Below are 57,671 nucleotides of genomic sequence, written 5' to 3' on the forward strand. Positions count from 1 at the left end.
GAGCCAAGATTTTATTCCACGCTTCCTCCAGCCCTTACCTCACGATAAGTACCTTGCGCTTCCTTAGTGGTTGGTCGATGTGTACCCCCACAGTGGACTTTCACCACCTAGATAGATGCCATGCCTGGCACACAAGAAAAAGCTGCCTTTATAGACAGCTCCGATCTTCAGCTAAGGCTATTTTCGTAAAGATAGTTGTTTTTAAAACGAAACTATTTAAGGTTGATTGGAGCGGAAGTGCGAGACTCCTGCGGGAGTAGCGGGACAGGTGAGACCCCACAGGCGTTTACGCCGAGGAGGCTCACCGCCCGCCCCGCGGAAAGCGAGCATCTGGAGGGGAAATCACCACATCGTACTACTTGGTAAATAGCAACAAAGTATGTGGAACAGCCTCAGCTAAAGCACCCGTTCGTATCAAGTTTGCCACAGTAACCCTTTATTGATATGCATTAGAAGTTTTTCTATACATCTCTTATTTTTATAAACTAAAGGATGACGAGATTAGATTGTTATACTTTGTATTAGAAAGCTAACAATTGAGATTAGAATTTGCTAGCTTTAATATATTCGAGTTATTACTTTATTTTCAAATACTCAGTAAATAAAAGATAATCCTTATTACAAAGCAGCATTGCAGTATAACGTTTATAACCTGTTAATAACGGTGTAATTAAGGGGCCTTCATACATATTAAACAAACGTAGCAGAATCGCAAATGAATGATTTCTTTCCAATTCAGTTCTATTACGTTTAAACTCTGTAACTATATCAAGTGTAAGTAATCTGTCCCAATATATTCTATAAGCTTCTGTTCTTTCTTTTTCAGTGATTCGGGCATTTTTTATTACTTCAAATGTTTCAAATAAATACTTATAAAATTCATCTACTGGGATGACGCTGCCAGTTAAATGAGTTTTATTCTCAGAATTAATATGTCTCACCCAATAATAACAAGGAGAATCCGCATATATACTAATTTTTTTAGTGTGTAAATAAGCACTCATAGCAATGGGGTGATCTTCTGCCAATCTAATATCTTTTCTAAAACGAATATTCAAAGAACGGAGATATTCAGATTTAAACATTTTCAATACTGACATCGTGTCCTTTACTAGCGAATCAAAAAAATTCGTGTTTATTTGCGTACTTTTAAATACATATACAGGAACTCTACGATTGACGCCCTCATATTTTCCGATAATAACATCTGAATCGTTTTCTTTACCTAATGTATACATATTTGAAATGGAATTTTCACCAAGATAATCGTCTCCATCAACAAAGAAGATATATTCCCCTTCGGCTTCATCGATAATTCTATTTCTAGCGGTTGATGGGCCGCCAGTATTTTTTTGAGTTAATATCTTCATATTGCCATTTATATTGTACTTTTTTTTATAATTCTCAATAATTTTCACTGTATCATCCGTTGACCCGTCATCTACTATTAGTACTTCGATACCCTGAAATATATCTGTTTGAGATGTTATACTATCTAAGCATTTTAGAATATTTTTACTTTCATTGTAACAAGGTATCCCAACTGTAACCTTAAGCATGACCACTTCTCCTTAAAAGACTATAAACTACATCAGAAATATTTATCGTCGTTTTTTGGTTAATTATACCATTATAAGTCTAGTTAAATAGATGATTTATATGAATTTAACAATTAATAATTGTTACGAGGAATATTAATCATATTTATAGATAGACATTGATGTGTTTAATCTTCTTTACAATCCTGCTCCTTTAGCTCCATAAGAAAAAGGCTGGGGTAACAACCCACCAATCATATTCCACAATGGTACAGATAAAATTCACCTTTAGCTAAAGCTTCTCCCATTAAAATTATTTTTTCAAATTGTGTAATCACTTCATCTCGGTTGAAGACTAGTTTTTTATAGTCCCCCTCCTGATTGTCAGCTTCGCCATATACGAATTCTCCAGTGAGTTCAAATTTATCAGGTGCATTTTTAATTAAACTCTTCCATGACGAAAAAATACTTATTAAAGTTTCTGAAGAGTGAATATCAAAAAGGGTTACTCCATGATTGTTAATACCCCTGCCACTTGGAGTTCCTTGCAATGATGGGTTTTTACTTGGAATCCATTCCAATGAGTCCATAATGTATTAAATCAAATAATCATGTATAACAATACTATCGATTACACTGTTATTTCTTTCTCTGTACATCCAAACATCCTTTATATCAGTTGTCTTAGAAATAAGCCCAAGCTCATGTTTGCCTCCTTAAAATAGGTTGGGTTAGGGCTTATAATAGCACTTCTTATTGAACTAACCGGAAAAGCGATTCTTATAAAAGAATCGCTCCAGATTGCGAAAATTTGTAAATTTCTTTTATATGTTGATCCAAAGAAAGTAACTGAATTATTGGTTTAAATCCATATATTATTTTCAGCAGGTAGTCTAAAATTAGTTTCACCAGTGTTGACTACACCTTTAGGCTCTACCAGCATTATATGGCATTCCTTTTCAGCATGAGGCTTATGCTCCATACCTTTTGGTATCACATACATTTCTCCTTTGGAAAGTTTAACCTCTCCATCGCGGAATGCGATGGACATATCGCCGTCTATCACGATGAATGCCTCATCGGTGTCTTTATGATCGTGCCATACAAAATCCCCCAGAATCTTAACTAACTTAAACTGATAGTCATTCATTTCACCAATGACTTTGGGCGACCAGTGTTCACTGAATTTGGACAGTTTCTCGCTTAGATTAATAGCATTATAATTGATATAAATCCCCCCAGAACTATTATTACCTTTATTTTACAACTTCCATAGATTAATTACTATTTTGATTAAGATCTCAAAGTTTCTGCTGATCCTCCACAAAATGGCCCTATTGTTGAACAAAGACCACACAGCAATCTCGAACTATCCTGCCCCGATAGTTGCATAAGAAAAAGCTGCCTTAAAGACAGCTCCGATCTTAAGAACGCACCCGTTAGTTCATTAAGAAAATTGAAACTTCTTCAAGAATCGTGCCTATACGGATGCTAATTTTAAAAGAGTTACCTGAAAAATTATTTTAAGAGCGCCTAAATGGCTCTTTTTTTATATTTCGTACTTATCAAAACTAATATGTACGAATATCCCTAAAAAATTATTAATATCAAGCGTTTAACCTACTGAAAAATTCTTTTTCCTTCCCACTTTCTATTAAATAGCAATTGGCCCTTTGTTTGGCAACCCCTACTTTTATATATTTTTAGTCATCCGGAATAATTTCTATACAAATAAGTCTAACTTCTCTTTTAATATCGAAAAATAAGACTTTTATCCTAACGCATTGCAAAATAAATAGGAGTTTAGTATATTTATCCCAATAGAGGTAAATGCAGTAAAACATAAAAATTGTACGTTAAGCCTAGAAATGTTGATATAAAAGGGAATGTTCTGATAACGTCCGTTGTTTTTCAATGCTAATTTAAGCATTAAAAGAACTTTAAAAAGTGGTTTGATTTGACCGATTAATTTGCTTTCCGTATAACATTTCTAAAATGTTGTGGATACCTCTAATATTTTAGAAAAGAGGTGTATTTATATGAAGAATTTTGTTCCAAAATTCTTGTTCTTTGCTGCTATTGTTCTTTTATTTTCAACGGTTACAGAACCACTTTTATCTTATGCTGATACCAAACCAACAAAAAAATTCGAAGATGATTTTTTCTTTGGTGAGGGAATCTTAGAAAATTTAACGTATGAAGATTTAAATAAGTTGAGTGATAATGAGCTTGAAAATTTAGGAGTATATACAGGTGAAGGTGCTGAAGAATTTAATGAAGAAATTCTAGATGATGATTTTGATTTTGAAGCCGCCGTCGAAGAGTTAGATATTTCTAAAATGGAAAATGATGAAAAAGAAGAATTTTTGATACTTGTTAAAGAAACAGCAACTATTTCGGGAACTGAAGAAGTAAAATTATTAGAAGAGGCACTTATTGGTCTTTTTGATGGAAATTCGGAAACGTTTAATGACCTAGAGGCAACTCAAGAACAATTAGAAGAAAAATATTTAGAAAAGTTAGAATTCGAAGAAATTGCTTTAGTCTCTAAGGTGAAAAAAGTGCTTTTTGGTTCGGATACAGTTTATGCAGCTAAGAAAAAGGGAAAAGTTGCTGTTGGTATTTATGTGGCAGGTGCTGCTTTTAACCTAGCAATAGCTGGAGTAGTTGGAGGGGGTATATCTGCAGTTAAAAATTACATTAAAAAGAAAGGGATAAAGAAAGCTCAAGAAGGACTTTCAAGAGTAGTTACAGCCCAAGCTAAAAAGCTAAAGATTAAAACGATAAGAGGCGTTGCTATTGCAACAGTTATTGGTTCTGCTATTGGATTTGCTTTAAACTATGGCGATCCTGGAACAGCTATAGCTAAATTTAGTGATGGTAGGGATTGGTATAAAAATAATGGATGGATTGATATAACAAAATGAAATATTTAGGATATTTTCTATACTTTATTATTGCGACCGTAGTGTTTTATTACTTAAGTAGATATGTAGCAACTCAGGAGAGCGGTTCGTTTGGACTTATAGCAGGTAATTTCATCCGCGGTCTAATTATTGTCATAACAGGATATTTGATTGCTATAAGGATACAAAAAAGAGAATAAAATCACTATTTTTATTTTAGAAAATTCTTTAAGTTTTTAAAAAGAAGGCTTCAGCTTGTTCACAAAGTCAGCTCGGTTCTGTAAGAGGTAGTACCACATTGCCATAAGTTAATATTTCTAATACCCCAAAACAAAAATATTGTTTTGGGGGTATATTGTTTCTTAGCTTGATGGACATGAGTCTGTACCCTTAGTACAAGGAGTTTATACATAACGAACGTTTTTGATAGGATTATTTATCCTTGTTTTATACGTTTGTTTTTCAATATAAAAATACACATACTGGAAATAATCCTACAGGGTTTTTAATACTCGCTATATCTTCCGTTACCTTTAAACGAAGAGCAGATTCGATACGAAGTTCTGCTTCTACTTCATAAACTTGTATCCAATACATTTGGCTTTGGAGGTCATCATGCAGCAATCGTTTTTAAAAATTCGATTGAATTGACTTTCGCTCGTTTTTTTAAAAATTATCCTTAAGTCCTCAAGAGAAATTTTGGTTAGTACCTTAATGGGTTTTTTAGTAATTAACTACGAAAAAGACCTTTTTTCTTCTATAAGCTATATTAACTAATTTAGTAACAAAACAATAAAGATTCCTTGTCCCCAAGTTTTCTGAAATATACATATTCGTTATATAAGCCCTTTTCCACTCTTATTGGTATTGCACCCAAGCAATAATTTTTCATTATCTTTTATCATCCATATAAACAAGGCTACATTATTCTTCGATTAAGAAAATGACAAAAAAAGATCTAGTGCCAATGACTAGATTCTCTTTTTAATATCTTCTCTTATTGATTCAATGATAGTACCTGATAAGTTTGCTGGAAGAGATGAGCCATCCTCAAAAACCCATGCATTAATTATTTCAAGATCTTCTTTTTTTAAAGTAATGCTATAATCTTTATCATTGTGAGTAAAGTCAGCTGTAACCGATTCTTCACCATTAAACTCGTCATCAATAATCATATTTTTTATTTCATATGGCTTCACGATGTAATCTCCTTTTTAACATTCTTGTATATAGAATTAGCCTTATAGGATTGTTTATTCATTTATTTCATGTCAAACCAAAAAACGAAGGGCTACTTTCAGAAGATGAATCATGTCAATTCCATTAAATTGTAGTTATCATAGTGCAGCATTCATATTTTCTCTCAACCCAAAAACCTTATTTTTGATTGCCTTTAAGTAAAAATCAACCATTAATTTAGGATGAACTAGTTTACCTACATGTTTTTTTCTTTTCTTGATTCACAAAATATGATTAGTCTCATGATCAACTTCACCTAATCCAATTAACAACAGATAGAGATATTTCGTTTATAGTGAACTGTTCTGGGAAAGAAGAATGGAGATTTCAGACTGATGATAAAACTTTTCTAAATATAGGAGGATTAAGGGGAAATCAGAGCATATGCAAAAGGAATCAAGTTACACTGTTAAATGTCCTCTTCCTGGCTTCATATAAAAACAACAATAAAACAAGCGTTTCTTACTGATCAAAGTAAGTAACGCTTGTCTACCAATTCTTACCCACGCACTGATTAGTGGCACTTTTTTTATTCTCTAATTATTTTTAGGATTCCCCATACCCATTATCAAAAAAAGAATCAAATCCCCCATCAAAATCCTCTGTTGCTTCTTCAAATATTTCCTCAATATCAAAACCTTCCAGCATCTCAGTGAATAACATAGTCCCTAAAACACCCACTGCTAATCCACCAACCATTCCAGGTATAGTGTTCCCCATTTGGGAAGAGCGACCATGAGGATGGTTTGCGGAATAAGAGAACGGCTGTGTAAAAGCAAAAGGCTGATCAATAGCTTGCGATATATACTTTCCAAGTAGCTTATGAAGATCGTCTTCTTGCTCAAGAACTTTTTGATTTAAATGAAACTCACGTTTTGCTTCAATTTCCTTGTAGCCGCTTTTACAGTCAACTTCCATCCAGACCCGGATACCTGATTCTTCATTGGCAAACCGCATTTCCACTTCATTTACTTGTCCCATGAATTGTTGTGTGGGAAAGAAAGCAAATTCCTGTCCATATTGATCGAGTTTACCTGAGTCTGCTGTCTCGCGAAATCCTAATTGAGCCATTGCATTAAAAATGGATGTGATAGATTCCTGGGATTGGATGACTAGCCGGTCTACATCTTTGCGGTCGACCCCGCCCTCAATATCAAGATGTGTATCCAGATAGTATGAAACAGTTCCCCTTGAAATAGGTATATTCATAGGTAGGACGTAATGAAAAGGAATGACCTTACGTTCTTTGGGCTGAATACAATCTCGATTAACTAATGGTATATGTGCAACTTCCTTAGTAACGCTTCCTTGTTTTAATACCACATTCATCATCAACCGGACAGTCAATTGATTGATTTTCTGTTCCACCTCACCGCCTTGAATGACTAGCTGCCCTTGAATGCTTTCTCCCGCTTGATAATTATGATTGTCACATTGTAAATCTACAGTTGCAGCTCCTTTTCCTAAGCTTGCTAAGATTTTTTTAAACATACGTCCTCTTCCCTTCGTCAAACCTCTATTAGAATTTATATGTAAAATGGGGCGTAATTAGAAAGAACAAGAACAAGAAATCCATTTGTATTTTATGAGTTTCTAAATTATCCCTGATAGTATTACGTCAAAAAATGAAAATAGTTTCAAATAATTTACCGCAGTTAGTGATCTTCCTTTGATATTGGAGTTCGTCATCTTTTATGATGCTGTTGATGGATTATTAACATTAATTATTGTTAATTTAGGGGGAAAACCAGCAACAATACAGATAACGATTGAGGGAGAGTTCAATTTTCGCTCAAAAAAAAGAATGCCAGGAGCTAACAATTCTTCGCCCTGGCATTTTTATTATTAGGCATAAATCAAATTTATCCTCTCTGGTAAAACAAACCTATTTCACCCCACTCAAATGCATGCGCTTACATTCAACTTCGGAGAAACACTTCTCTCTTTCTCAACAGATCCGTTCATTATTACCTTACTGGGCTAAAGGTATATTCCTATCTAAAATATATAGAAATAACCGACTTCACGTTTTAAGGGATATAAGAACCATATTATAATTTCTCGATTAAGGATTGTAATTCCTCTTGAAGGTTTCCTTTTGAAAAAGCAGAGTGCAGAATTTCATGAACTGTATTTAATGATATTTGTAGTTTTTCTTCACCTAATGTAGTTAAACGTGTGTAAATACCTCTTCGATCATCTTCGCATATTTGCCTTTGTAATACGCCGCAGCTTTTTGCTTCAAGCCTGACTACCAGCCTGGATATAGCACTTTGACTTAATCCTACCATCTCTTGTAATTGTTGTAGCCTCAATTGTTTTTCGCTTGTTTTGGATAAAAAGTAAAGAACGTAAAACTCTTTTAATGAAAGGTTATGATTTTTTTGCAAAGCACTTTCCAGCTCATTCGTAATGCTCATTTGAATATTTGTAATCGAGAGCCAATTATCTAAATACTTCTTATCTTGGTTGTTTTTCATGCACATTCCACCCTGTTCTATCCTTTATAATAAAATTTGGCACTTTAATTTATTATCATAAGGCATATAAATTGTTCTAAAATACTCCATAAAAAATAATTTTACCAAAGCCAGAATTTTTATAGTAAAACTTATTTGAAAAAGTGCGTGCCATATTGGCCGTTTCCATGTAAGTTATTTGGTTCTTCTCATTTTAGACGAGTTTCTTCTTTTTGTCTAAAATTGAGTTAATCCATAAAAAAAGCAGTCAAAATGACTGCTTTTTTCTTTAACGCATCGTAACTGAACAGGACCCTATTTCATTTCCACCCCAGTTAAGTGAAAGCTGGTCTTGATCTGAAAGAGGACCGACGCCACTTGGAGTACCGGTAAAAATTATATCTCCTTTTCCAAGCCCAAAATGCTCTGCTGTAAATTCTATAATGGTTTGCAAATCAAAAAGTAAGTCTTTAATATTCCCGACTTGTACACGCTCTCCATTTTTTAAAAGGGAAAAATCTAATTGTTCACATGCTTCGACACCTGGAAACGGAATAAAATCACTAACAACTGCCGAATTTTTGAATCCTTTAGCCAAAAGCCAAGGATGCTGTTTTTGTTTTAACTGTGATTGAACATCTCTAAGTGTCAGGTCCAACCCAATGGCCATGGAATCTACTATTTCATCTACTTTCATTCCTGGTCCGAACTGTTTTGCGATATGTATGACAAGTTCAGTTTCAAAGTGAACGGAACCCTGATTACTCGGCAACGTAATTGACTGACCGTTTGCTTCCACGAGCGAATGAGTTGGTTTTGAAAATAAAAAAGGGGAAGTTGGTATTTCATTATTCAACTCTTTTGCATGCAAAGCATAGTTTCGACCTACGCAAAAAATATTTTTAATGTCTTTCATCATAAAACTCACTCTTTTCTTTTAAGAAATCAATATTTAAATGATAGTGGAACAATTTGAAAACCTTACTCATGGCATAAGAAGAAGCCCTCCGATTTAAGTACATTTTATATTTTTCTGACTTTTTATACAATGATTAATATAATTTCATGTTCGAATGACGTTAGGGCGGTCCAGATTTTAACATGTGGATAAAATACGAAGTCTTAATGCCCTATGATTGGTGAAGAAGAATACATCCACATAATTATTTTTTATTTTGACAAAAAAAGAGCCAACAAAAATTGTTGGCTCCTTGATTTAAAAAGTAGAAGCTAAATCTTTTGAACGTGCTATAGCATTTTCTTTAATTTCTTGTGCTTTATCAGGCATTGCTGCATGTCCTTCAATGAATAAACCTTCAAAGGAAGGCACTCCGAAGAATTGCATGATGATATTTAGATATCGGTGACCCATTTCCATTTCAGCTGCCGGTCCTTCTGAATAAATACCACCGCGAGCTTGAATATGCAAGGCTTTTTTATCAGTTAAAAGACCAACTGGGCCTTGTTCGGTGTATTTAAATGATTTACCTGCAACAGCTACGGAATCAATATACGCTTTCAAAACTGGCGGGAATGAAAAGTTCCATAAAGGCGATACAAATATATATTTATCGGCAGCTATGAATTGCTCACATAATTCTGAGAGCCGACTAACTTTCGCTTTCTCCTCCGACGAGAGTTCTTCAAAACCCTTTCCAGCTTGAAGTTTCCCCCAACCACTGAAAACATCCACATCAATTTCAGGAATATTTTCTTTATAAAGGTCAATATTCACAATTTCATGGCTAGGATTTACTTCTTTATATGTGTCAATAAATGCTTTTCCAACGGCCATACTGTAAGATTGTTTGTCATCATGAGGATGGGCCGTGATATACAATACCTTTGTCATTCAGTATCTTCCCTTTCTTTTTACATATTTGAACATTCTAGTTTGTCTAGGGAATTCAACCTTTATACAATTACTCGAACTAAAATACTTTAATTGATGGGTATAAAATTAAGTCCGTAAGATAGAAATTCGTTTTCAAGGGCAGTAAGGTATAAATCTTCTTTCAATTTGTGAGAAAGGATGTGATTTTGGATATGATAAAATAAGACAATCTGGTTCCACTTTAGGAGGACTAAGAAAATGACGAATTCAATAAAATTTGATCTCCACACTCACCATGAACGCTGTGGACATGCTATCGGCACAATTGAGGATTATGTAAAGCAAGCCATCGAATACGGCTTGCATTATATTGGGATTTCTGATCATTCTCCATATTTTTATAGTGAGGACGACCATCTCTATCCAACTATTGCAATGGCAAAAAGTGAACTTGTCCCTTACATTGAGGAAGTACTTCGCTTAAAAGAGAAATATGCAGGCAAAATTCACGTATTATTAGGAATGGAAAGTGATTTCTTCCCTGATCACATTGAAGTCTACCGTGATCAATATCTTTTACACCCCTTTGACTACATAATTGGATCTGTTCATTATGTGCAGGATATTAGCATTTTTAAAAGAGGGCGTTGGAATGGCTTAAGCTCTAGAGAACAGGCAAAAGTAAAGGATGAATATTATGAATTAATACAGAAATCGGCTAAAAGCGGAGTGTTCCAAATCTTAGGCCATATTGATGCAATGAAAGGTTTTTATCCAGCCTTTTCTTCCATTGAGACAGACAGTATTGAAAAAACGCTAAAAATCATTAGTTCAGAAGATATCGCCATTGAGATTAATACCTCTGGTAAAACGAAAGATTGTGGTGGGTGGTATCCAGCAGATGACATTTTAGAACGAGCTCTTTTCTATGATGTGAAGGTAACCTTTGGATCAGATTCGCATACACCGGAACGTATTGGCGATGAATTTGAACTAGTTAAAAAAAGACTAAAGGAGATCGGCTTTTCTGAGTGGGCTTACTTTGTTAAAAAGGAAAGGATTCTCACTCCACTTTAACCTTTCAGTCATTAGAACAGGTCCGATCATTAGAGCGTCCTGTAACCATGTGGAATGAACATTTTCAATCCTTTTGCTACTAAGAAGGCCAAAGTCCAAAAATTCATTCGTGTACAGGGGTAGCTACTGAATCCTGTTACATCCCTTAACTGATCAATGAATCGGTACCATTTTTTTTTATGGGCATAAAATAATCATTATGCATTCTGTCATAAAAATCATCACGATTGCTTACAAGTTTTTCCCCGTTCATTTCAATGAATTCCAGTCATCGACCTATTTTTTGCATAAAATAAAAGTATTTAGGGAATTAATAACTAACCATTTGTTTATCTTATAAAAAGGAGTTGATTTTGGGATGATTGATAACCCATTGTATAAAGAGAATGACGAAACCCTTGTAGAGTCCGTTGAAGGTGATATCAACTCTTCTATAGGACGATCCGAAGCCCCTCCAAAAGCCCAGTCGAAAGATCCTGAATTCGATCTTTTTGGCACAGTATTAAATGGGTATCTTTAATTTATACTTCCTTATTGAATAAAGCTTGTTTCAACACCTAAAACATTATAAATTTTTAAAAAGAAGAGCACATATTAGTCACGTATAATATGTGCTTCCTTTTATTAAATTCAAGCGCCCTTTTCGCTCATGATATTCCTTTGCTCTTCCTTGTTCTTTTGGAATTGACACTTCTCCAATTTTATCAATTGAGTTAACTATCGACATTTTTTAAACTGCCTGCCCCTTTATTAACATAAGAAAAAAGGTTGCATCAGCAACCTTCCTTTGAAGTAAGCCCTCTCATTCATGAAATAGCTGAAGCTGGTCCGTTTTAGTTCCCCGAGTTCGCCTCGTTAACCGGCTTTTGTACTTGTACCTTTTCCCCTATTTCAATGGATAGCAAATCCTTCCCTACTAACACAGTTCCTTTATATGTTTTTTTTGTTCTTTCTAGCAAATCAGCTTTTTCTTCTGTTAATCCTCCCAATAATACTATATGTGAGTATACAGCAAGTTTTGGTTGTATTTGGCTAAAGACTTTACCTGCTTCCTCCGGTGTAGTGTGAAGATCAAGTATATTGGCGATTGATTCTGATTCATTATCAGGTTTTGCCGCTGCAACCTCATGAATCACCACATCAGCACCTTTGGAAAATTTTATAAGATTTTCATTATAGCGGGTGTCACCTGAGATCACTACTGAATGTCCTTTGTAATTAACCCGATAACCGAAAGCCGGCTCTATTGATTTATGGTCAACCTTGAAGGCTATTACTTCAATTCCCTTTTTGTTATAGACAATCCCCTCCTTGATATCATTTGCGACAATACTTGCTCCTTCAACGTTCCCATTTCCAGAGTCATCCCTTGCATCCAAATCGGCTTTATATGCTTTATTCATATGTACCATCATTTTCTCGGTTCCATTAGGTCCCCAAATCTTAAATGGTTGCTCTCTTTTCCCTCCTGTTGGTAAGGAACCTGTAAGCCATACGTCCGGTATGCCGATTGTATGATCCGAATGCAAATGCGTAAGGTATAACTTATCAACACTGCCTGGTAACATATTCGCTTTATATAATTGTAAAGCGGTTCCGCGTCCAGCATCAAAGAGGAGTTTTTCATTACCAACTTCTACAAGAGTAGCTGGACCGGAGCGGGATGTACTTAAAAGTGGAGAGCCTGTACCTAATAGGGTTACTTTAAAATCTGTTTGCTGGACCGCTGTTTGGCCAAATGAAGGAAGAAATAATGATAATGATAAAATTATGGTCACTACCAACAAAAAACCAAACGAAATATTCCTTATTCTTTTCTTCATAATAAAAACCTCCTGTCAGATTATTTGACTTTACACAAGGTAAACCCAATTGTTTCTAATATAAAACGTTGTTTCGAAAACAAATGCGCAAACTAAATATTACAATATTTATAATATTCAGTCAATAATAAGCAAAATAAAACATGTATGCTGTTTTAAGTTTCCATCCAGACAACAGGACTCAATTTGGGAAAGACGCGGAAATAATCTTAGTGAATATTGGATGAATCGTTCATACTAAATAAAAAATAACTATTAAGAAGGAGTTTATATGCCAAAAGAAAAAAATAATCCAGCTCAGCCAAAAAGTTTGGTTAGTCGATTAAACGACGTGATGGAAGTGGATACAGATGTCAATGAAGATCCTAATCGAGAAAAATTATTGGATGAATCCGTTGATGCTTTTCTAAAATCGAAAGAAGGACAGGAATATTAGGGGCGGAATTGTGGTCGCTATTGTCTTGTTTTAAAGCTTTTTTATATTTTTCCCACTTCAAACGGGCCCCTCATGAAGCTATTGAGCGGCCCGTTTTATACATTATCCTTGCAACATAACACTGAATTATAATGATTTAATGCACAAAACTCCCCATTAGTCGAAAATGACGATATAATGTTAGTGGTTTGATAGTATTCGAAAAAAGGAGGTCGTTTCCATGAATATTTTAATTTTGGGTGCAACTGGACGAGTTGGAGGTCAATTAGTTATTCATGGTCTGCAAGACAATCATCATGTTACCGTTTTAGTTCGCACTCCAGAGAAGATTGCTATAAACAATGCCAATTTAACCATCATTCAAGGTAATGTTTTAAATAAAGATGATATCGTACGTGCCATGCATGGAATTGATGTAGTTATTAGTGCACTTAATACTGATGGGACAACGACTTTATCAGCAAGTATGCCACTAATTATCGAAGCTATGAAAAACGAAGGTATACAACGAATTATAACCATTGGAACGGCAGGTATCCTCCAAAGTAGAACAACCCCAAATTCTCTGCGTTATCAGACAAGTGAATCAAAGCAGAAGTCTACCCGTGCAGCGAAAGAACATCATGAAGTTTTCGATTTGCTTAAACAATCAACACTTCAATGGACAATTGTCTGTCCTACGTATTTGCCGGATGGAAAGAGAGTTGGTATATATCGTATAGAAGGCGACTTTTTGCCGGAGGATGGTATTGAAATATCCGTTCCGGATACAGCAGAATTTGCATTTAGCCAAATAAAAAGTAACAATTTTTTAAAAGCACGTGTAGGTATCGCCTACTAAAAATTCCAATATGCATGAATCCCCTTCGATTAAATCGTATAGAAAGCCGGTCAATTTTCTTCGTCAATGAACACAGTCAGGTGAACCATTGCCAGGAATATTTTCCGGTCTTTTGGGCGAAGATTTTGCCAGTACCATTGTGCTATATTTCCTCTCCGAAAATAGCCACATTCTGCCGGTCAGGAGCAAATGCTTTCCCGTTCCACTTCAATACAGTCTGTACAAATCCCAGTGAGTCGGCATTGTACCTCCCTGCGATCCTCTGATACGCTTCGAGCTCATATATGCCATCCCTATTGAAATCAACCGGATATAAAGCAGATAAAGGATTGACCCATCCTTCAATCGGCACCTTCAATATACCATCCTTGTTATAAATTTCAGATAAATATTCCTGATCCTTATAAGTCAGGTCAAGAATGTACCTTTCTTTTAGGTAATGACTGTTCACCTTTACTTTGTATTGGTTTTCATAATGAACATCGTATTGAAAGGATTCATTGAATGAATCTGAATTAAAAATGGTCATGAGTTGACCGTTAAGGTAGGAAAAAACATACGTATAAATGGAACCCCCGCTTCCTCCTGTATCAATGACCACTAATATGTCATCCCCCTCATTACCTGTAAAATCACCAAGAAAAAGGGTCGGATTATATCCTGCGTCATTTTTCATGGGAACTTGTTCATATTGATTAGTCCTCCCATTTTGGATAACCAAAGTTATATTCCTCCAAAAGGGACTATCAGGGGTTTTAATTGCGGTAAGAAAAACATTGTCATTTGTCCCGTCCCCATCAATATCTCCCTGTTTTGAGGTCACTATGACTGTTCTGCTGGAGTTCATTTGTCTTGAAAGAACGGTTTGGAGGTTCAATTGCATGTCTACCAGTTCCTGTTTGGAAGGATAAGGATTCTGAAACGACAAGGCGTTATCTATCGTTTGCAGTGCTTCATTTGTTAATCCTGCCCTACTTTGGGTCTCAGCCAAACAGTACCAATAATAGGGATGATTCGTTTCTTGTATTTTTGTGTAATAGTAATGAATCGCATTTCTGATGTCATACATATCCAACTTCATCACACCTGCCTCTTTATTATCCATATAGAATTATATGCAGGAATTTTGTGAATAGCCTTGAGTGCATATCTATGTCCTTTTCAAACATAGCGCCATAATTATCAATGATCTCGGGCATAATACTTTTTTATTAACATATTCGCTTGCATATATTTATGTAATTTGCTATTATAACTGACGAACGTTCGTTAAATTATGAGGTGATATTATTGAAAAGTAATGAAATTAAGGAAGCCGCTCTAAAATATTTCACGATTCATGGTTATGAAGGAGCTTCGCTTTCTCAAATAGCTGAAGAAGTCGGCATGAAAAAGCAATCCATTTACGCTCATTTTAAAGGCAAGGATGATCTTTTCCTGCAAGTTTTACGTGATGCGAAAGAGACGGAGCTATCGTCGAAACTCCAATATTTCAGTAAAGTTGATTCAAAAAATCCTGAAAAAGACTTATACGGATTCCTTCAATTGGTCATCGACCTTTTCCAAAAAAATGAGCATATAAAGTTTTGGCTGCGTATGTCCTTTTTTCCGCCAGCGCATCTTGAAAAAGAAATCGGGCAGGAAGTGATAGATATCGAGGAAAAGGTGCAGGCGATCCTGGAATGTAAATTCCATGATTGGATCGATGCCAAATTAATCGTCGAAGATGAAGCCATAACGCCGACCTATGCATTCTTGGGAGTCGTGGATTCCATTTTGCTTGAGCTTGTATACGGCAATGATGAGAAAAGGCTGAAGGATAAATTAACTGCCTCCTGGAAAGTGTTTTGGAGGGGTATTTCACAAAAATGATTCACAAAGAAAGTGGTGTTAACACATGAATAAACCAATTAAAGATCAAAAGGCGGTATTAATTATTCTTCTAAGCAATATATTCATTGCTTTTCTGGGAATAGGACTCATCATCCCCGTTATGCCGTCATTTATGAATATCATGCATTTATCCGGAAGCACGATGGGCTATCTGGTTGCCGTATTTGCGGTTTCACAGCTTGTCATGTCTCCATTCGCAGGTCGTTGGGTTGACCGTTACGGCAGAAAGAAAATCATCATCATCGGCTTATTCCTTTTTGGTGTTTCGGAACTAATCTTCGGTGTAGGGACAAACGTGTCGGTGTTTTATTTATCAAGGATCCTTGGCGGAATCAGTGCCGCCTTTATCATGCCAGGTGTTACTGCATATGTTGCGGACATTACATCCGTTCAAGAAAGGCCTAAAGCAATGGGCTATATTTCAGCCGCCATTAGCTTGGGCTTTATAATAGGACCAGGAATCGGTGGCTTTGTTGCAGAATATGGTATACGCTTGCCCTTCTTCCTTGCGGCGGGCATTGCTTTTATAGCTTGCCTTTCATCAATGTTCATTTTAAAAGAACCGATGACAAAGGAACAGCTTGCAAAAGTTTCTGCTAATACAAAGCAAACGAACTTTATCGGCGATTTAAAAAAATCTCTGAATCCGCTTTACTTTATTGCGTTCATCATTGTATTTGTACTCGCTTTTGGTTTGTCAGCCTATGAAACGGTTTTTAGCCTATTTTCTGATCATAAATTCGGCTTCACGCCGAAGGATATTGCCATTATCATTACAATAAGCTCTATTTTCGGAGTTGTTGTGCAAGTATTCATGTTTGGAAAGCTGGTAGATATACTCGGCGAAAAGAAGCTTATCCAATTATGTTTAATCGTCGGGGCCATTTTTGCGGTAGCATCCACTATGATTTCCAGCTTTTTGGCAGTACTAGTGGTAACTTGCTTCATATTCCTTGCATTTGACCTGCTTCGTCCGGCATTGACGACATTTTTATCAAAAGCTGCCGGGAAAGAACAAGGATTCGTTGCTGGAATGAACTCCACCTATACGAGCTTAGGGAATATCGCCGGGCCATCCATGGGAGGATTGCTTTTTGACGTAAACATCCACTACCCTTATCTTTTCGCTGCTGTCATTATCGTCATTGGCCTTGGCATTACAGTCATTTGGAAAGAAAACCGATTGACAGAAAGCTTAGCGAAATAATGAAAGTCCCGGATTGTTAATCGTATCTTTCCTTTCTATCTGGCAAATTCTCAAACTTGAAAAATGATATTCTACTAAAAAACCCCCCTTGTCCATATTTGGGCAAGGGGGGTTTTTAGTTATCTTTTGAGAACGGGATTATTACTCCCATTTTGCTCACGATAACCGCTCCAAATTGATTTTGAATGTATACCGATCAGCCCGGTAGACAGATCTGACAACCGCAACTGGTTGATTGGTTTCAAGGGTACTTCTTCGTTCTATCAGCAATACAGGGGAACCTTCAGCTATCCCGAGCATTTCCGCCTCTTTTTTTTGAGCGATGGCGGCTTCAATTACCTGTCTGCCATGCTTGATTTTTAAGCCGAACTTTTTTTCAACATAATCATGAATGGCACTTACAGCTATTTCTTCCGTAAGGTCCAGGGCATGATTTTTAGGGATGTATAGCTTTTCATATGCCATCGGCAACCGATCAGCAAGCCTTACACGTTCCAGTTCGAAAATAGCAGTACCTGCTTCAACCTCAAGATTTGCAGCAAGTTCATTATCTGCCTTGACCTCCGTAAAACTGATAACTCGCGTACTTGGTTTAAGTCCTCTTGAAATCATATCCTCTGTAAATTTAGTCAGACCTTGCAAGGGCGGCTCCGATTTTTGTTCGGCAACGAATGTTCCTTTTCCGCGCTGCCTGTATAAATAACCGCCATTCACGAGGTTAGAAATGGCCTGTCTCACCGTCATCCTGCTTATGCCATATTTTTCAGTGTATTCTTTTTCTGAAGGAATCATCTCTCCTGGCACCAATTCAAGACTTTGAATCGCTCCTTTAATCTCCTCTTCAAGTTGATGATAAATGGGACTCGGAGAATTCTTTTGGATCATTCAGCTTACATCTTCCTTTCATCGTGATGTATATTCTTACAAGGCATCCTGATCGGAAACATCTCAAGCTAAAATTTAAGTTCGTTGATTTTATCCATTTTATTAGGCCCACATTTAGGTATCCAAATTCCTTTTTGTGAATTTCAGTACCGATTCCCTTGAACGTTCAATTTCGTTTTTATTTTCATTATAGTATTTAGAAACATACGCATAGAAAATAATGCTGACCGTTAGAAATTGGGCAAAAAGCGAACTTGTTGCAGCACTTCGGAATTTAGCCTCCGGTGCACGTACATGATTTAGTGACATATCAACTTTTTTAGTTAGTCCATTGTTCCCCAATCGCGATAAACCAATTGTTTTAATGCCATATGCTTTAGCAATATCAACGAGTTCCAGAATTTCTTCAGTTTCGCCACTATTGGAAATACAGAAAAAAACGGTATTCTTTGATGATGCAGCAAGTGCAGTGGCCGTAATATGCGGGTCTTGATTGGCACTTACAATCTTTCCTAACCGTAACCATTTCTGAGTAATATCTTCAGCAACGAGCCATGATGCCCCTAAACCATAGACATAAATCACATCTGCACTCCTCATGGTTTCAATGATATTGTCAAGAACGGCCTCATCCAAATAATGTGCCGTTTCTTGTATGGCCTGGACGGAGTTGGACACTATTTTATTTTTAATCGATGCTATTGTTTCATTAGGCTCAATGTCATGGAAACCTTTTTTCTCCGGCTGGGAAATCAGGGAGGATAGGGATACCTTCAGTTCTGAAAAACTATTAACTTTTATGGAATGACAGAACCTCGTTACTGCCGAACTGCTGGCATTGGCATGGTCAGCCAATTCATGTATCGTCATTCTCACTATATCTTTTGGATTTTCTAAAATATATTGTGCAATTTTCTTTTCTGATTTGGGCAGTTGGTTCAATAAACTTTCAATTCTCAATATAATATTTTCGCCGTGCATATGATTTACTCTCCTTGATCTTTACTTACTTTAAATGCTTCATTGCTATGTAGTAACAACCCAAGGTAGCTGATACGTCTTCTAAAACAAATTTCACATTTGGGTTTTCAAGTTTAATATGATTGATGAATGAGCTTTGCACCAATGGTACATTAGTCAATATGCTACCTTTTAATGCAATTGTAACATTCTTACACAACTTTAACTTCTTGATAACCTCAAGCGTTTGTTTTGCAAGGTGGTACCCGGCCTGATTCAGAATATTTTGCGAGAAGCCATCACCCTTCTCCGCATGTTGGACTATTAGGGGAACAAACGCGGCAATCTCGGATTTCGTGGCAGAATAAATGAATTTCTTCAGTTCCATTACACTAAGATAGCCAAGTTTTTTCAGTATCGACTCGGTTAAATGGCTATATTCATACCCCTCATCCTCTTCTTTCGTCATTCTTATAAAAGCCTGCATGGCGATCCAATAGCCACTTCCTTCATCCCCAAGAATGTGTCCCCATCCACCAGCCGATTTCTCGATTCCTTCATGGATGCCGATACTTACAGATCCCGTTCCGGATATGGTCAAAATGCCATCATTTCCTTTTAGCAAAGCAGCATGAGCGATAATTGCATCATTTACAATGGTGAACGGGGCCTTAAATGCCTTGCTTAATGCACTTTTTATGCCCTGCGGATTTTCAACTCCTCCATACCCGGCTAATCCTAAACAAATGTATAGGCAGCTGCCATCATCAATAGGAGTCATGCTTTGTTCAATTGCCTGTATAATGTTAGCGGTGGCTTGTTTTTCATTAATAAGCAGGTTTCCAAACCCCGCTCTGCCTTCACTAATTTTATTACCATCCATATCATAAACCACTGCTTCAGTTTTGGTCCCTCCGCCGTCAACACCGATAATATAATTCATGTCATTCTCCTATTCAGTAAAAAAGGAAGGAATATCACCGTTCCTTCCCTGATCCATTAATATTGAATTGGAATTTCCCCCATGGTTCCAAATAATCGAGGAGAAAAATTTCCTCTTCTGCTATTCGGCCAACTACATTCGTTTTCCCCGAATTCTTCATTTCCTTCAATGCAATCTGCAATTCCCCTTTATATTGTCCATAGAGCTCGTTTTCAATTAATATATCACCGCGTCTAATATCAGGCGTATATGTTGGTTTAAATTCTTCGCTCTTATATTTCACGCGTGATTGAGTCGAGCGAATCAGATAATCGGAAACATCTCCACGGTAAAAATGGAATTCTTCCAATACTATTTTATTCTCCAAAGCTGTTATGGTTTCGTGTAGGTTAACATTAAATGTTAACAGACCGCTGTTTAACAAGCTAAGCTGTTTCAATTCATCTTCAGATGCGTAAGCATTTGCTATGATTACATCATCAATCAATCCTGTAGCATACAAATGTTTCGCTTGTGTTGTAATCGGTAATTCCCGGTGCATTTCCAATGTACATAATCCTTCCATTATAGGCCAAGGTCCGTACGTTGCTGCATGTGAGCTGATGAAAGCTGCCGTGCGGATATTATGCTTTTTGAATGACTCACAGCATATAATGAAATGTGGATAGCTCAATCCTGCATAGCGATGGGGATAGAAGTTGTGCGATCCAACTAAATTTTCTATATTTGGTTTGTAATCCATGATATTTTCTAGATACTTCGTTGCATTACTCATGTTTATTTCAATTTTTAGACCATATGGATTATGTGTCATGATCGACTCTTCGTTGCCTGTAAAACCCATGTCCAGCCTGATTCCATACGCACCTAATTCTGCAAAAAATGATAAATCATTATACGAAATGCCTAGTGAACCGAATACTCGGGGAGCAATATCGACCATCACTTCCATATTCAATTGATTGGCATAATGAATCGTTTCTTTAAAATCTTTTAAAATCTTCTCTTTATCTCCTTCGACAGAAAGCAAGCAAGTAAAGATCTTTTTGAAGCCATATTTGTGTGCAAGTGCAATGTATTCCATGTCTTTTTCAACGGTTGAATGCTCTGGATAGATAGATATACCGAGTTTACCCATTTTTAATCACCTCTTTACTGTTGTGGGGCTAGCTTTTTTACTATGCGAATCATGTGTTCTATTAGTTTTTGTTCGCTCATTGCAGTCATCAAGTGATCTTGAGCATGAATCATCAATAAAGTTTTCTCACTTGGAACTCCATTCAATTCTGCTTGAATGAGCTTGGTTTGTGTCTTATGGGCCATGTTCAATTCTTCCTGGCCTTGTTTAATTAGTTCCTCTGCCTTTTCAAAATTAAATTCTTCCGCTTCTTTCAGTGCTTCGAATGCTAATCCTCTTGCATTTCCACTATGTGATATTATTTCAAAAATCTCCATTTCGTTATTGTTCAGTTCAGTTGACATATCATTACACTCCCATTTTATGTTAGATTATGAAGGTTCATTGGATTACTGTAATCCAGATTCACTGCTTAAAACACCATTCACTTGATGTTCGGAACAGCACTTTCACTGAAGAATCGCGGTAAGTATTCTTCATGCGCTTTTAAAAGTTTTTGTAAAACCATTTCCGCCAGGTCATCACTTGGGATGAGCGGGTTGATGGTTAAAGCCAATAACGCTTTATCATAAGAACCTGTAACGGCTGCCTCAGCACCAATTCTCTCAAATGATTTGATTTGTTGAATCAAGCCATGCACTTGTACGGGTAATTTACCCATAGCCAAAGGAATTGGTCCATTCTTGGTGACAATACAGCTTACTTCGACTGCTGAATCATAATCAATATCAGTAAGCGATCCTTTGTTTTGTACATTTAGCACTTGAATGTCTTTTTTATCATTATAAATAGAAGAAATGACGTTACATGCTGCATCACTATAGTAAGCTCCACCGCGCTGCTCTAGTTGTGGAGGCTTGATGTCAAGGGTTTCATCCTTGTATAGGTCAAATAAACCTTCTTCTAATTTTTTCACAATTTCAGCTCGGGTTTTCCCTGATTTGAATGCTTCCAACTCTTCTTCTAAAATCGTTTTTGTTTTGTAATAATACCGATGGTACGGGCAAGGCACCACTCCTAAAGATTTCAAAAACCTTCTGTTCCAAGCCAATGGGGCAATATTCTTCATCGTCAGCTGAACTTCAGGATTGCCAAGCATTTCAAGCACTTTATCTGTTACTTCTTGATCATCAACGAACACATGCATCCCGAATACCATGTGGTTTAAACCGGCGAAATCTATGTGCACTCTCTTCATATCGACACCAAGCATGCTAGAAATAGACATATGCATATTAAATGGAACATTGCATACTCCAATGACTTTTTTATGTTTACTGTAGCGGAGCAGGGCTTCCGTTACCATCCCCGCTGGATTTGTGAAGTTAATTAACCATGCATCAGGGCAGAGCTCCTCCATTTCTTCTGCAATTTCCAGAAGTATGGGTATCGTTCGTAATGCCTTGGACAATCCTCCTGCTCCATTTGTTTCTTGACCAATTAATCCTAATTCCAAAGGGATCCTCTCGTCCTTGATTCGTGCATCAAGTAAACCCACTCTCATTTGAGTTGTGACAAAATCAGCATCTTGCAAGGCTTGACGGCGGTCTAACGTTAGATGTATTTCCATTGGAAGTCCTGCTTTTTCAACCATCCGTTTTGCCAAGGTTCCTACAATCTCCAGTTTTTCTTTTCCTGCCTCAATATCCACTAACCACAGTTCCCTAATAGGTAACTCATCATATCGTTTTATAAATCCCTCTATTAATTCTGGCGTATAACTGGAGCCTCCACCGATTGTGGCAATCTTCAGCCCTTTTTTCATTTCCATTTCCCCAACACCTCATCGTAAGCTAATCTGGATTCTTCATTCATTTATAGATTATTGCATAACAAACCAGTGCACTTACCGCTAATAAAGACAAGAATAATAGTGTAACTTGTTTCTTGTTTTTAAACTTACCTTCAACAAAACAAACAACCATCGTCAATCCTGCGCTTATGGCAAAGGTATTTCCTAAGTACAGTGATAATTGTTTATTCATCTCAAAGGCATCCATTAATCTGTTAAAGATAAAATTAAAAACAAGAATGAAGCCAAAAAATAGAAAGGCACTTTTGTAACTAAAAAAGTGAATTCTGGATGTTGAATTCATGTCCTTTCCCCCTCTCAATTTATAAAAGGAGTTTGGAGCATTAGTCCCAAACTCCCTTTTAGGTATTCCTTATAAAGCGATATTTTTATTATCCGTGGTTTCTACCATGTTTTCCTGTGCTAAAAGCTTTTTATCGTACATCTTAAAGAATGGCAGATATATAAGGACCGAAATGGTTAAATTCACCATCACAAGAACAATGGCTCTCCAATCACCGCCCGTTGAAAGGTAGGCACCTATTGGAGCGGGCAATGTCCAGGGAACCATTACATATGTCGGGTTCACAAGGCCGATGGACGTTGCTATATATGCAAGTGTTGCTCCAATCAGCGGTGTAATGATGAATGGAATAATCAGTACCGGGTTCAGTACAATCGGCATCCCAAAGATAACAGGTTCATTGATGTTAAAAAGGCTCGGCACAATTGTTGCTTTCCCCATTGCTTTACTATAGCTGGACTTCGCAGTTAAGAGCATGGCTATTACTAATCCCAATGTTGCACCAGATCCACCAATCCAAATAAACCATTGGAAGAATGTTTCAGGTGCTATGTGGGGAATTGCCTTTCCAGCTGCAACTGCTGCCGAGTTATTCCCCAAGTATACTTCCCATACCGGACGAGCTACGGCACCTACTACCGATACGCCGTGAATACCAAATGACCAGAAGAATGTAATCAAAAATACTGGAATTAATACACCTGGCAATGTATCGCCAGCACTGATGAGTGGTGCAACCGCTTTATCAACAAGTGAATGTAAATCAACAGCAAAAACGACTGTAATTAAAGTCATGACAAGCAGGACAATTGAAACTGGAATTAATGCTTCAAATGAACGGGCTACTGAAGTTGGAACAGAATCCGGCATTTTAATCGTGATATTTTTTGTTTTACAAAAACGTAGAATTTCAACAGCAAAAATGGATACAAGCATTCCTACAAAAAGGCCATGGCCTCCGAGATTTGTCATTGGCAAAACAAACCCCACATCATCCATCATCTCTACACCAATTGTGAACAAGAAGGCTGCCAATGATAGTAAACCTCCAGATAGCGGATCAAGTTTATAGCTTTGAGATAAGCTGTAGCCTATACCAAAAGTAATATATAGCGTCATGATAAACATCGTTAATCGATATGGAATTAAAATTTCAGCTATATGTTTTGCAGACCATTCACCTAATGCAGTATCTGCTGCAACGGGCGGAAATGCAATGATCAAGAATAAACTGCCAAAGATGATGAATGGTAACGCGGAAACCACACCATCCCGAATTGCGCGTAAATGCTTTTGCTCAGACAATTTAGCCATAGGTGTTGAAAGATTATTTTCTAAAAAAGCTACAAACTTGTCCATTCGTGTTTTCCCCTTTTACGTTTAGTGAAAAGAAATAGTAATTAGTTATTATTTTGCTAGTTCCGTTACCAGTTTTAATAGTTTAGGTCCGCCAAGAGGGCTGTAAGCTTGGGCTGGAATGGCTTCACATGGGACGCCCGCTTCATCTGCAGAAGCCTTAAAACCATCGAAACGATGTTTGACTTGCGGAGCTACCATTGCAACATCCCAGCCATTTCGTACTTCTGCATCGAATTCTTGTGTGCCGACCGCCAATACTTCTATGTTTATACCCTGTTTTTCCCCTTCTTTTTTTAAAGCGCTTACAACGATTGCACTGGACATTCCACCTGAACATACGAATAATACCTTCATTATTTGTTCCTCCAATTTTTTAATTTTTTTATAAAAAGCGTTAAATCGTTTTTCTTATGAATCCTTGTGCCTTCACTAAACGATTTGAGGCTTCTTCATATGATACATTCGTTAATATCATGACAATTGCAATTTTAGGCTGGGCATGTGCCTTTTCTAAAAATTCATCTGCAATTTCATAGCTACAGTCAGTAGCATCCATGATAATACGTTTTGCACGTTCAACCAGCTTTTCATTCGTTAACTGTAAATCTACCATTAAATTCCCATAAACCTTTCCAACTCCAACCATTGAGGCGGTGGAAAGCATATTGCATACTAACTTTTGCGATGTTCCAGCTTTTAAACGTGTAGAACCCGTCAGGACTTCAGGCCCATTTACAACTTCAATCGCAACTTTTGCAATCTTACCTATTTCGGAACCTTTGTTACAGCTTATCGACACAGTTCCTGCACCAACTTGATTGGCATATTCCAATCCAGCAATAACATATGGAGTGCGTCCACTAGCTGCAATGCCCACTACGACGTCCCTGTTTGTCAATTCGATTTTTTTCAAATCTTCTGGACCTAATTCAAAACTGTCTTCAGCACCTTCAACCGCCTTAATGAAAGCCTTTTCCCCACCAGCTATGAGACCCACTACTTCACTCGGATCGGTATTGAATGTTGGGGGACATTCTACTGCATCCAATAAACCGATGCGCCCGCTTGTTCCCGCACCCATGTAAATTAATCTGCCGTTTTTATTCATGGCTTCAACGATCATGTCCACAGCTTTAGAAATTTGCGGAAGTTCTTTTTTTACACAATGGGCAACTTTAATGTCTTCTTCGTTCATCACTTCTAAAAATTCAAGAGTTCCCATTTCATCTAAACTCATGGTCTTTTCATTGCGACTCTCTGTCGTTAAATGCTCTAGCATACATATCATCCTTTTTTATTTCAGTGGTGAAAGTGGTGAAACTTTATTAGCTAAAGAGACTATATCACTATTAAAAATTAATTTCAATATTGTGTATACATTTTTAAAAATTAATTTTAAAATAAAAGTAAGATAACTAATGATTGTTATCTTTCTGCTAAAAATTAAAAGTGAACCGAGTGGCCATTTCGTGAACCAAACCTACGATTCTTTTTATTGTTGGATTTTATCTCAGTTTTCATAGGTGATAAATACATATATTCATTATTTGTTAACGCTTACAAATAATTAAATATAAATATTAGTAATGAAATGAGGTTGTACTATTGATGCATGAAAGAATTACAAAGAAAAAATTCGGTTCATTGGCACTAGCCGCTTTGGTGGGAGGATCACTTCTCCTTCCAGCTGATTTGCTTGTAAATGCAGAATCAGGGACAATCCCGCAAGCAACTACTTATGTAAAACAGGAACTGCGGGCAACTTGGATTGCAAGTGTGTTAAATATTGACTGGCCGTCCAAACCTGGTTTATCCATATCAGCACAGAAAGAAGAATTCATAAAATATTTGGATGAACAAAAAGCGATGGGGATGAATGCTGTCGTTATGCAAATCAAACCCACTGCGGATGCTTTTTATCCTTCTGAATACGGTCTATGGTCAAAATATTTAACAGGGGTCCAAGGAAAAGATCCTGGGTATGACCCTCTTGCATTCATGGTAGAAGCGGCACATGAGCGTAATATGGAGTTCCATGCGTGGTTTAATCCGTACCGCGTTACGATGCCTTTAGGTAAAACAGCTGAAATAGCGGATATTGATAATCTTCCAGAATCTCATCCTGCTAGAAAGCATCCGGATTGGGTCATACCATATGGACAGCAATTGTACTTTGACCCAGGCATTCCTGGCGTACAACGGTTTGTGATCAATGGAATATTGGAAGTTGTTAAGAATTATGATATCGATGCAGTCCATATGGACGATTATTTCTATCCTTACAAGATTGCAGGAGTACCTTTCCCAGATGATATTTCCTATCAAAAATATGGAGCAGATAGATTTACAAATGTTGAAGATTGGCGCAGGGATAATGTAAATAACCTTGTTAAGAATATAAACGAAGAAATCAAGGCAGAAAAATCATATGTGAAGTTTGGTATAAGTCCATTTGGAGTTTGGCGCAACAAAGCAGTTGATCCCACAGGATCTGACACTGCCGCTGGACAAACGAATTATGATGATTTATATGCAGATACCCGAACATGGATCAATAATGGATACATTGATTATATTGCCCCTCAATTATATTGGAATATAGGATTGCCAGTAGCTGACTATGCCAAACTTCTGGATTGGTGGACAAAAGAAGTCGCAGGTAAAAATGTTCAACTCTATATCGGACAGGGAGACTATAAAATTAATACAGAGTCCAATGGTGTGCAAAACTGGTTCAACCCTGAAGAAATGCCAAACCAGTTAAAACTGAATCGAACATATAAGGAATTTGATGGAAGCATGCATTTCAGTGCCAAGGATTTACGGAAAAACCCCCTTGGGATAGCGAATCGCTTAAGCGAGGATATTTATAAGCATCCCGCATTGGTTCCAGCCATGCCTTGGATTGATGATCATGCACCAAAGGCCCCAAAGGTGAGCAAGGCCACACAATCAGGAGATGGGATACAATTCGAAATTCAAGATCATAAGCAATCAGATGCAACCTATTATGCCATTTATCGTTTTGATGGGAAGAAAAAAGGAAACATTGAAGATTCAACGAACTTACTTGCCACAGTGCATAAAGAAAATACAAGTCAATTGTTTAATGACGGCAGTGTAGAAAAAGGAAAGACTTACACATATGTTGTGACAGCATTGGACCGCACCCACAATGAAAGCAAACAAACTAAACAGATTGATATAAAAATAAAATGACCTTCAAGAAATAGCATTATAGTTTAAAAGGCGCTTCTCAGTGAACAATGGAAGTAAAGCATCCATAAACAATATATTGGAAAAGGTTTTATCTTAATAGCATAAACTGTTGCATATTATGCTATATCAGGATGATAAAAGAATTGAAGTAGGTGGAATGACGATGTACATAGTTGGATTAATGTCCGGAACATCACTGGATGGAATTGATGCCGCACTTGTTCGGGTGAATAATAGTGGACTCGAGACTGAAATGGAAATGATTGAGTTCGTGACATGCCCGTTTCCAAAAGAAATTGAAAAAGAAATTATGCAGTCTTTATCTGCAGATACATCCAATGTGCAGTTAATATGCAGTTTGAATTTTAAATTAGGGAAATTATTTGCCAATGCCGTAAAGGAAGTTTGTCATAAAGCTGGATTTCCCATTAATAAACTGGATCTTATTGGATCCCATGGCCAAACCATTTACCACCAGCCTTTACAAGAACAAAATTATATACCCTCCACTTTGCAAATCGGGGAAGCTGCAGTAATTGCTCACGATACAAACACACTTGTCATCTCTAATTTCCGGACGATGGATATGGCTGCTGGTGGACAAGGAGCTCCACTTGTTCCTTTTACCGAATACATTCTTTATAGAAGTGAAGCAAAGGGACGATTACTTCAAAACATAGGTGGCATTGGAAATGTAACGGTCTTACCCAAGCAAGCATCTCTGGATGACATGTACGCTTTTGATACAGGTCCTGGGAATATGATCATTGATGAAGTATGCCGCCAATTGTTCAATATAAGCTATGACGAAGGTGGAAACATAGCTAAACAAGGGCAAATTAATGACGGACTTTTATCTTATTGTATCAGTCATCCTTATATTATGAGCCCTCCGCCTAAATCAACGGGCAGGGAATTGTTTGGAAAGCAATATGTAGTAAAACTATTAAAGATGTTTGAATCGGTTCCGAACCAAGATATTTTGGCAACAGTAACGATGTTTACAGCAAAGTCCATTGTGGAAAACTATCGAAATTTCATCTTTCCAAAAACCAGTATTGAAGAAGTGATCATTGGCGGCGGTGGCAGCTATAACAAAACGTTATTAAACATGATTCAATCACTGCTTGGAAATTCTATTCGAGTTTTGACTCAAGAAGAGTTGGGATACTCTTCTGAAGCGAAAGAAGCGGTGGCTTTTGCATTACTTGCAAATGAGACTTTCCATGGTCATACAAGTAACGTTCCCAAGGCTACCGGTGCTGACTCCGATGTCATCCTTGGAAACATGACCTTTCCTCCTTCCTATCTGAAGGGACGTAAAAATGCATTTTAACCATTGAAAAAGAGTGGAAGGCACATCGATAATTGATGTGCCTTCCACTCTTTTTTTGCCTTAAGAATCATGGCGGACCCTTCTATTTTGTTACTGGCCAAGCTGCATGGAGACATACTTCACTTCTAAATATTCATCCATGCCGTAGTGTCCCCCTTCCCTGCCTATACCGCTTTCCTTCATGCCTCCAAATGGCGCTTGGGCAGTGGATGGGGCACTGTCATTAATACCGACAATCCCATATTCAAGAGCATCCGAGTAGGCAACCGCCTTATTAAGTGACTCGGTATACACATAGGCTGCCAACCCAAAATTCGTATTATTGGCTCGATCTATCGCTTCTTGATCGGTTTTGAATGTACTGACTGGCGCAATTGGCCCAAACGTTTCTTCCTGCATGCACAGCATATCATCCGTTACATTGGAAAGTATGGCTGGTGCTATGAAATGGCCTTGTTTTTCATCGACTTTTGAAGTGTTATGGATTATGGCGCCCTTACTTGCAGCATCCTCCAATTGAAGCCGAACCTTTTTAACTGCAGCTCCATCTATCAATGGACCAAGATCGGCTCCTTCCATTCCATTTCCAACCTTCAAAGTTAAAACGGCTTCTTCGAAAGCTTGTAAAAACGGCTGTTCAATTGTCTCATGGACGAATATCCTGTTTGCACAAATACATGTTTGTCCAGCATTCCTGAATTTCGATTGAATCAAACCATTTACTGCTTCTTCGATATTCGCATCCTCAGCAATGATGAACGGAGCCAATCCACCGAGTTCAAGCGAGACTTTTTTCACTGTTTCTGACGCCTTTTTCATTAGATGTTTCCCTACTGGAGTGGAGCCGGTAAATGTGATCTTCTTAACACGTGAATCATTCATCCACACGTCCGATACATCTCCCGGTTTTTGTGTAGTTACAATATTTATCACACCAGCCGGAATGCCCGCTTCATGAGCACTTTCAACCAATAGCAAAGCGGTCAAAGGCGTTTGTTCCGCAGGTTTGATGACCACGGTACATCCCGCAGCAAGAGCTGGCGCCACTTTTCTCGTGATCATGGCAGCAGGAAAATTCCACGGGGTAATGGCAGCAATGACACCGACTGCCTGCTTTTGCACTAAAATACGCTTTGATGCAACGGAGGCTGGTATGATTTCCCCATAGTTGCGCTTTGCTTCTTCAGCGTACCATTTCACGAAACTTGAGGCATACTTCATTTCACCTTTTGCCTCTGCCAATGGCTTTCCTTGTTCCAGGGTCATGATCGTTGCGATTTCATCCAGCCTTTTCTCAATGATTGTATACCACTTCTCAAGTAATTCCGCCCTATGGTATGCACTCGTTTTCGACCAAGTCAGAAAAGCAGCTTGAGCTGCATCCACAGCAGCCTTTGCCTCTATTTCGTTAGCGTCCGGAACATAGCCCACAGGCTCCAATGTTGCTGGGTTTTCCACTACAAAATGACTTTCTGTATGAATAGATTCGCCGTTTATATAAATTGGCCATTTTTCCACTACTTTTTTCATGATGCTTTACTCTCCTCTTCTTCTCCATGATCTGTAAAAGTCTTATCATTCTCTCCTTTGAAAAAGTCCTTGCCATATAATAGGGCACATAATAGAATTCCTGCAGCAAACGCCATGCCAGCACCTTTTATAACAAGGATGGCAGCAACGACACCTGCAATTCCGAGGTCGCGTTGGCTCTTCGCCTGCATCACGCCTACGCGTACGCTAACATATCCTTGAACCAAAAGCGTCAAGGCCAAGGCGACACCGAGAATGGGTTCCACCAGGCTGACTACCGGCAATAAGAACAACCCTGTATTCGTACCCCAACGGAACGAGCCGGCACCGCCGAAGAAAGAATTCATGGCTTTCTTGCCATTCTTGAACCGTTCCACAACCACGACCTGCATGGCTGCCCACAACGGACCGCACATTGTTATATCAGGTCCGATAAAACTCATGATCACATTTCGGCCGCCAAAAATTAAATGGGCTCTGTTTGGATTATAGTCCACTTTTTCATCTTCCCTGACCTCATCGGATTCAGAAAGCAGCGCTTTTGTTTTGAGCACATCACCGAATACGACTAAATAAGTAGCAAATACAGCTGGAATCGCACTTAAAAAGAAGGTCAAGGCAGGAAAACCTAAACCGAAAACAGTATAGTCTGACCAAAGCGTAGCAAAATCCGGACTGCTGAATCCCCATTGGATATCAGGCCATTTTGCTTCTCCAAAAATTGGGGCTACAAAGACCGCGAGCAAAATTGCCGGCAATATCCCTAAATTCCCTATGAATACCCAAACTTTATTTCGCATTTTCAATTTTCCAAAACTTTTCGAAAAAAGCAGATAAAAAGCAAAGCCGATACAAATGCTAATTGTATAAGGAAATAAATCAAACTTTCCACCCACTTCAAAAATGGAAACGACAGCACCAATACCCGCCCCTAAAATAATGCCTGATTTGATTGCATTCGGCACTAATCGCACGACCTTACTGGCAAGTCCGGTCATTCCTAGCAATATCGATAAAATACCCAATGTTAATTGAAACGCAACGAGTGCATAGACCCGATCAGGCCCCTCCGGAAATTGCCCGACGAACAATACAAGCAATGGAACCGCAGGTGTAATCCAACCTGGTATAACCGGGTCCCCGAGTAAATGATGCGCCAAGTATAATAATCCATTCAAGATAACGACGGCTAGAGCCACATCAAAAGGCATACCGAGATGGTCTGCAAGCAGCGTTATCGCTCCAAGGTCAACTGCACACATCAATAATCCTTGAACGTAGTCAGGCCACTCAAAACGATAATGGACAAATGGCAGTCTAATCTTAAAAGGTCCCGCAGGTATATACGATGTCTCTTCTCCGTAGCGGCGTTTTTTCCATTTCATATTGTTTCCTCCACTTAAAAGCCATAGGCTGAACGGTATATTTTTTCGATATCCCGAACGTTTAATGCACGGGGATTATTGCGAAGTAAACGGACTTGTTTGATGGCCTCGGCAGCCATTTCACTTAAAGCCGATTCAGGAATCTCAAATTCACTTAGTGACTGTGGTATATCAACATAGCGACAAATTCTGGTCATCGCCTCTATAGCTTTATCCGCTGCCTCATCATCATTTAAATGATTGACTTTCTCTCCAAGTGCTTCAGCAATGTCGCGAAACCTTTCCAAACATGCAATTTTATTCCACTTCATGACAAATGGCAGTAATAATGAATTGCTGACTCCATGTGATAAATGGAAGCGGCCTCCAAGCGGATAAGCTAAGGCATGAACAGCTCCAACACCTGCATTGCCAAAAGCTAACCCTGCCATTAGGCTTCCAGTGATCATCGCTTCCCGTGCTTCCAGATTATCTGGCGCAGCATAAGCCTTTGGTAAATGTACAGCGATTAACTTCATGGCCCCAATTGCCAAAGCATCTGTAACGGGCGACGCAAATTTGGAAATATAGGCCTCTACCGCATGAACAAGTGCATCCACTCCGCTCGCAGCAGTCACACTTGGCGGGCAAGTCAGCGTCATGACGGGCGATACAATCGCTACATCCGGTAAAAGATACGGACTTACAATTCCCTTCTTAACCTGTTCTTTCTTGTCCGATAAAATTGAAATATTCGTCACTTCTGACCCGGTTCCTGCCGTCGTCGGTATGGCTATTAAAGGTAGACCTGGGACTTCAATCAAGTTCGTACCGAAATAGGTTTCGATGCAGCCGGAATTCGTAGCCATGACGGAAGAGGCTTTCGCAATATCCATCGCACTTCCTCCGCCTACCGCAATCAGTCCATCATGTTTTCCATCCTTGATTGACCGTACACATTGCTCAACGATTTCAATTTCCGGTTCTGGATTCACATCCGAAAAAATACCACATTCTGCAGAAAGTAAATCCTCAACCCTTTGTACAACCCCAGCACCCACTAAAACTTTATCTGTAACGATCAACGGATTCTTCATCCCTAATCGCGTAACCTCATCAGTCAGCTGCTGTAAAGAATCTGCTCCTGTCACCAATTTGTTAGCCATAGAAAAAATAGAAATATTCATGGTTATCTCCCCTTTCATGTATTTACTAATGCAGGAATCATGCCAAAGTTTGAAAACGCTTAATTCATAAGGGAGAAAACGTTTTTTTCATGGGTAACAGGATCAATAATGAGTGGAAAACAAATCAAATAAACTAATTCGATTCGTTTTCTAATCGCATGTGAAATTTTTTCATTTTTTGCACCAAAGCGCTTTGACTGATATCCAAAGAGATGGCAGCGGCCCTTGTAGTCCCATACTTCTTCATCGCATTCAATATCAGGGAACGCTCCAGCTCGGAAACGGCTTCCTTCAAAGAATGTGTTGTCGTTTTTTTTGATAAGACCGGCTGGATGAAAGATGGTAAATTAGGTAAATCAATCGTATCATCATATGTCGTGACGACCAGCCGCTCTGCAAGACTCGCAAGCTCACGTATATTGCCAGGCCACGAATAGTTCGTCAGCCATTCATAGCATTCCGGTGTCATCTTTTTCTTCTCATTATATTTTTCATTGAATTTTTTCAAATACATTTCTAAAAGCGGGATCGTTTCTTCCTTTCTCTGGCGTAAAGGAGGGACTTCAAAGGAAACGATATTAAGCCGGTAATAAAGATCTTCGCGGAAGGATCCTTCTTGCACCAGGGAGGCAAGATCGCGATGGGTGGCTGTAATTAACCTGACATCCACTTCTTTCATTTCGGTAGAACCCACTCTTATAAACTTGTTTTCTTCTACCACTTTCAAAAGTTTCACCTGTAACTCTAAAGGTAAATCCCCAATTTCGTCCAAAAATAACGTGCCACCATTCACTTTCTCAAAAATCCCCATTTTTCCATTCTTAAGGGATCCGGTAAATGCCCCTGGTTCATATCCAAAAAGTTCAGATTCCACCAAGTTCGCTGGAATGGCTCCGCAATTTAATTCAAGGAAAATCTTTTCCTTCCTGGAGCTTTTGGCATGTATGTACTTGGCGATTAAACTCTTCCCTACTCCCGTTTCCCCCTGCAACAAGATCTTCGCATCCGTTTTTGCTACTTTATCAGCAAGTTTGAATAAAGGAGTTGTAGAAGGACCAATGATTATTTCCTGTAAATTCACCTGTTCCGAGCCAGGCAATAATTGGGAAATAGGTTGGAAAGATAACTTTTGGCTATCAATCGTATACTTCATCCGGATTAATTCAGTAATATCCCTGACACTATTTATAACAAATATGACTTCATTCTGTGGCGATAGAATAGGTGTGGCCGATACGATAATCTTCCTTCCATTTCGAATTCTTTGTGTCAAAGTAACTTGATTCTTCGTTCGAATGGAATCCAATGAAGCTGAAACGGATATCATACCTTGCTCAATTAAATAACTCATCGGTTTTCCGATGATTTCCTCTTCTCTTATTCCAGTAATACGTTGATAAGCTTGATTGATAAATAATGTCGTTCCATCACCATCCGTGATATACACTCCATCATATAGAGCATTAAAAACAACCCTGCATAAATCACTCTCAAAGAATGCTTGAAATTGATCATATGGTATTGAGTAATTCCGTAAATTTTGCAGCGGTGCATTAACCGTAATGAAATGAGAAATGGGCTTCGTCAAATCACTCTGCTGCACTGCCGCAGATAACGCCTCTATAGTCAAAAATCCGATGAAATCCTCTGAATCATCCAAAACTTCCACTTCAGTGCTTCCTATCGGGAAACATGATATTGCTTCCTCCACTGTCATATCCGAATAAAACTTAGTCATCAATATCCACTCCCTGACTGGTCTTTACTATTTGATAGAACGCAACGCTGCCTCCTTGATTGAAGACTAAAGTCCTGTCGGCTTCCTATTCTATTCAATTAAAGAAGGCAATGACCTTATTAAAGCATTATGTAATGTTTTTTCCTTTTTAATGATACTATGTAGACAATCAACGACACCAAGAATAAATGCTGCACCGGTAAAAACGATTCAATCTCATTGCCCTATTTCTGATTAAACCGATAAATAGCAATGGTATGTTACTTTTATCATATCAATGGAGTTTTTTATGCTCAAATCCATTTTCACTCATCACAGGAAAACTTGTCCTTTTGTTGCATAATAAAAATGCCTGCGAAATGGCTCATACCTTAAGATTGTTTAATTTCAGATACTTTAAGCTTAAGAACAATTTGTTAAGTGTTTTAAAAAGTTTCTCCGCAGTTTGAAAAAACCTAATCCGTATTTGGATTAGGTTTCAGACTGTAGATAAATTGAACGTTGATTTCCTCTCCAGGCACTCGCTTTCCGCGGGCGGTCCGCCCTCGGCACATTTGTGCCTGCGGGGTCTCCCTGGGACGCGCTTTTCCCGCAGGAGTCTCGTACCTTCCGTTCCAATCAACTGGAATGTTTTTTAGAAAAAATCTAAGTGAACTGACTTTTCTCGAATTAGTTTATTGTCTGGCAAGGCCGAATGCTCTCACTCTGACCCTTGGTTTTTAAAAAAAATTTGGTTATACTACATGATTTTTTACTTTTTTATTAGTAATGCAACCTTACTGGATTTCTGAAATCAACTGGAACTTTTTTGAGGGTTTGTAAAATCTAATCTGATTTCCGCTCCTGGCACTCGCTTTCCGCTAGCGTCCGGGAGCCTCTTCGGCGCCCTTTGCGCCTGCGTTGTCTCCCTTGGACGCGCTTTTCCCGCAGGAGTCTCGCACCTCCGTTCCAAACAACTTTGATAGAACTCTTTTAGTAGGTTTAAAGCTTAAGGTGCTGAGTATGCTTTTTAAACATGATTCTATTTCGAGATCAACTTGAAATGATTACTTTAGCCAGCGAACCTTCCATTGATTAACCTTGGACAAAATTTCAAAGGAAATTTCATAAGGGGGCGAAATTTTTTACTTCCGCACCCCTTTGGTTTAATTATGGTAAGTACTTTGTCTCCTCTATAATCATATGATTATTTTGGAAACCAGCCGACGGGTTTTACATCGAGATTAATGTTGATTTGTTTAATTTCCTGGTATTCATCCAAGCCGTATTTTCCTAAACTGCGTCCAATACCGCTCTGTTTGTAACCGCCCCATGGCGCCTCGACATATGTTGGATGATAATCATTTACCCATGTGATGCCTGCCCGTACCTTCTTGATCACACGCAATCCTTTTGCACCATCGTTTGTGAAGACGCCGCCTGCAAGGCCGTAGTCTGTATCATTTGCCAGTTTAATAGCTTCTTCCTCATCTTTGAACTTTTGAATGACAACGACTGGACCGAAGATCTCCTCTTGTACGATGCGCATGTCAGGTGTTACATCGATGAAGACAGTCGGTGCAATGAAGTACCCTTTGTCAAGACCGTCATCAACAAGACGGTAACCGCCTGCCGCAAGTGTCGCACCTTCCTGTTTGCCGATTTCAATATAGTTCAAAATGCTATTCATTTGCGCTTCGCTGACAATTGCCCCCATGTTGCTGTCTTCTGCAAGTCCAGGTCCAACTTTAATTTTATTTGCGCGTTCAACATAGCGTTTTACATATTCATCATAAATGCTTTCTTCAACCAGAATTCGGCTGCCTGATGAACAAACTTGGCCGGCACCGAAGAAGATGCCAAATAATCCGTAATCGACGGCCGTCTCTAAATCTGCATCTGCAAAAACGATGTTAGGTGATTTACCGCCAAGCTCAAGGGAAATTTTCTTTAAGTTGCCCGCTGCCGCCTTCATGATAGAGCGGCCAACATCCGTACTTCCTGTAAATGAAACAATGTCAACATCGTTGCTTTCCGCAATGGTTTGACCGACAACGGTGCCGCGGCCCATCACCATATTAGCCACACCTTTCGGGATGCCTGCTTCCTCCAGGATTTCGAATAATTTCATTGCTGTTACAGGTGTCACTTCAGCCGGTTTATATACAATGGTGTTCCCTGCCGCAAGCGCCGGTGCGATTTTCCAGACACTCATTAGAAGCGGGAAATTCCAAGGTACAATCAAACCGGCTACACCTACTGGCTCACGAACAACCATCGCTTGCACGGGAGCGGGAACTTGATACGTTTCCCCTTCTGGATGAAGGACCAAACCCGCGTAGTAACGGAAACACGCGGCGGCATCAGCAATATCGAAACCTGCCTCTGCTTTAAGTTTCCCGTTGTCCATTGTTTCAAGAATCGTTAACTCTTCGGCACGTTCATCAATTTTATCAGCAATTTTATATAGATAGGAAGCACGCTCCTGTGCTGTTAGGCCTGACCAGATTCCACTTTCAAAGGCTGCCTTCGCTACTGAGATTGCCCTTTCTGTATCTTCTTTGGTGGCACGCGGAGCTTTTGCAATGATTTCCTGTGTTGCAGGATTGATTACCGGGATTACTTCATTTGAAGATGAGGCCTGCCACTTACCGTCGATATAATTTTTAAGCTCTAATACTGCCGTTTCTAATATTGTCATGTTTCATTCCCCCGGTTTTCATTATTTTTTTATTGATCTGAACGGAATTCAATCGTTACAGTTTTAAGACCAGTCTGTCTTCCTTCGCACGTGAGCAGCATGTCAGGATTGACTTTCGTGTTTGACGGTTTTCTTCGCTAAGGAAATAATCCCGGTGATCCACTTCACCTTCTGCAACATCCACCTCACAACTTCCGCACCCGCCTACTTTACAAGAATAAGGGGCATCGATTCCTTCCCTTAAAAGCGCATCAAGCAGTGTTTCACCCTCATGAACGCGGATGGACCGATCGCTGTCCGTAAGGTCGACGATGAAAGGATCTCTCGCCCCATCATTTTTTGTCGCAAATAATTCGAAGTGGATCGCATGTTCCGGATAACCATAGGAACTGGCAGCTTTTCGATACTCTTGCACCATCTCGATTGGTCCGCAAAAATAGACGTGCGTGCCAATGCGATGATCCATCATCGTCTCGGGCATCATTCTGCGTTTGTCTTCTGCCTGCGAAAAATAAAAGGTGCATTGATCAGGGTATTTGGCTTTCAGCAGATCATAAAAAGCACATAACTCCGGAGTGCGTGCTGCATAATGGAGTTCGAAGGTTTGCCCTTCGGCGGCCATGTCTTCCATCATTGCCAGAAATGGGGTTATGCCGATTCCAGCTGCATAAAAAGCATGATGCTTAGCTCGAAAGCTGAGAGGGAAGTTATTTTTAGGAAAACTGACTTCCAACCTGGAATCTACCTTTACTTGATCATGCCAGAAAGCCGAACCTCCGCGTGATGCCTCATCACGTCGAATGGCTATTGTATATTTATTGCGGTCCCTTGGGTTGCTGATAAGGGAGTACTCTCTCTCGAAAATCTTATCTCCAGCCGGCATGTAAGTGGTCAAATGCGAACCGCCTGTAAATGCAGGCAACGGCTTTCCATCAACTGGAATCAACTCGAACTGTTTCACGAATGGAGTTTCTTGAATGATCTTGTTTACTTTCATTTGAATATTTCCTACTACCCGCATGATGATCAGCTCCTTACTTCTTCTTTTCCGATCGGGATGTATGGGTAACCAATATAACCTTCCCGTACGATTGAATAAAAAGGACCTATTTCAAGACTGGCTTTGCAATGGTCACATTCTGCAATTTCTGCTTCTTCTTCGACTTCCGACACTTCGAAACATTTCATGCAATATACGTAACGTCGTTTAGGCCCGATAATCAACGTCTGGATCTCAGCTTCAGATAGGCCAGCCTCCACTCCGAGCGAGAAGATCATCACGGCATTGTTCCATGCAGCCGCAATATAAAATTGGGTGCCCATCTTTTGTGACAGGATGAGTCTCTTAATCTCCTCTTTATCTTCCATTCCGTTAATGGATAGACATTCAACAGGCACTGTACCTTCGATTTCAGAAGTGAAACTTTTCGCCTGATCATATCCGGCTTGATCAGAAATGACAACAAACTTTCTTCGTTCATTCCGAGGGGTAAATTTATTTACAATCGTAATGGATTTATCAAACAATACTGGACTATTGTACAAGGCCCTATCCTCCTACTTATTGTTTATCTTCGCTTTTTTCTTTTCATCGATACTCCTCAAATATTCGACCGATTGTGGAAGGAATGGGGCAATTCCTTTGTATTCAGCCATTGGTCCGGGAATATCCTGCAGTACGCTATATGTCAGATCAAACCACTCCTGGCGCAATGTCAAATCCTCTAGTGGCAGGAATTGAGTATTCAATACAAATAGAATGGCGTTGCTTCGTGGCATGCGATAAAATTTTTGTTCTTCAACACGCAAACGAACAAGTTTACCTGCATTTTCCGGTGTTATTTCAGAACGTTGCGGTCCCCAGACATCCATCGTTTCATAGTTGACATCCCATCGGTCAGCCATCAGGTTCCAGTTGATGCGTGTCCATGGCTTACCTGGCTCGATGGATAACAAAAACTTGCGAACGCGCTCTGCCAGTTCATCGCCCTTCCGCGATACAAATGGAACAGGTGCATGGATTTCATCAAAGGACATGCCTTTATTCCAGTTAGCTGAGAAGAGTGCGGCGTATGAAACTTGCCCCACTTCCAAATAGAAATTACTATCGCGATGAACCATTAAAACAAAATCATTATGGAAATGGCGGCCAATATAATCAAGCGGCTCATATGGAAGCGTGCTTGGATCGCCATACACGAATGAATCGGTTTCCCCGAAAATGTGGTTCTTGAAAGTCCATTTGTCCCCATCTTTACTGACCTCGAAATGCTCCGGATAGCGATCAGCTGCCATGTCGATCAGCATTTCCAATACTTCCCATTGCATTTCCATTGTGTGTGGAAAAGATTGAAACCTAATATGCGGCTGTTCTTGAAGGAGACGACGCTTCGTTTCCACTTGGAGTTTGTATTCTGGTGTAACTTCAATACAGTTAATGTTTGAGAGTCTTTTCAAATCGTTTGAATAGCGATAGTTACCTGAAGTGAATGGAAATGGGAATGTATCTAAATCAGTTGTTTTGAAATCTAAACTTTGTGTAAACATTGAACAATCTCCTCTCGTTCCCTAGATTCTTTAAAGTGCATTTTTTCATTTAGCTTCCTTTAATTCAACAGATGGACGCTCCATGTCAACTTCGAAACGGAAAATGTATTTAGATGAAACATAATAAGTGACTAAAGCGACAAAGTATGTTGGAATTCCGGCAGCCGTATAAAGGAAAAAATCACTTGCTTCAAAAGTCAATGGATTATAGAGTGCCCAGTAAACGATCGTTCCAATGACCACCGTGAGAACTGCAGACGGGTTAATGCCTTTCCAATAGGTATAAGAGCCTTGTGTGTCATACAAATCCCTTATTGAAATGCGTTGGCGCTTTACAAAAAAGTAATCTGCCACGACAATGCCTCCAAGTACAGCCATAATAAAAGAAATGACAGCAATGAATGAACCAAATGCATCGTAGAACGTTGAGCTTAGAAGTAAGAATATAGCCGGTACGGTCGTTCCCATCGCAATCATCCATGATTTTTTCGGGAATACAGTTTTAAAGCTGACAGCTTGTGAGTACATAAGAAAAATGGCTGCACCGACATTCCCTACCGAAAGTAAAATCAAGCCAATGAAGCCGCCCCAACTTCCTGCGATGGAAAACATCCAGTCAGAAGGATTAAGTGAACCAGCGACTAATGCAGCAAGGGCCCCAACTAATGCAGCGATACAGACGATGATTCCATAGCTGTAGAATCCCGCTTTAAATGCGCCTCCTTCTGTTTTGGATAAACGGCTGTATTGGCCAAGATACGGAAGCCATGAAAAGCCGAGACCGACATTTAATTCCAGGGCTGTCGCGAATGAACGAGAAGTCGTTTCAAAGGGTTCAGAAGGAAGTATATGGGCAACTTTCGTGAATCCCTGTCCAAACAAAACAATTGCGAGAAGGCCAAACATGAGAACCATAAAAACCGGCACGGCCACTGCGGTATATTTTTGTATCGCTACCGGTCCCCTCACAGTTACAAGAAATGCACAGATAAAGAGTAAAATCGAGAAAAACGGCGCCCCCATTGCCTGGCTTGAAAAAATGGCAGGCATCCCCATCCAATTAGCAGCCTCGGCCAAAGCCTGACCGGACATAAAGAGCGCAATGGAAATGTAGCCGAGAGTTAAAATAAGAAAAACAAAGAAAAAGATATTGGATCCTAAATACCCTAGTGAACTTCGAAACCCTACGAAAGTGTCTATGCCATAACGCGCAAAATAAAGGGTGATGGGAACAATCAACAGCATAGGGAAGGCGTTACCGAATAAAATCGCTGCAAGTGACTGTTTCGCGTCAAGCATTGTACCTGTATATCCACCAGTTAATAGCCCAAAAGATGAGAGGCCAATAACAACTTGAACTAAAATTAAATCCCGTAGGTTAAAAATCCGGTCGTTTTTACTTGCCGGTAAGAACCCAAAGGCCACATCCTTTGAAATGGAGGAATTCTCTTTGCTCACACGCTTCTCTCCCAACTATTAAAATAATGATTGTATGGCTTGGAATAAGGCTGTCATTGTTCTTGGTGATCTAAACAACATTTCAGACAAGTGTATAGATTAGGTAGGCGATGATTAAAATCATGAAAAAAATAGAACCTGACGCATCACTCCATTTCATTTTTTCGATTTTCACGGCATCTTCCTGCTCATACGCATTGATCCGCTCATTCAAATCTGAATATAGATTTTTAATAAAGGGATCTTCAGAATTGATATTCTGTTGGAACTGATTCTCTTTATTCAAAATCGCTTCTCCCTCCTTTGCAATCATGCTTTCTAGTCCCTTCTCTTTACTTATTGCAATAACCATGCCAATCAGAAAGCACTATGCTAACAGGGTTTTCAATAGGAAGAATATTCATTTCTGAAACTATTGAACAATTGTGAAATTTCTGTAATATGAAACTAGTAAGTTAAATGAAAGGCAGGTAGACATAAATGGATCACTTCACCTCTGCACTCTTGTCTATTTACGACCAGCTTATTGTGACAGATAAAAATGGCACCATCATGAAATCGACCGGAACAGGGAATACCTTATTCCATACAATCAAATCCGCTATTGTCGGTGGTTCCATCAAGGATGTTGAACAAGATTTATTTTCTACAAGCTTGGCAGAAGAGATAATGGGCAAAAATGAGAAAAGATCTTTCATGCAGTCCTCATGGCAGGGGCATGAGCTGCTGATGACGGCATACCCGATTGAATCCGGGGCATGGGTCTGGGCTTACAAAGAAATTAAAGACTCATATCCAGATACATCAAGGGGGCAATCGGGACCATTATTGGAATCGAAAAAGCCAACTTTTCCATTTGTGATCCGCAGTAAACCGATGCTCGATGTTCTGCATAAAATGCAAATGGTTTGTGATGTCAGCGCAACCGTCCTTTTATTGGGGGAATCCGGTGTAGGAAAGGAAATAGCAGCCAGGGCCATACATAATATGGGTAATAGAAGCGACGGACCATTTATACCTGTCAATTGCGGCGCCATTCCGGAAAACCTGATAGAAAGCGAACTGTTTGGCTATGTAGAAGGGGCTTTTACCAGCGCACGGAAAGAAGGCGCCAAGGGAAAATTCACACTGGCCCATAAAGGTATCTTATTTTTGGATGAAGTGGGCGAGTTACCGCTGAACGTACAGGTAAAACTGCTTCGTGTCCTTCAGGAACGAGTCGTCACACCAATTGGAAGTTCGACCTCACACCCTGTTGACATTCAAGTGATTGCCGCAACAAATAAATCGCTCGAAAAAATGGTGAAAAAAGGTGAATTCCGAGAAGACTTATATTATCGTCTTCATGTCGTGCCTATCCATCTTCCGCCGCTAAGAAATCGTGTGGATGAGATTCCCCACCTGGTTCAGTTTTTTTTACAAAAGTACAATACACTGTACAATCGAAAGGTAGCGTTCACCCCGGATGCAATCGACTTGCTTTGCATCTATCAATGGCCCGGTAACGTGCGAGAACTTGAAAATACAGTTGAAAGACTTGTGATTACTAGCGGAATACCGGAAGTGGATGTTGCTTTGGTTAAAGAGGTGCTTCCATTTAAAGAGCCCAACCCCCCTTCACTACCCGTCATCGATTTCCTAATGCCTTTGCAGGAAGCAGTTGACCTTGTGGAAGAACAACTCATCAACATGGCGATGGAACAATATAAATCATTGAAACTGGCGGCAAAGGTATTGGAAGTCAGCCAGCCGACGATGAGCAGGAAATATAAAAAATTACGAAATAAAATGGAAGAGGCAAGCTTTTCACCAGTGGATAAACGGGCCATTTTAGAAGAACAAATAAACCAGCGGCTTCGATCCATTGCCGTTGTAACCGCAGCTATCATTCCAGCTGAAGAGGTAATCAGTCTACAAAAAAATATGAACCGTCAACCTTCCTATTCCCAGAAATTAAAACAAAAACTTACCATGATTCAAGAAAAGGAAGGCGTAATTGAATGGGTCTTTATATTTATCATGACGGAGGATGGACGTCTGATTCACCTCGTTGCAGACAAAGGCTTTGTAATTGAACCGGGGGAAGAATATATGGGTCCCCCGGAAATGGTCAATGTCGCTTACCAAGCGTTTAATGGTAAAGCGGGTGTTACTCCCATATACGAAGACAGGTACGGTGAGTGGAAAACAAGCTTTGCGCCAATCATCGATGATGAAGGCAATATCGTAGCTATTGTCGGATGTGATTACAGCAAAGCCTATTTCAATTCAGAAATGCAGCGTCTCCGTAAACAACTAAACATACATGTTTGATTTCGGCATGCAGTCCCATTATCGAATTGGAGCCCTGGGTAAAAAGAGAAAAGCTGATTACAGGAGCCGTTTTGAACGGGCTTCTGCAGTCAGCTTTTTCGTTATTATCAAACCGTATATACATCATGAACGTTATGAAGGAATTAAAATGGCAGTAAGCATATATAGGCAATATGGCATCTTGTTCCTTCACCAACCGCCCTCAAAAATGAAACGGTTAAGCGTATGGAGAAGAATATGGATAATCATTTGCAAAAAACCAAAGACTTATTCCGATTATACAAATGAGTGCCCATAAGCTTTTTTGCCATGAAACCTATATAACTTTCTCTTTATTTTCTCCTTTTTTCACCAAAAAATAAGCAGTTATCAAGGCTGTAATAGGAATTATCAGGGCTACTCCTGTTCCAGCACAAAATATTGTGATCATTTCAGCACTGAATATTTTTGAGTTTACTATTTCTCCAACAGAATAGGATAAATCTTTAAACCATATAAGCAATGCCAAATAGCCTCCAAAGAAAGCAAAAAATAGTGTATTCGTAGATGTCCCTAAAATATCCCGCCCAATACTCAATCCAAATGTGAATAATTCCTTCTTGCTAATGGATGGATGGTGATGATACATTTCTCGCATGGGAGATGCAATGGCCATGGCTGTATCGATAATCGCGCCAATAGTACTCATAATAATTACTGAAGCTCCAATTTTAACAAAATCCACCCCAATATAAAGGGAAAAGATGCTAAGCTCTTCTATTTCTTCTTCACCGAAACCTTGTATCATCGCATTTTCCGTCACAATGACAATAAAAAAGAGTACAATAACAATCGTGATAATAGTAGAAATGAATGCTGTTTTTGTTGTACTGTTCACTTCGTTAATGAAAAATAAATTAATATAACTAATCACCGTACATGCAATCAATGTTACGATATACGGATCAATATATGGATTGGTCATAAAAATGATGGTGAAAAGTAACACACCAAAGTTTAGGAACAAAGCAAAAAATGAACGTGCCCCTTTTTTTCCGCCAATCAAGATCATTAATATAAATAGTATAAACGCTAGCAACACTAATACATTCATTATCTTTCCCTCTTTCGATTAATGAAAAAAATAGAGACATATAGACCGATCGGGATAGTTAACACAATTCCGATACCACCTGCAAGAGCACGGGCCAATTCCAATGTTAGGTTCATGGAAAGGGTAAATCCCAATGCAGAATTATTTTTCAAATACAAAATAATCATAGGAATGGAACCACTTATATAGGCAAAAAACAAAATATTTGTCATGGTCCCCATAATGTCTTTTCCAATCTCTAATCCTGAAGTTTTAAGTGCTTTTACTGATATGTGGTTATTCTTTTCATACAACCCGAAAATCGAAGAAGACATGGTAATGGCTATATCCATTACAGCTCCTAAAGAACCGATAAATAACCCTGCCAAAAACACCATTTTATAAGGACGAGTGATAAATTGCATCTCTTCATATCGAAGGCCCTTTTCGGAAGTTAACCACATAACAAGATAAGCAATGAACAGCGATAAAAAAGTCCCTAACAGTGTCGCAATCACCGCTGCATAGGTTTTTTCATTAAAACCATTAACGAGTAAAAGAGAAAAGACCGTAAATAGTATGATACTTATACTGCAAATCAAAACCAAACCAATGTTTGATGTATTCAAATAAAAATCTAATGCATATGACAATAATATGGCATTGACTGCCAAACTAATAATTGAAAGCAGGCCTTGTTTTTTTCCAACGATAAGTAATGTAAAGATAAAAACCCATGCTACAATCAACACAAATTTATCACGTTTTACGTCTTTTATTGTTCCAGTTAACTCTGAATTTTCTTTAGTCTTCGTATCAATCGAAACAAATAAATCATTTCCAACTCGATATTCTTGATCAAAAGCTCCGGATGAGGAATATTCATTTTTTAAATGAATTAGCTTTCCTTTTTCTTCTCCATTTTGTATTTCCGCTATTATACTCTGGGTAAATAGTCGATCTTCATTTTGATACATATCATTCAATTCAGTTGTATTTTCCAGATTTGTTTTGATGACTTTGGCTATTGGTCGTTCATAGAATGAATAATTGTGATGAACAAAGATAACAGACAAGACAAAACAAAGTGCTATGACGGCGTACAAAGAAACCTGCTTGTATCCCATTTTTTTAAATTTATTTACGATAACATTCAAAATAAAACCTCCAAATATCGGGTGGGCAAAAAAAGCAGGGAGGAGCCAGAATTGATTGGCTCCACCCCGCCTTATTAGTATTTGATTTTATTTATCTTATCATGAATGAATTTGGTTTGCGAAAACAAAGTCCGATTTACCACCTTAACGTCTCCCCGGTAGGATGTAATTTCATAAAATACTTGTCAAGCCCCTTCATTCCTGATTTTCTCACTTCATTGTCAATACCATCAGTTGTGAAAAACTAAGGGCAATACTACAATTTCCTAAGTAGTATTGCCCTAAAATTCGTATAATTATCGTTTAGTAAAATGATTCAAGAATACATTGAAGATCTTTTTAAAATCTAGTATCTCAGAGATGCTTGGTGGATTTCTGGAGCATGATTACTTCCATCACTCCAATTTTGGAATTTCCCTAGTTTGCAATAAATGTAGGTATTTTCATTTTTTTCCATCAATTGATTTTGAACAAATTCTTGCATTTCCATTGCAGTAATATTTTGTGTAAATCCAGCATTTTTAGCACTTTTACTACCATCTTTTTCATTTCTCCACCTAATTCATCTTTAGAAAACGGCATTTCATCTCCATATACTTTTAACACAGTACTTCAACGTTAAATCCTCCGGGTGCTTCTACGTAGAAAGTATATCCGTGTAAATGTTGTGGAGGTTTTACCTTGAATCCATCCTCCTTCAACCGCTGATTGATCCTGTTAACTTGTTCTTCATTTTCTTGTATGAATCCAACATGAAAAGTTTTGGGGTATTGTACATTGCTTCCTTTCATCAGAGTCACTATGGAACCATCATCATCTTTCATTGCAGCGAACCCATCTCCCCTGCTTCCTGCACATGTCAATCCAAAGTATGTTTCTAAAAACTCACTGAAGCTGTAACATCATTAACAGTTAAATTTATGTGATTGATTTTCATTACTTCCCCCATTTTTAAGTTTTCTTTTCCTTCTACCCACATGCTTCATTGTCCTTAGCTGCATAATAAAAAAGCGATCCTGCTTAAGTAAGAATCGCATATGTTCAGTTCATATGACACGGAGTTGTTAAATAGCACCTATACCTTTTTACCACGGCTCCTGAAGCTTTCCAGAAGGTCGTCGAGGCGATAAAATTGTGAGGCACATCCTTGGACTATACCCATTCCCATTACTTGCTGAAGCCCCTCGGCTGAAGCGAATCGAGAACGCATGATGAGTTTTGTCTTACCCTCGTGTTCAACAAACGTCAAAGTTACCAGTGTAACTGGCATACCGTCGGCTGCGTTGCCTCCTTCATCTGCAAACATGTCCGTTAAGACAATCTTCTCGGGTACGATTATTTCTTGATAAACAGCTTTCCCCCAAGATTCTTGGCCATAAAATTCACCTTGGTTTTCATCTGTGCACCGCATGCAATAATGCCATACGCCGTCAGGCTTAAAATTAAACTCCCGATTTTCCGTTTGCCATCCACTCGGTCCCCACCATCCAGCCAAATGCTCAGAATTTGAAAATGCTTTAAAAACAAGATCCCGCTGCCCGTCAAATTTACGCTCCATGACGAGATCCCGCCCCTCAATACTCGTTGTCATGTTATTAGTCACTTTGTTATCAGACATTTCCATTCCTCCTTCCTATTTTCGTAATATGATATTCCTTCTATTTCGTCAAAATGCAGTATTCCCCTCCCGATTCAGTAAATAATCATCAAGTGACCGCAGCTACAAGATTAAAAAAAGGTCAACCAGTAATAACTGGCTAACCTTTTATACGAACGGGCAATCATTATAGGGACTCTATTACAATATTTTTTCATTTTCCAAGTTCGTGTTCGATTCTGCTTTCTTAGCCAATTTAAATTTATAGAATAATATACAGGCTACCAAAAATCCTATTCCATAAAACAGTCCAACTCTTTGAGTGGGGTCAAAGGCAAGGAATACTAGAATCAGCGAACAAAAGCCTAAACAAAACAACGGGACGAATGGGTAAAACGGTACTATGTATTGTAAGTCTTCCGTTTTGCCACCCGCTTTAATAAATTTCTTTCTAAACATATATTGCGATAAAGCAATTCCCATCCATGAAATCGTGACGGAGATACCCGCTATGGACATTAGTATCACGAACACAGTATCCGCAGCAATGAAGCTAGTCAATAACGAGAGAAGCGAAAAGCATATTGTAAATAGAAGGGCATTCAAGGGCACTTTCCTTTTGGATAATAGACCAAACACTTTTGGTGCCATCCCATCATGGGCCATCGACCAAAGCAACCTTGTAGATGCATAAAGACATGAATTCCCCACTGAAAGAATGGCTGTTAATATAATGAAATTCATGATACCTGCTGCATAAGGAATCCCCGCTATCTTCATCAAAGTTACAAAAGGACTTTCCAATAAACCTAATTCCGAAGAAGGGAATATGGCGGAAAGGATGATAATGGATGAAATGTAAAAAACAATGATTCTAAATAGTACGTTTCGAATGGCTTTAGGAATGTTTTCTTCAGGTTTTTCACTTTCACCTGCCGCTATTCCTATAAGTTCTGAGCCTTGATAAGAAAATATTACATTCATCATTGTCACAAAGATAATTGTAATGCCGCCAGCTGGAAATAGACCAGAAGGTGCCAAATTCTCGAAGAATGGGGTTGGACGATCAGATAAAGAGACAAAACCAAAGATACCAGCGATTCCAATCAAGATAAACAAAATCACTGCAACGATTTTTATTCCAGCGAACCAATATTCCGCCTCTGCAAAACCTCTTGTCGTTAATGCATTCAATGTAAATAAAAGCACTATGAACAAAGCACACCAAATCCAGGTAGGACTATGGGGGAACCATTGTTTCATCAATATTCCTGCTGCCGTAAACTCAACTCCTGCAGTTGCGGCTGAGCCTACGAAATACATCCATCCTAGAGAGAAACCAGCGGAAGGCCCAATATATTCGGCAGCATATTTTTGGAATGATCCTGTAACCGGCATATGAACGGCCAGCTCTCCAAGGCAGACCATGACCATATACAAAATAAGACCGCCTGCTAGATAACCGATCAGGGCTCCTCCTGCCCCCGCTTGGTTAATTGTATAGCCAGCATTTAAAAAAAGGCCTGTACCAATAACGCCGCCGAGTGAAAGCATAAATAAATGGCGTCTTTTCATTGAGCGTTGCAGCTGATCATTATTCTCCAGTCCATACCCCATATAATCACGTCCTTATTTTATCTAGTAAGCATATGCCTTCTCCCAAAAACCATCTTAGAACCTCAATGAAAGACAACTCAGGCCGCCATCTTGTTTTTGAAATTCCGACATTTCCACTTCAATCACTGTGTATCCCAATTCTTCAATTTTTTTCTTTGTACCCTCAAATCCTCTAGGGATAATAACGCAGTCGTTCATTCTGACGCAGTTACCGGAATATTCTTCTTCCTGTTTTACGGTTATTTGATTGAAGCTGGAAAAAGCCTCGTGATTAATGAATTCCCCTGCCACTAATAAATTATTGTCTCCCAGGTAATTGACACCCGTTTTTAAATGAAAGAATTTCTTAAGGGGAATGATGGTCGTATCATATCCATATTTCCCCATAATATCTTTGAACTGCAGAGCACCGGCTTCATTCGTTCTGGTTGAAAGGCCAACATAGAAGTGATCCTCAACTTGCATTACATCCCCGCCATCTAACATACCTGGAGATTGAATATATTCGATTGTGTCATAAAAGTCCTTTAAAACTTCTTTCATTTCATTAATTTCACCATTCCGGCTTTCTGCTCCAGGATTGGTTACAAGGGCACATTTTGGCGTCAACACCGCGGTATCTTCCACAAACGTGGAATCAGGATACCTCTCATCCGATTCGAGAACGGTCACTTTCACACCGCATTGTTTTAATGCTTCTACATAAGCCTCGTGTTGTACAAGCGCTTTTTCATAATTCGGGTTTCCTAAATCCGATGTTGTTAAGCCATTTACAAAACTTTTTCCAATCTTTCTTACAATCGCGTGATTAAACATATATATTCCTCCTAAATAGGTAGTTTATCTTTTTATAATGTGGAATACCTTTATGCTCCTGCCGTACTTTAAATGGAGTTTCGTTTATTCCAGAAGCGGAAATTATAGATATATAGGCATGGTAGAGAGAAGAGACAACCGAAAGCCTTTCTTAACTATAAGGGGTGTCTCTTCTTAGCCCATGCTTTCTCAATTATTTTGATGACCGCATAAGTTATCCGCTATTCCTACAAAATATCTTACTCCATACCCTAAAGCCTTCTCATCGACTTTAAATTTAGGATGGTGCAAAGGATAAGCTTTTCCAAATTCATTATCATGGACGCCTAGAAATTGCATGGAAGAGGGAACGATTTCGGAAAAAGCCGAGAAATCTTCTGTCCCAAACATGGGATCATCAACCTGGATGATATTATTTTCCTCAAAAATACCTTCCATGACCGTTCTTGAAATATCAACGGCAGCTTTATCATTCACCACCGCTGGATACCCTAAATACCAAGTGACTTCACATTTTGCCCCATGCGTTTCTGAAATCCCCTTAACGATTTGCTCTAGATACTCCCTTGCTTTCACTCGGCTATCAGAGTCCAAGGATCGAATGGTACCGCCGATTTCTGCATATTCAGGTATGACATTCAGCGCACTTCCGGAATGGAACTGGGTGACTGAAATGACAGGTGTCCTAAGAGCTGAAATTTTTCTGGAAACGATATGTTGAATATTCGTCGTTATTTCTGCACCAATGATAAGCGGATCTACCGTTAATTCCGGAGTCGACGCATGACCGCCCTGCCCAATGATTTTAATTTCAAAATCATCGGCTGCTGCACAGAATACCCCTTCCCTTAAACATATGGTTCCTGTTCGTTCATAAGGAGTAACATGCAGTGCAAATGCATAATCCACTCCTTCCATGACCCCTTTTTTCACCAATTCCTGAGCTCCTCCTGGCAGAACCTCTTCGGCGTGTTGGAAAATAAACCTGATTTCTCCATTAATCTCTTCTTTTTTCCCGGAGAGGACTTTTGCAGCACCTAATAACATCGCAGCATGTGCATCATGTCCGCATGCATGCATAACCCCTGGATTTTTTGATTTATATTCAATATCTGCCTCCTCTTCAATCGGGAGTGCATCAATATCTGCACGAAAGGAAATGGTATACGATTTTCGGGGTGATTTTTTTGCGCCTTTGAGAACCGCTAAAACACTCGTTTCGGTAGGTCTCGTCACTTCTAATCCTGTAAAGGTTTTTAATTTCCTATAGATGAATTCGGAAGTCTGGTGCTCCTGATACGAGAGCTCCGGATTTTCATGAAAATGACGTCTCCATGAAATCACTTCATCCACAACTGTCTCCTGTATTGTCTTCATCATAAACGCCTCCTTGTAGTGCCAATATTCAGATTTTTTAGATCTTTAAAAAGGGCCATACTGTATGCTTTGAGCAGTGATCAAAAAGATAATCGCTACGGCAACCTGAATCAAAAGAAAGGGAAATACCCATTTTACCCATTTCGTAAATGATATGCCTGCCACTGCCAGTCCAGCCAATAGCACTCCAGAAGTAGGGAATATCATATTCGAAATCCCATCCCCTAATTGGAAAGCTAAAACTGCCGTTTGTCTTGTCACACCCATTAAATCCGCTAATGGAGCCATGATCGGCATCGTCAATGCTGCTTGTCCGCTTCCTGATGGAACAATGAAGTTAAGGAATAATTGGACAATGAACATTCCGATTGCATTTATGGCGGGAGGAAGCTGCTCAACCAATCCTGCAGCATAATATAAAATGGTATCAAGCAAACCGCCACTTGTAATGATGACCAAGATTGTCTGAGCAACACCTATTATCAATGCCCCGGAAACCATATCGCCTGCTCCTGAAATAAAACCATTAGCCATCTTGGACGGAGTCAAGCCTCCGATTAGGCCCATTATGATCCCGCTTAATAAAAACAAGCCGCCAATTTCACTTATATACCATCCTAATTTAATAACTCCATAGACTAATAGGATGAAATTCACCAATAAAATAATTAAAGCAGCGTTATGTCTTTTGCTCATCCTAAAGTTTTTATCAAGTTGTCCATGTTCTTCACGCCTGAATTTCCCATACTCCCCCAGTTCAGGGTTTCTTTTTACCTTCATTGCATGGAAATAGATGTACAATACTGTAACGACATAAAACACTGCAAGAAGAGCGATCCGCAATCCCATTCCCGAATACATGGGCAATTCTGCAATGCTTTGGGCAACTCCAACATTAAATGGGTTCGTAATGCCCGAAATGAATCCAGTCGCCAAAGTTCCAAGGATGACGATCGCAAAACCAGTAAGTGCATCAAACCCTAATGCGATCGTCATCGGAACAATGATGGCGATATAAACTAAAGCATCTTCAGCAGAGCCGATCAGTGTCCCTAATGATGCGAAGATTAATACCATCAACGGAATAAGCAATTTTTCTTTTGTTCCGAATCGGACAGCCACAAACTTAATGAAAGAATCCAGTGCCCCTGTTGCCTGCATGATTCCCAGTGCTCCGCCAAACAAAAAGACGAACAAGATAATTGACGCTCCTTCAATCATCCCTGCGTGAATGCTGCTGAACATTTCCAATAATCCCACAGGTGTTGATTCTACGAATTCAAAAGAAGTGGGATCGACTACACTTCGGCCATCCTTTTCAATTCTTTCATATTGGCCTGCGGGTAAGATATAGGTTAGAACCGTCACTATCACAATTACGATAAACATTAATACAAAAGGATTTATCCCTTTTTCCGGTAACTCCGTTAGTTGGTTAAGTGGCTTATTATTCTGATTAAGCGGCTCGGAAGTGATTGGACCATTAGGCAGGTCATTCATATTAAAACCCCCAGTTAAAGTTTAATACTATTAATCCAGTTTTCCTGTCGGACCATCACTTCTCAACCAAACACTTAAACATACTCATTATTAACTTCTCAAGCAAAACGGGCGTATGGACAAAGGCGCTATCGATGTGAAGGCGCTCAGTACGCTGATGGGCATCCTTGCCGAATGGCCCCACATTAAGTACGGGTGCCTGAAGTTTTTGCATATCGGCAAAAGGAATGCTGTAAGTATCGCCCCAGACTGGTGTATTTTTTTCAAAAGCCGTCCAGCCGTCAGAGTCATCAGTATATTGAACATAGCTTAAATCGCAAAGGCCATTAAAATAATGAATTTGTCTGACTTCTTCATCAAACTTTCTGGCCGTTTCCTTCATTAATTTCACAGATTCGATGATAAGCGGATCATCGGACGAATTGACGGCTGGATAATATGGCGGTGCGAACAGCAATACAATGGCGGGTGAAAGCTCCTGACATTGTATCATCAATTTTTCAGCGATCCGCACTGATTTTTCCCGTTCATCCAAATCCTTGTTTCCTTTAACTTCACTCTTTATTTGCTGAACAAAACTCCCGCCAAATTTGCCCTCGGCATATGAAAGTAACTTTTCGTAGCGCAATACTTGTACTTCGCCTACACCTTCAATTTGTTCACGCAGACAAAGTTCTTTATAAGATTCATTGCATTTCATCGCTGCTTCGTTCGCAACCTGCTCGAATAAATCCATTATTTCTGCAGCTGTTCTTTTCATGATGAACACATTATAAAGCGCGGCTGCCCGATAAGGTGTCTGTGTTGAATATTGTAGTTTTAGATCTTTTTGCTGAAGCGATACTGGTAAAGGTGTTTCCTCGCCAAGGTCACTTTCCAGAAAAAGAGTGTTCCACTCCATGAGCTGCGTGAGAAACGAGGCTATATAGTTAGCGGTTATGCCCTTTAATGGCTCGCCTACATGAGTTTCTTTCCCATAAAAAAGGGCAGCGGGCATGATTTTCCCCAAAGTTCCGGAATAAATATAATGATTATTATCACCCGGTTTCTGTGAAAAGGACGGTTCACTATTAAAAAACATTTTATAGGAAAGGTCATATTTATCACGTAAAGCCACAAGTTCTTTAACTGCAGCCCTCATTCCCGCAGAATTCACTTCCTCATCCGGGACCGTTAACAGCAGGAGATTGATCGGCCATTGTTCGATGCTTGCCTTTTCGATGATAGCCATATGAAGGGCAAGCCCCATTTTCATATCCATCGTTCCTCTACCAAACAAGTACTTTCCTGATTCCAGATCAATGCGCGCTTCTTCCGGCAGATCATCTTTCCTATCATGAAGTTTTTTCGTGAGCTCCTCTGGTTGAAATGCAAGAGACTCAAGGTCACCGTATTCTTCAGTATGAACCGTATCAAAATGGCTAATTAATACTACGGTCTCCTTGCTATCGGGATGTTTATAAAAGGCATTGACAAAATTCCTTCCTAAATCTGCCTCGTGAAGCGATAAGTGTGCCGGGTTCCTTTTAAAATAATCAAGCTCCCTTAATTTCTCTTGCACTTTATAAGGGAACGTTCGCTCCCCTGGTGTAAGAGTCCGGCTTTCCCAGCTAACAAGTTCACACAACAAAGCACGGAGCGTTTCTGGAGTACCCCATAGTAATTGACTCATTTCAATCCCCCTTCATCAATATTTGTACGCACCACCGGGCAGGTTAAACAGGTAGGACCTCCAGTTCCCTTGAAACTGATTTCAGTTCCTTTGTACTCATAAACTGTCGCTCCCGCATCAATAAGCTTTTGCTTCGTGTAAGCGTTACCAGAAGGTATCACGCAAACCCGCGGAGCAATGGCAAGCACATTACAACCCAAGTTCAAGTACTCATCAATCGGCACTTCGATAAGCTGAATGCCTCGTTCAATAAGCAGTTTTCTGAAAAAGACAGGCATAAGGCGGGAATGAACTACCGCTAAATCATGGTCGACCATGCTGATGAAAGACATGAGATGGAGACACTCTGCCTCTCCTTGATCATGCGGAAGCTGAACTACGATGAATTCATCCACAAGATGTGCGGTCATTTCCTTTAATTGCCGAATGGCTTCAGCGTTTGTACGATAACCATGCCCGACAACCAAGGTCTTATCATCAAGCCAAACGATATCACCGCCATCCGCGACCGCATCACCCGCTAAATATCCAATGATCGGGATGTTCTTTTCCTTACAGTATTCCTTGTATACAGTCGCTTCAGGCTGCCTCGATTCTTTCCCCGACTTTAAAATAATGGCCCCTTGGCTAGTGAATTTGACTGGGTCATGCGCATATAAGGAGTCAATGCCAACTACCGAAGATGCTGGCAAATAATCGATGTTTGGGACATATTTCTCCAAAATGGATATAAAGTCACCATACTCCGTTAGCGCTTCGTTGAAATCTGGCTCTTCCAAAAAATTGAAGTTCTCCCATGTTTGGCTTAAATGCTCTTGACTAATAAAAGCTTCTTTCGGATGTTTTACAATGACACGTTCCAATGGTTTGTACATGGACGAACAAAATGTCACTGCCTCCCCCTCCTTTTCCGCATAGTGGAAAACGTTTCCGCTAATAGGAATTTTTCTTTTATTATAAATTTTGTTTTGGTATAATGTCAATATGTTTTAAATTTTCAAATAAATTAACTTTTTATTTAACTTGTATGGAAAGATAGGTGGTTTGTATATGCAATCAATTGACCGCGCCATGAACGTTATAAAGGTGCTGGTATCCAATTCTTCGGAAAACTGGCTGTCAATTACGGAACTTTCCCAAGAATGTGATCTTCCTGTCAGCTCCATGCATCGTTTGTTAAAGGCAATGTCCTTGCATGGATTAATTCAACAGGACGGGCAATCCAAACAATATGGTTTGGGGAATATTTGGCTCGAATATGGTTTACGCATGTATGACAAAATGGATTACATTAGTCAAATAAGGCCTGAACTCGAAAGGCTGATGAACAAAGTGGAGGAAAGCGTCTATCTAAGCCAACCAATCGGTATGGAATCACTCGTTATCGAAAGAATCGACAGTGAAAAAAGCCAAATCCGGGTTTATGACCAGCTTGGCTCACGTGTACCTATGCATATCGGGGCTGCCAATAAAGCGATGCTCGCCTATATGCCATATAATCAAACGAAAAAAATCGTAGATGCTCTTCTGCCAACTCAAGAAAGAGCAGCTTTTTGGGATATATTGCAAGAGACTAAAAAGAAGGGACATGGAATCAGTCACAGTGAAAGAACAGAGGGTACATGTTCTGTTGCCGTGCCGATATTGAACCATTTTGGGGAAGTTCACGGTGCGGTGAGCATTGGCTTTGTCAGCTTTAACCTGACAGATGATAGACTAGATTTCCTCATTAAGAATGTGATGGAAACTGGCACTCGGGTTTCTGCAAAATTGGGGTATAGGGGACCATGAAAATAAGAGAGCAGTGGAGGATTATCGAATAAGCCAAAAAAGAAGATGAATCATTTCATCTTCTTTTCGCTTTATATTAATCGCTGCCGGTCACAAATAAATCTTCTTTAAAATAGGCGAGGACCTCGCCGGCCACCACGGGTTCGCCCTCCAATACCTCCAAAGTTTCAATTTTCCCGCTGACACCAATATCAATGATTTCCACACTTCCATCTGCCTTCTTAATCTGAAATAATTGTTCCCATTCGTAAAATCTTGAATTTTTGGATATTGAAATTTTTTCAACCCTGCCATCACAAGGGCTAAGAATCACATCAACGTACATTTACATCATTCCTTCCTTCAGTATTCTTCAAAATGAAATGGGGTTTGTAAAACTAACCTAAGAAAGTTTTGGAACTCAGATATATCTTCTTGTTCAATGCCAAGGGTCGGAGCCCAGTACTGATCCAAATTAATATCATTGGCACAAAGCAGGATCATTCTTCCGCTTTGCATGGAAGTCACCATTGCTTTACCGAAAAACTGGGCCGAATATACAATGGTTACATCATATCTATAATCTTGTGACAATAAGCAATAATGATGAATAGCCTGGTTTTCTTTATTTTCGGAAAGAATATCAAAATTCAACGGATTGCCTCCTTTCTTGTAAACCATAATTCGTTCAGAACCTGATCCACCCCCGAAGCTGGGATGCTTCCGCTATTTTGCGAATCCCTTCAATATAAGCAGCCACTTTCATGTTCACGGAATATTTTTGTGAAGTATGGTAGACATTCAAAAAGCTGGCCGTTATCTTTTCCTTCAATCGTTCATCTACAAGCTCTTCCGTCCAGTAATAACCTTGGTTGTTCTGGCACCATTCAAAATACGAGACTATCACACCTCCTGAATTCGCCAAAATATCCGGGACTAGCACTATACCTTTATCATCGAGAATCTTGATCGCTTCCTTTGTCGTCGGCCCATTTGCTGCTTCAATCAGGATTTCACATTTTAGTCGTTTTGCATTATCCTTATTCACCACTCCGCTAATGGCTGCGGGGATCAGCACATCACACTC

At 39.2% G+C, this 57,671-nt stretch carries 53 protein-coding genes and 1 pseudogene (1 of these 54 running past the window's edge); 11 read left to right on the forward strand and 43 right to left on the reverse strand.

Annotation, left to right across the window (positions count from 1 at the left end):
- Window positions 1–575: 575 nt before the first annotated feature.
- From AC1DIV_RS07660 to AC1DIV_RS07670, 3 genes are all read right to left on the reverse strand, one after another.
- On the reverse strand, window positions 576–1,559 hold the full coding sequence (locus tag AC1DIV_RS07660; protein WP_477576130.1) for a glycosyltransferase family 2 protein: 984 nt from the start codon (window positions 1,557–1,559) through the stop codon (window positions 576–578).
- Window positions 1,560–1,792: 233 nt separating this feature from the next.
- Window positions 1,793–2,128, reverse strand: a complete 336-nt coding sequence (locus AC1DIV_RS07665; protein WP_340876725.1) for a hypothetical protein — start codon at window positions 2,126–2,128, stop codon at window positions 1,793–1,795.
- Between the two features lie 272 nt (window positions 2,129–2,400).
- Entirely contained in the window at window positions 2,401–2,766 is a 366-nt protein-coding gene (locus tag AC1DIV_RS07670; RefSeq protein WP_340878541.1) for a cupin domain-containing protein, read from the reverse strand.
- Window positions 2,767–3,577: 811 nt separating this feature from the next.
- On the opposite strand from AC1DIV_RS07670, the gene AC1DIV_RS07675 reads away from it, so the two are divergent.
- Window positions 3,578–4,465, forward strand: coding sequence for a hypothetical protein (locus AC1DIV_RS07675; protein WP_340876726.1), 888 nt, complete (start codon window positions 3,578–3,580; stop codon window positions 4,463–4,465).
- A 950-nt stretch (window positions 4,466–5,415) separates the two neighbouring features.
- Here AC1DIV_RS07675 and AC1DIV_RS07680 read toward each other — a convergent pair.
- The 5 genes from AC1DIV_RS07680 to AC1DIV_RS07700 form a co-directional block, all read right to left on the reverse strand.
- Window positions 5,416–5,643 (reverse strand): hypothetical protein, encoded by a 228-nt coding sequence (locus AC1DIV_RS07680; RefSeq protein WP_202316435.1) that lies wholly within the window; start codon window positions 5,641–5,643, stop codon window positions 5,416–5,418.
- A 586-nt stretch (window positions 5,644–6,229) separates the two neighbouring features.
- On the reverse strand, window positions 6,230–7,174 hold the full coding sequence (locus AC1DIV_RS07685) for a sporulation protein (protein ID WP_340876730.1): 945 nt from the start codon (window positions 7,172–7,174) through the stop codon (window positions 6,230–6,232).
- A gap of 560 nt (window positions 7,175–7,734) precedes the next feature.
- Entirely contained in the window at window positions 7,735–8,163 is a 429-nt protein-coding gene (locus AC1DIV_RS07690; RefSeq protein ID WP_340876732.1) for a MarR family winged helix-turn-helix transcriptional regulator, read from the reverse strand.
- Window positions 8,164–8,431: 268 nt separating this feature from the next.
- Window positions 8,432–9,058 (reverse strand): fumarylacetoacetate hydrolase family protein, encoded by a 627-nt coding sequence (locus tag AC1DIV_RS07695; protein WP_340878542.1) that lies wholly within the window; start codon window positions 9,056–9,058, stop codon window positions 8,432–8,434.
- Between the two features lie 300 nt (window positions 9,059–9,358).
- Window positions 9,359–9,994 carry an FMN-dependent NADH-azoreductase gene (locus AC1DIV_RS07700; RefSeq protein WP_098937171.1) on the reverse strand — a complete coding sequence of 212 codons (636 nt, stop codon included), beginning with the start codon at window positions 9,992–9,994 and terminating at the stop codon, window positions 9,359–9,361.
- Window positions 9,995–10,234: 240 nt separating this feature from the next.
- On the opposite strand from AC1DIV_RS07700, the gene AC1DIV_RS07705 reads away from it, so the two are divergent.
- Window positions 10,235–11,053, forward strand: coding sequence for a histidinol-phosphatase (locus AC1DIV_RS07705; protein ID WP_340876735.1), 819 nt, complete (start codon window positions 10,235–10,237; stop codon window positions 11,051–11,053).
- A gap of 358 nt (window positions 11,054–11,411) precedes the next feature.
- Window positions 11,412–11,573: a hypothetical protein gene (locus AC1DIV_RS07710; protein WP_340876736.1), complete on the forward strand. Its 162-nt coding sequence runs from the start codon at window positions 11,412–11,414 to the stop codon at window positions 11,571–11,573.
- Window positions 11,574–11,886: 313 nt separating this feature from the next.
- On the opposite strand, the gene AC1DIV_RS07715 is transcribed toward AC1DIV_RS07710, so the two are convergent.
- Window positions 11,887–12,876 carry an MBL fold metallo-hydrolase gene (locus AC1DIV_RS07715; RefSeq protein WP_340876737.1) on the reverse strand — a complete coding sequence of 330 codons (990 nt, stop codon included), beginning with the start codon at window positions 12,874–12,876 and terminating at the stop codon, window positions 11,887–11,889.
- 271 nt (window positions 12,877–13,147) lie between these two features.
- On the opposite strand from AC1DIV_RS07715, the gene AC1DIV_RS07720 reads away from it, so the two are divergent.
- Both AC1DIV_RS07720 and AC1DIV_RS07725 read left to right on the forward strand, forming a co-directional pair.
- Entirely contained in the window at window positions 13,148–13,312 is a 165-nt protein-coding gene (locus AC1DIV_RS07720) for a hypothetical protein (RefSeq protein ID WP_323597597.1), read from the forward strand.
- 220 nt (window positions 13,313–13,532) lie between these two features.
- Window positions 13,533–14,153, forward strand: coding sequence for an NAD(P)-dependent oxidoreductase (locus tag AC1DIV_RS07725; RefSeq protein WP_340876739.1), 621 nt, complete (start codon window positions 13,533–13,535; stop codon window positions 14,151–14,153).
- A gap of 142 nt (window positions 14,154–14,295) precedes the next feature.
- Here the strand turns inward: AC1DIV_RS07725 and AC1DIV_RS07730 are convergent, their stop codons facing one another.
- A complete protein-coding gene (locus tag AC1DIV_RS07730; protein WP_340878543.1) occupies window positions 14,296–15,036 on the reverse strand; it encodes a VCBS repeat-containing protein in 741 nt (246 codons plus the stop codon).
- A gap of 407 nt (window positions 15,037–15,443) precedes the next feature.
- Here AC1DIV_RS07730 and AC1DIV_RS07735 point away from each other — a divergent pair, with 407 nt between their 5' ends.
- Window positions 15,444–16,025: a TetR/AcrR family transcriptional regulator gene (locus tag AC1DIV_RS07735; RefSeq protein ID WP_323597601.1), complete on the forward strand. Its 582-nt coding sequence runs from the start codon at window positions 15,444–15,446 to the stop codon at window positions 16,023–16,025.
- A gap of 25 nt (window positions 16,026–16,050) precedes the next feature.
- Window positions 16,051–17,253 carry an MFS transporter gene (locus AC1DIV_RS07740; RefSeq protein ID WP_063593921.1) on the forward strand — a complete coding sequence of 401 codons (1,203 nt, stop codon included), beginning with the start codon at window positions 16,051–16,053 and terminating at the stop codon, window positions 17,251–17,253.
- A 156-nt stretch (window positions 17,254–17,409) separates the two neighbouring features.
- Here AC1DIV_RS07740 and AC1DIV_RS07745 read toward each other — a convergent pair whose 3' ends face one another.
- From AC1DIV_RS07745 to murQ, 10 genes are all read right to left on the reverse strand, one after another.
- Complete coding sequence (locus tag AC1DIV_RS07745; RefSeq protein ID WP_340876741.1) at window positions 17,410–18,138, reverse strand: GntR family transcriptional regulator; 729 nt, start codon at window positions 18,136–18,138, stop codon at window positions 17,410–17,412.
- A gap of 114 nt (window positions 18,139–18,252) precedes the next feature.
- Window positions 18,253–19,119: a MurR/RpiR family transcriptional regulator gene (locus AC1DIV_RS07750; protein WP_048683641.1), complete on the reverse strand. Its 867-nt coding sequence runs from the start codon at window positions 19,117–19,119 to the stop codon at window positions 18,253–18,255.
- 25 nt (window positions 19,120–19,144) lie between these two features.
- Window positions 19,145–20,041 carry an N-acetylglucosamine kinase gene (locus AC1DIV_RS07755; protein ID WP_340876743.1) on the reverse strand — a complete coding sequence of 299 codons (897 nt, stop codon included), beginning with the start codon at window positions 20,039–20,041 and terminating at the stop codon, window positions 19,145–19,147.
- A 34-nt stretch (window positions 20,042–20,075) separates the two neighbouring features.
- Window positions 20,076–21,179, reverse strand: a complete 1,104-nt coding sequence (locus AC1DIV_RS07760; protein ID WP_340876744.1) for a DUF871 domain-containing protein — start codon at window positions 21,177–21,179, stop codon at window positions 20,076–20,078.
- Between the two features lie 14 nt (window positions 21,180–21,193).
- Window positions 21,194–21,523: a PTS lactose/cellobiose transporter subunit IIA gene (locus tag AC1DIV_RS07765; protein ID WP_034307713.1), complete on the reverse strand. Its 330-nt coding sequence runs from the start codon at window positions 21,521–21,523 to the stop codon at window positions 21,194–21,196.
- 80 nt (window positions 21,524–21,603) lie between these two features.
- Window positions 21,604–22,950 (reverse strand): 6-phospho-beta-glucosidase, encoded by a 1,347-nt coding sequence (locus tag AC1DIV_RS07770; RefSeq protein ID WP_340876745.1) that lies wholly within the window; start codon window positions 22,948–22,950, stop codon window positions 21,604–21,606.
- A 40-nt stretch (window positions 22,951–22,990) separates the two neighbouring features.
- Window positions 22,991–23,275: a hypothetical protein gene (locus AC1DIV_RS07775; protein ID WP_340876747.1), complete on the reverse strand. Its 285-nt coding sequence runs from the start codon at window positions 23,273–23,275 to the stop codon at window positions 22,991–22,993.
- Between the two features lie 69 nt (window positions 23,276–23,344).
- Complete coding sequence (locus AC1DIV_RS07780) at window positions 23,345–24,634, reverse strand: PTS sugar transporter subunit IIC (RefSeq protein ID WP_048683650.1); 1,290 nt, start codon at window positions 24,632–24,634, stop codon at window positions 23,345–23,347.
- 48 nt (window positions 24,635–24,682) lie between these two features.
- Window positions 24,683–24,988 carry a PTS sugar transporter subunit IIB gene (locus AC1DIV_RS07785; protein WP_034307721.1) on the reverse strand — a complete coding sequence of 102 codons (306 nt, stop codon included), beginning with the start codon at window positions 24,986–24,988 and terminating at the stop codon, window positions 24,683–24,685.
- A 40-nt stretch (window positions 24,989–25,028) separates the two neighbouring features.
- Window positions 25,029–25,913, reverse strand: a complete 885-nt coding sequence (murQ, locus tag AC1DIV_RS07790) for an N-acetylmuramic acid 6-phosphate etherase (protein WP_063575832.1) — start codon at window positions 25,911–25,913, stop codon at window positions 25,029–25,031.
- A 329-nt stretch (window positions 25,914–26,242) separates the two neighbouring features.
- Between murQ and AC1DIV_RS07795 the strand changes: the two genes are divergently transcribed.
- Both AC1DIV_RS07795 and anmK read left to right on the forward strand, forming a co-directional pair.
- Window positions 26,243–27,853, forward strand: coding sequence for a glycoside hydrolase family 10-like protein (locus AC1DIV_RS07795; protein WP_340878545.1), 1,611 nt, complete (start codon window positions 26,243–26,245; stop codon window positions 27,851–27,853).
- 163 nt (window positions 27,854–28,016) lie between these two features.
- A complete protein-coding gene (gene anmK, locus AC1DIV_RS07800; RefSeq protein ID WP_340876749.1) occupies window positions 28,017–29,189 on the forward strand; it encodes an anhydro-N-acetylmuramic acid kinase AnmK in 1,173 nt (390 codons plus the stop codon).
- A 90-nt stretch (window positions 29,190–29,279) separates the two neighbouring features.
- On the opposite strand, the gene AC1DIV_RS07805 is transcribed toward anmK, so the two are convergent.
- From AC1DIV_RS07805 to AC1DIV_RS07850, 10 genes are all read right to left on the reverse strand, one after another.
- On the reverse strand, window positions 29,280–30,719 hold the full coding sequence (locus AC1DIV_RS07805) for an NAD-dependent succinate-semialdehyde dehydrogenase (protein WP_340876750.1): 1,440 nt from the start codon (window positions 30,717–30,719) through the stop codon (window positions 29,280–29,282).
- Window positions 30,716–32,104, reverse strand: coding sequence for a solute carrier family 23 protein (locus AC1DIV_RS07810; protein ID WP_034307729.1), 1,389 nt, complete (start codon window positions 32,102–32,104; stop codon window positions 30,716–30,718). Before AC1DIV_RS07810 ends, AC1DIV_RS07805 begins: the two co-directional genes overlap by 4 nt.
- Before the next feature lie 14 nt (window positions 32,105–32,118).
- Window positions 32,119–33,270: an iron-containing alcohol dehydrogenase gene (locus AC1DIV_RS07815; protein ID WP_340876751.1), complete on the reverse strand. Its 1,152-nt coding sequence runs from the start codon at window positions 33,268–33,270 to the stop codon at window positions 32,119–32,121.
- 133 nt (window positions 33,271–33,403) lie between these two features.
- Window positions 33,404–35,008: a sigma-54 interaction domain-containing protein gene (locus AC1DIV_RS07820; protein WP_340876752.1), complete on the reverse strand. Its 1,605-nt coding sequence runs from the start codon at window positions 35,006–35,008 to the stop codon at window positions 33,404–33,406.
- 1,186 nt (window positions 35,009–36,194) lie between these two features.
- Window positions 36,195–37,688 carry an aldehyde dehydrogenase family protein gene (locus tag AC1DIV_RS07825; protein WP_340876753.1) on the reverse strand — a complete coding sequence of 498 codons (1,494 nt, stop codon included), beginning with the start codon at window positions 37,686–37,688 and terminating at the stop codon, window positions 36,195–36,197.
- A 55-nt stretch (window positions 37,689–37,743) separates the two neighbouring features.
- Complete coding sequence (locus AC1DIV_RS07830) at window positions 37,744–38,709, reverse strand: PDR/VanB family oxidoreductase (protein WP_340876755.1); 966 nt, start codon at window positions 38,707–38,709, stop codon at window positions 37,744–37,746.
- A 5-nt stretch (window positions 38,710–38,714) separates the two neighbouring features.
- Window positions 38,715–39,233 carry a hypothetical protein gene (locus AC1DIV_RS07835; protein ID WP_340876757.1) on the reverse strand — a complete coding sequence of 173 codons (519 nt, stop codon included), beginning with the start codon at window positions 39,231–39,233 and terminating at the stop codon, window positions 38,715–38,717.
- 12 nt (window positions 39,234–39,245) lie between these two features.
- On the reverse strand, window positions 39,246–40,235 hold the full coding sequence (locus AC1DIV_RS07840; RefSeq protein ID WP_340876759.1) for a heme-dependent oxidative N-demethylase family protein: 990 nt from the start codon (window positions 40,233–40,235) through the stop codon (window positions 39,246–39,248).
- Between the two features lie 45 nt (window positions 40,236–40,280).
- Entirely contained in the window at window positions 40,281–41,693 is a 1,413-nt protein-coding gene (locus tag AC1DIV_RS07845) for a purine-cytosine permease family protein (protein ID WP_340876760.1), read from the reverse strand.
- A gap of 82 nt (window positions 41,694–41,775) precedes the next feature.
- Window positions 41,776–42,006, reverse strand: a complete 231-nt coding sequence (locus AC1DIV_RS07850) for a hypothetical protein (protein WP_048683687.1) — start codon at window positions 42,004–42,006, stop codon at window positions 41,776–41,778.
- 167 nt (window positions 42,007–42,173) lie between these two features.
- Between AC1DIV_RS07850 and AC1DIV_RS07855 the strand changes: the two genes are divergently transcribed.
- The gene (locus AC1DIV_RS07855; RefSeq protein ID WP_340876761.1) at window positions 42,174–44,006 is read left to right on the forward strand and encodes a sigma-54 interaction domain-containing protein; all 1,833 of its coding nucleotides are present in this window, start codon (window positions 42,174–42,176) and stop codon (window positions 44,004–44,006) included.
- Window positions 44,007–44,322: 316 nt separating this feature from the next.
- Here the strand turns inward: AC1DIV_RS07855 and AC1DIV_RS07860 are convergent, their stop codons facing one another.
- The 10 genes and pseudogenes from AC1DIV_RS07860 to AC1DIV_RS07905 all read right to left on the reverse strand — a co-directional run bounded on the left by AC1DIV_RS07860 (window position 44,323) and on the right by AC1DIV_RS07905 (window position 55,689).
- Window positions 44,323–45,099, reverse strand: a complete 777-nt coding sequence (locus AC1DIV_RS07860; RefSeq protein WP_063593937.1) for a YibE/F family protein — start codon at window positions 45,097–45,099, stop codon at window positions 44,323–44,325.
- On the reverse strand, window positions 45,099–46,235 hold the full coding sequence (locus AC1DIV_RS07865; RefSeq protein ID WP_406593518.1) for a YibE/F family protein: 1,137 nt from the start codon (window positions 46,233–46,235) through the stop codon (window positions 45,099–45,101). Before AC1DIV_RS07865 ends, AC1DIV_RS07860 begins: the two co-directional genes overlap by 1 nt.
- A gap of 599 nt (window positions 46,236–46,834) precedes the next feature.
- Window positions 46,835–47,172 (reverse strand): annotated as a pseudogene (locus AC1DIV_RS07870) (VOC family protein).
- Window positions 47,173–47,310: 138 nt separating this feature from the next.
- Window positions 47,311–47,853 carry an SRPBCC domain-containing protein gene (locus AC1DIV_RS07875; RefSeq protein WP_340876764.1) on the reverse strand — a complete coding sequence of 181 codons (543 nt, stop codon included), beginning with the start codon at window positions 47,851–47,853 and terminating at the stop codon, window positions 47,311–47,313.
- 180 nt (window positions 47,854–48,033) lie between these two features.
- Window positions 48,034–49,449, reverse strand: a complete 1,416-nt coding sequence (locus tag AC1DIV_RS07880; RefSeq protein ID WP_053535493.1) for an amino acid permease — start codon at window positions 49,447–49,449, stop codon at window positions 48,034–48,036.
- 54 nt (window positions 49,450–49,503) lie between these two features.
- Window positions 49,504–50,265: a dimethylarginine dimethylaminohydrolase family protein gene (locus AC1DIV_RS07885; protein ID WP_340876765.1), complete on the reverse strand. Its 762-nt coding sequence runs from the start codon at window positions 50,263–50,265 to the stop codon at window positions 49,504–49,506.
- Between the two features lie 189 nt (window positions 50,266–50,454).
- Window positions 50,455–51,645, reverse strand: coding sequence for an amidohydrolase (locus AC1DIV_RS07890; RefSeq protein WP_340876766.1), 1,191 nt, complete (start codon window positions 51,643–51,645; stop codon window positions 50,455–50,457).
- Between the two features lie 42 nt (window positions 51,646–51,687).
- Window positions 51,688–53,031: a YfcC family protein gene (locus AC1DIV_RS07895; RefSeq protein WP_340878546.1), complete on the reverse strand. Its 1,344-nt coding sequence runs from the start codon at window positions 53,029–53,031 to the stop codon at window positions 51,688–51,690.
- Window positions 53,032–53,197: 166 nt separating this feature from the next.
- Window positions 53,198–54,814, reverse strand: coding sequence for a M20/M25/M40 family metallo-hydrolase (locus AC1DIV_RS07900; protein ID WP_340876767.1), 1,617 nt, complete (start codon window positions 54,812–54,814; stop codon window positions 53,198–53,200).
- Window positions 54,811–55,689: a dimethylarginine dimethylaminohydrolase family protein gene (locus AC1DIV_RS07905; RefSeq protein WP_340878548.1), complete on the reverse strand. Its 879-nt coding sequence runs from the start codon at window positions 55,687–55,689 to the stop codon at window positions 54,811–54,813. Before AC1DIV_RS07905 ends, AC1DIV_RS07900 begins: the two co-directional genes overlap by 4 nt.
- A gap of 175 nt (window positions 55,690–55,864) precedes the next feature.
- Between AC1DIV_RS07905 and AC1DIV_RS07910 the strand changes: the two genes are divergently transcribed.
- On the forward strand, window positions 55,865–56,605 hold the full coding sequence (locus tag AC1DIV_RS07910) for an IclR family transcriptional regulator (protein WP_048687575.1): 741 nt from the start codon (window positions 55,865–55,867) through the stop codon (window positions 56,603–56,605).
- Between the two features lie 76 nt (window positions 56,606–56,681).
- On the opposite strand, the gene AC1DIV_RS07915 is transcribed toward AC1DIV_RS07910, so the two are convergent.
- The 3 genes in view from AC1DIV_RS07915 to AC1DIV_RS07925 are tightly spaced (at most 34 nt apart) and all read right to left on the reverse strand, a layout consistent with a single transcriptional unit that may run on beyond the window.
- Window positions 56,682–56,930 (reverse strand): biotin/lipoyl attachment domain-containing protein, encoded by a 249-nt coding sequence (locus tag AC1DIV_RS07915; protein ID WP_048687574.1) that lies wholly within the window; start codon window positions 56,928–56,930, stop codon window positions 56,682–56,684.
- 17 nt (window positions 56,931–56,947) lie between these two features.
- Window positions 56,948–57,238, reverse strand: a complete 291-nt coding sequence (locus tag AC1DIV_RS07920; protein WP_034307765.1) for an SAV0927 family protein — start codon at window positions 57,236–57,238, stop codon at window positions 56,948–56,950.
- Between the two features lie 34 nt (window positions 57,239–57,272).
- Window positions 57,273–57,671 carry the final stretch of a Glu/Leu/Phe/Val family dehydrogenase gene (locus tag AC1DIV_RS07925; RefSeq protein ID WP_048687572.1) on the reverse strand. 879 nt of this gene lie beyond the right edge of the window, so only the last 399 of its 1,278 coding nucleotides appear in the window; its start codon lies off the right edge, out of view; its stop codon occupies window positions 57,273–57,275.

Source organism: Peribacillus sp. 05N428, from assembly GCF_056397085.1.

What these genes read in the sequence shown, in the direction of transcription:
- AC1DIV_RS07805 (WP_340876750.1), bottom strand. Translation starts at nt 30,719, where the DNA reads ATGAAAAAAGTAGTGGAAAAATGGCCAATTTATATAAACGGCGAATCT.
- AC1DIV_RS07860 (WP_063593937.1), bottom strand. Translation starts at nt 45,099, where the DNA reads ATGAATGTATTAGTGTTGCTAGCGTTTATACTATTTATATTAATGATC.
- AC1DIV_RS07710 (WP_340876736.1), top strand. Translation starts at nt 11,412, where the DNA reads ATGATTGATAACCCATTGTATAAAGAGAATGACGAAACCCTTGTAGAG.
- AC1DIV_RS07880 (WP_053535493.1), bottom strand. Translation starts at nt 49,449, where the DNA reads ATGGGGTATGGACTGGAGAATAATGATCAGCTGCAACGCTCAATGAAA.
- AC1DIV_RS07900 (WP_340876767.1), bottom strand. Translation starts at nt 54,814, where the DNA reads ATGAGTCAATTACTATGGGGTACTCCAGAAACGCTCCGTGCTTTGTTG.
- AC1DIV_RS07705 (WP_340876735.1), top strand. Translation starts at nt 10,235, where the DNA reads ATGACGAATTCAATAAAATTTGATCTCCACACTCACCATGAACGCTGT.
- AC1DIV_RS07910 (WP_048687575.1), top strand. Translation starts at nt 55,865, where the DNA reads ATGCAATCAATTGACCGCGCCATGAACGTTATAAAGGTGCTGGTATCC.
- AC1DIV_RS07675 (WP_340876726.1), top strand. Translation starts at nt 3,578, where the DNA reads ATGAAGAATTTTGTTCCAAAATTCTTGTTCTTTGCTGCTATTGTTCTT.
- AC1DIV_RS07815 (WP_340876751.1), bottom strand. Translation starts at nt 33,270, where the DNA reads ATGAATATTTCTATTTTTTCTATGGCTAACAAATTGGTGACAGGAGCA.
- murQ (WP_063575832.1), bottom strand. Translation starts at nt 25,913, where the DNA reads ATGCTAGAGCATTTAACGACAGAGAGTCGCAATGAAAAGACCATGAGT.
- AC1DIV_RS07785 (WP_034307721.1), bottom strand. Translation starts at nt 24,988, where the DNA reads ATGAAGGTATTATTCGTATGTTCAGGTGGAATGTCCAGTGCAATCGTT.
- AC1DIV_RS07795 (WP_340878545.1), top strand. Translation starts at nt 26,243, where the DNA reads ATGCATGAAAGAATTACAAAGAAAAAATTCGGTTCATTGGCACTAGCC.
- AC1DIV_RS07690 (WP_340876732.1), bottom strand. Translation starts at nt 8,163, where the DNA reads ATGAAAAACAACCAAGATAAGAAGTATTTAGATAATTGGCTCTCGATT.
- AC1DIV_RS07855 (WP_340876761.1), top strand. Translation starts at nt 42,174, where the DNA reads ATGGATCACTTCACCTCTGCACTCTTGTCTATTTACGACCAGCTTATT.
- AC1DIV_RS07820 (WP_340876752.1), bottom strand. Translation starts at nt 35,008, where the DNA reads ATGACTAAGTTTTATTCGGATATGACAGTGGAGGAAGCAATATCATGT.
- AC1DIV_RS07730 (WP_340878543.1), bottom strand. Translation starts at nt 15,036, where the DNA reads ATGCAATTGAACCTCCAAACCGTTCTTTCAAGACAAATGAACTCCAGC.
- AC1DIV_RS07830 (WP_340876755.1), bottom strand. Translation starts at nt 38,709, where the DNA reads ATGCGGGTAGTAGGAAATATTCAAATGAAAGTAAACAAGATCATTCAA.
- AC1DIV_RS07810 (WP_034307729.1), bottom strand. Translation starts at nt 32,104, where the DNA reads ATGAAATGGAAAAAACGCCGCTACGGAGAAGAGACATCGTATATACCT.
- AC1DIV_RS07890 (WP_340876766.1), bottom strand. Translation starts at nt 51,645, where the DNA reads ATGATGAAGACAATACAGGAGACAGTTGTGGATGAAGTGATTTCATGG.
- AC1DIV_RS07715 (WP_340876737.1), bottom strand. Translation starts at nt 12,876, where the DNA reads ATGAAGAAAAGAATAAGGAATATTTCGTTTGGTTTTTTGTTGGTAGTG.
- AC1DIV_RS07660 (WP_477576130.1), bottom strand. Translation starts at nt 1,559, where the DNA reads ATGCTTAAGGTTACAGTTGGGATACCTTGTTACAATGAAAGTAAAAAT.
- AC1DIV_RS07915 (WP_048687574.1), bottom strand. Translation starts at nt 56,930, where the DNA reads ATGTACGTTGATGTGATTCTTAGCCCTTGTGATGGCAGGGTTGAAAAA.
- AC1DIV_RS07745 (WP_340876741.1), bottom strand. Translation starts at nt 18,138, where the DNA reads ATGATCCAAAAGAATTCTCCGAGTCCCATTTATCATCAACTTGAAGAG.
- AC1DIV_RS07740 (WP_063593921.1), top strand. Translation starts at nt 16,051, where the DNA reads ATGAATAAACCAATTAAAGATCAAAAGGCGGTATTAATTATTCTTCTA.
- AC1DIV_RS07850 (WP_048683687.1), bottom strand. Translation starts at nt 42,006, where the DNA reads ATGATTGCAAAGGAGGGAGAAGCGATTTTGAATAAAGAGAATCAGTTC.
- AC1DIV_RS07725 (WP_340876739.1), top strand. Translation starts at nt 13,533, where the DNA reads ATGAATATTTTAATTTTGGGTGCAACTGGACGAGTTGGAGGTCAATTA.
- AC1DIV_RS07895 (WP_340878546.1), bottom strand. Translation starts at nt 53,031, where the DNA reads ATGTTTATCGTAATTGTGATAGTGACGGTTCTAACCTATATCTTACCC.
- AC1DIV_RS07720 (WP_323597597.1), top strand. Translation starts at nt 13,148, where the DNA reads ATGCCAAAAGAAAAAAATAATCCAGCTCAGCCAAAAAGTTTGGTTAGT.
- AC1DIV_RS07775 (WP_340876747.1), bottom strand. Translation starts at nt 23,275, where the DNA reads ATGAATTCAACATCCAGAATTCACTTTTTTAGTTACAAAAGTGCCTTT.
- AC1DIV_RS07825 (WP_340876753.1), bottom strand. Translation starts at nt 37,688, where the DNA reads ATGACAATATTAGAAACGGCAGTATTAGAGCTTAAAAATTATATCGAC.
- AC1DIV_RS07750 (WP_048683641.1), bottom strand. Translation starts at nt 19,119, where the DNA reads ATGCACGGCGAAAATATTATATTGAGAATTGAAAGTTTATTGAACCAA.
- AC1DIV_RS07875 (WP_340876764.1), bottom strand. Translation starts at nt 47,853, where the DNA reads ATGTCTGATAACAAAGTGACTAATAACATGACAACGAGTATTGAGGGG.
- AC1DIV_RS07885 (WP_340876765.1), bottom strand. Translation starts at nt 50,265, where the DNA reads ATGTTTAATCACGCGATTGTAAGAAAGATTGGAAAAAGTTTTGTAAAT.
- AC1DIV_RS07685 (WP_340876730.1), bottom strand. Translation starts at nt 7,174, where the DNA reads ATGTTTAAAAAAATCTTAGCAAGCTTAGGAAAAGGAGCTGCAACTGTA.
- AC1DIV_RS07760 (WP_340876744.1), bottom strand. Translation starts at nt 21,179, where the DNA reads ATGGGTAAACTCGGTATATCTATCTATCCAGAGCATTCAACCGTTGAA.
- AC1DIV_RS07780 (WP_048683650.1), bottom strand. Translation starts at nt 24,634, where the DNA reads ATGGACAAGTTTGTAGCTTTTTTAGAAAATAATCTTTCAACACCTATG.
- AC1DIV_RS07770 (WP_340876745.1), bottom strand. Translation starts at nt 22,950, where the DNA reads ATGGAAATGAAAAAAGGGCTGAAGATTGCCACAATCGGTGGAGGCTCC.
- AC1DIV_RS07695 (WP_340878542.1), bottom strand. Translation starts at nt 9,058, where the DNA reads ATGAAAGACATTAAAAATATTTTTTGCGTAGGTCGAAACTATGCTTTG.
- AC1DIV_RS07665 (WP_340876725.1), bottom strand. Translation starts at nt 2,128, where the DNA reads ATGGACTCATTGGAATGGATTCCAAGTAAAAACCCATCATTGCAAGGA.
- AC1DIV_RS07755 (WP_340876743.1), bottom strand. Translation starts at nt 20,041, where the DNA reads ATGAATTATATTATCGGTGTTGACGGCGGAGGGACCAAAACTGAAGCA.
- AC1DIV_RS07905 (WP_340878548.1), bottom strand. Translation starts at nt 55,689, where the DNA reads ATGTACAAACCATTGGAACGTGTCATTGTAAAACATCCGAAAGAAGCT.
- anmK (WP_340876749.1), top strand. Translation starts at nt 28,017, where the DNA reads ATGTACATAGTTGGATTAATGTCCGGAACATCACTGGATGGAATTGAT.
- AC1DIV_RS07840 (WP_340876759.1), bottom strand. Translation starts at nt 40,235, where the DNA reads ATGTTTACACAAAGTTTAGATTTCAAAACAACTGATTTAGATACATTC.
- AC1DIV_RS07700 (WP_098937171.1), bottom strand. Translation starts at nt 9,994, where the DNA reads ATGACAAAGGTATTGTATATCACGGCCCATCCTCATGATGACAAACAA.
- AC1DIV_RS07765 (WP_034307713.1), bottom strand. Translation starts at nt 21,523, where the DNA reads ATGTCAACTGAACTGAACAATAACGAAATGGAGATTTTTGAAATAATA.